This window comes from Caballeronia sp. LZ028 (assembly GCF_031451415.1).
GTDB classification, from domain to species: Bacteria; Pseudomonadota; Gammaproteobacteria; order Burkholderiales; family Burkholderiaceae; genus Caballeronia; species Caballeronia zhejiangensis.
In genome coordinates, this window is record NZ_JARUXN010000003.1 from 835,119 (window position 1) to 883,062 (window position 47,944).

General features: G+C 62.3%; 45 protein-coding genes (1 of these 45 running past the window's edge). 23 read left to right on the plus strand and 22 right to left on the minus strand.

What is annotated here, in order from left to right; all coding sequences use genetic code 11:
• Window positions 1-474: the beginning of an MFS transporter gene (locus QCE58_RS21010; RefSeq protein ID WP_008348295.1), read on the minus strand. 798 nt of this gene lie to the left of the window's left edge; 474 of the gene's 1,272 nt are visible here — the first part of the coding sequence; its start codon is at window positions 472-474; its stop codon lies beyond the left edge, outside the window.
• Between the two features lie 353 nt (window positions 475-827).
• Between QCE58_RS21010 and QCE58_RS21015 the strand changes: the two genes are divergently transcribed.
• From QCE58_RS21015 to QCE58_RS21035, 5 genes are all read left to right on the plus strand, one after another.
• On the plus strand, window positions 828-1,196 hold the full coding sequence (locus QCE58_RS21015; protein WP_175981049.1) for a hypothetical protein: 369 nt from the start codon (window positions 828-830) through the stop codon (window positions 1,194-1,196).
• A gap of 182 nt (window positions 1,197-1,378) precedes the next feature.
• The gene (locus QCE58_RS21020) at window positions 1,379-2,101 is read left to right on the plus strand and encodes a bifunctional 2-polyprenyl-6-hydroxyphenol methylase/3-demethylubiquinol 3-O-methyltransferase UbiG (RefSeq protein WP_250521969.1); all 723 of its coding nucleotides are present in this window, start codon (window positions 1,379-1,381) and stop codon (window positions 2,099-2,101) included.
• A gap of 80 nt (window positions 2,102-2,181) precedes the next feature.
• Entirely contained in the window at window positions 2,182-3,387 is a 1,206-nt protein-coding gene (locus QCE58_RS21025) for a beta-ketoacyl-[acyl-carrier-protein] synthase family protein (protein ID WP_250521970.1), read from the plus strand.
• Window positions 3,384-4,181: a beta-ketoacyl synthase chain length factor gene (locus tag QCE58_RS21030; protein WP_250521971.1), complete on the plus strand. Its 798-nt coding sequence runs from the start codon at window positions 3,384-3,386 to the stop codon at window positions 4,179-4,181. Before QCE58_RS21025 ends, QCE58_RS21030 begins: the two co-directional genes overlap by 4 nt.
• Window positions 4,181-4,633 carry a hypothetical protein gene (locus QCE58_RS21035; protein ID WP_008348304.1) on the plus strand — a complete coding sequence of 151 codons (453 nt, stop codon included), beginning with the start codon at window positions 4,181-4,183 and terminating at the stop codon, window positions 4,631-4,633. Before QCE58_RS21030 ends, QCE58_RS21035 begins: the two co-directional genes overlap by 1 nt.
• Here the strand turns inward: QCE58_RS21035 and QCE58_RS21040 are convergent.
• From QCE58_RS21040 to QCE58_RS21050, 3 genes are all read right to left on the minus strand, one after another.
• Window positions 4,606-5,373, minus strand: coding sequence for a class I SAM-dependent methyltransferase (locus QCE58_RS21040; RefSeq protein WP_175981054.1), 768 nt, complete (start codon window positions 5,371-5,373; stop codon window positions 4,606-4,608). The two genes, QCE58_RS21035 and QCE58_RS21040, sit on opposite strands and share 28 nt — an antisense overlap.
• Before the next feature lie 34 nt (window positions 5,374-5,407).
• A complete protein-coding gene (locus tag QCE58_RS21045) occupies window positions 5,408-6,007 on the minus strand; it encodes a LysE family translocator (RefSeq protein WP_250521972.1) in 600 nt (199 codons plus the stop codon).
• A gap of 105 nt (window positions 6,008-6,112) precedes the next feature.
• On the minus strand, window positions 6,113-6,694 hold the full coding sequence (locus tag QCE58_RS21050; RefSeq protein ID WP_008348308.1) for a flavin reductase family protein: 582 nt from the start codon (window positions 6,692-6,694) through the stop codon (window positions 6,113-6,115).
• A 121-nt stretch (window positions 6,695-6,815) separates the two neighbouring features.
• On the opposite strand from QCE58_RS21050, the gene QCE58_RS21055 reads away from it, so the two are divergent.
• The 3 genes from QCE58_RS21055 to QCE58_RS21065 all read left to right on the plus strand — a co-directional run bounded on the left by QCE58_RS21055 (window position 6,816) and on the right by QCE58_RS21065 (window position 10,259).
• On the plus strand, window positions 6,816-7,580 hold the full coding sequence (locus tag QCE58_RS21055; protein WP_409014136.1) for a PadR family transcriptional regulator: 765 nt from the start codon (window positions 6,816-6,818) through the stop codon (window positions 7,578-7,580).
• A gap of 13 nt (window positions 7,581-7,593) precedes the next feature.
• Window positions 7,594-8,424 (plus strand): siderophore-interacting protein, encoded by an 831-nt coding sequence (locus tag QCE58_RS21060; protein WP_250521974.1) that lies wholly within the window; start codon window positions 7,594-7,596, stop codon window positions 8,422-8,424.
• A 77-nt stretch (window positions 8,425-8,501) separates the two neighbouring features.
• On the plus strand, window positions 8,502-10,259 hold the full coding sequence (locus QCE58_RS21065) for an IlvD/Edd family dehydratase (protein ID WP_250521975.1): 1,758 nt from the start codon (window positions 8,502-8,504) through the stop codon (window positions 10,257-10,259).
• A 32-nt stretch (window positions 10,260-10,291) separates the two neighbouring features.
• Here the strand turns inward: QCE58_RS21065 and QCE58_RS21070 are convergent, their stop codons facing one another.
• Both QCE58_RS21070 and QCE58_RS21075 read right to left on the minus strand, forming a co-directional pair.
• Entirely contained in the window at window positions 10,292-11,065 is a 774-nt protein-coding gene (locus tag QCE58_RS21070) for a L,D-transpeptidase (RefSeq protein ID WP_208456992.1), read from the minus strand.
• A gap of 182 nt (window positions 11,066-11,247) precedes the next feature.
• Window positions 11,248-11,748 carry a universal stress protein gene (locus QCE58_RS21075; protein ID WP_250521976.1) on the minus strand — a complete coding sequence of 167 codons (501 nt, stop codon included), beginning with the start codon at window positions 11,746-11,748 and terminating at the stop codon, window positions 11,248-11,250.
• A gap of 144 nt (window positions 11,749-11,892) precedes the next feature.
• On the opposite strand from QCE58_RS21075, the gene QCE58_RS21080 reads away from it, so the two are divergent.
• Both QCE58_RS21080 and QCE58_RS21085 read left to right on the plus strand, forming a co-directional pair.
• Window positions 11,893-13,176: a LysR family transcriptional regulator gene (locus QCE58_RS21080; protein ID WP_175981069.1), complete on the plus strand. Its 1,284-nt coding sequence runs from the start codon at window positions 11,893-11,895 to the stop codon at window positions 13,174-13,176.
• 118 nt (window positions 13,177-13,294) lie between these two features.
• Window positions 13,295-13,960, plus strand: a complete 666-nt coding sequence (locus QCE58_RS21085) for an O-methyltransferase (protein ID WP_008348315.1) — start codon at window positions 13,295-13,297, stop codon at window positions 13,958-13,960.
• Window positions 13,961-14,009: 49 nt separating this feature from the next.
• Here the strand turns inward: QCE58_RS21085 and QCE58_RS21090 are convergent, their stop codons facing one another.
• Together QCE58_RS21090 and QCE58_RS21095 are read right to left on the minus strand one after the other, a co-directional pair.
• A complete protein-coding gene (locus tag QCE58_RS21090) occupies window positions 14,010-15,587 on the minus strand; it encodes a SulP family inorganic anion transporter (protein ID WP_250521977.1) in 1,578 nt (525 codons plus the stop codon).
• Between the two features lie 82 nt (window positions 15,588-15,669).
• Window positions 15,670-16,317: a carbonic anhydrase gene (locus tag QCE58_RS21095; RefSeq protein ID WP_175981073.1), complete on the minus strand. Its 648-nt coding sequence runs from the start codon at window positions 16,315-16,317 to the stop codon at window positions 15,670-15,672.
• Between the two features lie 262 nt (window positions 16,318-16,579).
• Between QCE58_RS21095 and QCE58_RS21100 the strand changes: the two genes are divergently transcribed.
• Entirely contained in the window at window positions 16,580-17,407 is an 828-nt protein-coding gene (locus tag QCE58_RS21100) for an alpha/beta fold hydrolase (RefSeq protein WP_081851882.1), read from the plus strand.
• Between the two features lies 1 nt (window position 17,408).
• Here QCE58_RS21100 and QCE58_RS21105 read toward each other — a convergent pair whose 3' ends face one another.
• Together QCE58_RS21105 and QCE58_RS21110 are read right to left on the minus strand one after the other, a co-directional pair.
• Window positions 17,409-18,263 carry a polysaccharide deacetylase family protein gene (locus QCE58_RS21105; protein ID WP_250521978.1) on the minus strand — a complete coding sequence of 285 codons (855 nt, stop codon included), beginning with the start codon at window positions 18,261-18,263 and terminating at the stop codon, window positions 17,409-17,411.
• Window positions 18,260-19,345, minus strand: coding sequence for a glycosyltransferase (locus QCE58_RS21110; RefSeq protein ID WP_175981077.1), 1,086 nt, complete (start codon window positions 19,343-19,345; stop codon window positions 18,260-18,262). Before QCE58_RS21110 ends, QCE58_RS21105 begins: the two co-directional genes overlap by 4 nt.
• A 543-nt stretch (window positions 19,346-19,888) precedes the next feature.
• On the opposite strand from QCE58_RS21110, the gene QCE58_RS21115 reads away from it, so the two are divergent.
• The gene (locus tag QCE58_RS21115; RefSeq protein ID WP_175981079.1) at window positions 19,889-20,299 is read left to right on the plus strand and encodes a hypothetical protein; all 411 of its coding nucleotides are present in this window, start codon (window positions 19,889-19,891) and stop codon (window positions 20,297-20,299) included.
• Window positions 20,300-20,314: 15 nt separating this feature from the next.
• Here QCE58_RS21115 and QCE58_RS21120 read toward each other — a convergent pair whose 3' ends face one another.
• On the minus strand, window positions 20,315-21,061 hold the full coding sequence (locus tag QCE58_RS21120; protein ID WP_250521979.1) for a FadR/GntR family transcriptional regulator: 747 nt from the start codon (window positions 21,059-21,061) through the stop codon (window positions 20,315-20,317).
• A 598-nt stretch (window positions 21,062-21,659) separates the two neighbouring features.
• Between QCE58_RS21120 and QCE58_RS21125 the strand changes: the two genes are divergently transcribed.
• Window positions 21,660-22,082 carry a hypothetical protein gene (locus QCE58_RS21125; RefSeq protein WP_008348325.1) on the plus strand — a complete coding sequence of 141 codons (423 nt, stop codon included), beginning with the start codon at window positions 21,660-21,662 and terminating at the stop codon, window positions 22,080-22,082.
• Between the two features lie 16 nt (window positions 22,083-22,098).
• On the opposite strand, the gene QCE58_RS21130 is transcribed toward QCE58_RS21125, so the two are convergent.
• The gene (locus tag QCE58_RS21130; RefSeq protein ID WP_409014137.1) at window positions 22,099-22,362 is read right to left on the minus strand and encodes a hypothetical protein; all 264 of its coding nucleotides are present in this window, start codon (window positions 22,360-22,362) and stop codon (window positions 22,099-22,101) included.
• A gap of 146 nt (window positions 22,363-22,508) precedes the next feature.
• Between QCE58_RS21130 and QCE58_RS21135 the strand changes: the two genes are divergently transcribed.
• Window positions 22,509-25,193, plus strand: coding sequence for an excinuclease ABC subunit UvrA (locus QCE58_RS21135; RefSeq protein ID WP_250521980.1), 2,685 nt, complete (start codon window positions 22,509-22,511; stop codon window positions 25,191-25,193).
• Here QCE58_RS21135 and QCE58_RS21140 read toward each other — a convergent pair.
• Together QCE58_RS21140 and QCE58_RS21145 are read right to left on the minus strand one after the other, a co-directional pair.
• Complete coding sequence (locus tag QCE58_RS21140; RefSeq protein WP_250521981.1) at window positions 25,173-25,712, minus strand: HD domain-containing protein; 540 nt, start codon at window positions 25,710-25,712, stop codon at window positions 25,173-25,175. The two genes, QCE58_RS21135 and QCE58_RS21140, sit on opposite strands and share 21 nt — an antisense overlap.
• A 59-nt stretch (window positions 25,713-25,771) precedes the next feature.
• On the minus strand, window positions 25,772-26,488 hold the full coding sequence (locus QCE58_RS21145) for a YdcF family protein (RefSeq protein ID WP_175981084.1): 717 nt from the start codon (window positions 26,486-26,488) through the stop codon (window positions 25,772-25,774).
• Between the two features lie 415 nt (window positions 26,489-26,903).
• On the opposite strand from QCE58_RS21145, the gene QCE58_RS21150 reads away from it, so the two are divergent.
• The 5 genes from QCE58_RS21150 (at window position 26,904) to QCE58_RS21170 (ending at window position 33,011) form a co-directional block, all read left to right on the plus strand.
• On the plus strand, window positions 26,904-27,155 hold the full coding sequence (locus QCE58_RS21150; protein WP_008348335.1) for an acyl carrier protein: 252 nt from the start codon (window positions 26,904-26,906) through the stop codon (window positions 27,153-27,155).
• A complete protein-coding gene (locus tag QCE58_RS21155; RefSeq protein ID WP_250521982.1) occupies window positions 27,152-28,405 on the plus strand; it encodes an acyl-CoA dehydrogenase family protein in 1,254 nt (417 codons plus the stop codon). Before QCE58_RS21150 ends, QCE58_RS21155 begins: the two co-directional genes overlap by 4 nt.
• 2 nt (window positions 28,406-28,407) lie before the next feature.
• On the plus strand, window positions 28,408-29,475 hold the full coding sequence (locus tag QCE58_RS21160; protein ID WP_033536223.1) for an amino acid--[acyl-carrier-protein] ligase: 1,068 nt from the start codon (window positions 28,408-28,410) through the stop codon (window positions 29,473-29,475).
• Window positions 29,472-30,476 (plus strand): DUF1839 family protein, encoded by a 1,005-nt coding sequence (locus QCE58_RS21165; protein ID WP_008348339.1) that lies wholly within the window; start codon window positions 29,472-29,474, stop codon window positions 30,474-30,476. The genes QCE58_RS21160 and QCE58_RS21165 overlap by 4 nt, the downstream gene beginning before the upstream one ends.
• A 69-nt stretch (window positions 30,477-30,545) precedes the next feature.
• Window positions 30,546-33,011, plus strand: coding sequence for a glycosyl hydrolase 2 galactose-binding domain-containing protein (locus QCE58_RS21170; RefSeq protein ID WP_250521983.1), 2,466 nt, complete (start codon window positions 30,546-30,548; stop codon window positions 33,009-33,011).
• Window positions 33,012-33,021: 10 nt separating this feature from the next.
• On the opposite strand, the gene QCE58_RS21175 is transcribed toward QCE58_RS21170, so the two are convergent.
• From QCE58_RS21175 to QCE58_RS21185, 3 genes are all read right to left on the minus strand, one after another.
• Window positions 33,022-33,960, minus strand: coding sequence for a Gfo/Idh/MocA family protein (locus QCE58_RS21175; protein WP_175981093.1), 939 nt, complete (start codon window positions 33,958-33,960; stop codon window positions 33,022-33,024).
• 137 nt (window positions 33,961-34,097) lie between these two features.
• The gene (locus QCE58_RS21180) at window positions 34,098-34,412 is read right to left on the minus strand and encodes a hypothetical protein (protein ID WP_250521984.1); all 315 of its coding nucleotides are present in this window, start codon (window positions 34,410-34,412) and stop codon (window positions 34,098-34,100) included.
• 483 nt (window positions 34,413-34,895) lie between these two features.
• Window positions 34,896-38,432 carry an indolepyruvate ferredoxin oxidoreductase family protein gene (locus QCE58_RS21185; RefSeq protein ID WP_250521985.1) on the minus strand — a complete coding sequence of 1,179 codons (3,537 nt, stop codon included), beginning with the start codon at window positions 38,430-38,432 and terminating at the stop codon, window positions 34,896-34,898.
• A gap of 105 nt (window positions 38,433-38,537) precedes the next feature.
• Here QCE58_RS21185 and QCE58_RS21190 point away from each other — a divergent pair, with 105 nt between their 5' ends.
• Window positions 38,538-39,443, plus strand: coding sequence for a LysR family transcriptional regulator (locus QCE58_RS21190; protein ID WP_008348350.1), 906 nt, complete (start codon window positions 38,538-38,540; stop codon window positions 39,441-39,443).
• Between the two features lie 7 nt (window positions 39,444-39,450).
• Here QCE58_RS21190 and QCE58_RS21195 read toward each other — a convergent pair whose 3' ends face one another.
• From QCE58_RS21195 to ampC, 4 genes are all read right to left on the minus strand, one after another.
• Window positions 39,451-40,893 (minus strand): MFS transporter, encoded by a 1,443-nt coding sequence (locus tag QCE58_RS21195; protein WP_250436692.1) that lies wholly within the window; start codon window positions 40,891-40,893, stop codon window positions 39,451-39,453.
• 60 nt (window positions 40,894-40,953) lie between these two features.
• Window positions 40,954-42,915, minus strand: a complete 1,962-nt coding sequence (locus QCE58_RS21200) for an aconitase family protein (RefSeq protein ID WP_250521986.1) — start codon at window positions 42,913-42,915, stop codon at window positions 40,954-40,956.
• A gap of 92 nt (window positions 42,916-43,007) precedes the next feature.
• Window positions 43,008-43,898: a LysR family transcriptional regulator gene (locus tag QCE58_RS21205; protein ID WP_250436694.1), complete on the minus strand. Its 891-nt coding sequence runs from the start codon at window positions 43,896-43,898 to the stop codon at window positions 43,008-43,010.
• A gap of 11 nt (window positions 43,899-43,909) precedes the next feature.
• The gene (gene ampC / locus QCE58_RS21210) at window positions 43,910-45,073 is read right to left on the minus strand and encodes a class C beta-lactamase (RefSeq protein ID WP_250521987.1); all 1,164 of its coding nucleotides are present in this window, start codon (window positions 45,071-45,073) and stop codon (window positions 43,910-43,912) included.
• Between the two features lie 108 nt (window positions 45,074-45,181).
• Between ampC and QCE58_RS21215 the strand changes: the two genes are divergently transcribed.
• Entirely contained in the window at window positions 45,182-46,063 is an 882-nt protein-coding gene (locus tag QCE58_RS21215) for a LysR family transcriptional regulator (protein ID WP_284502578.1), read from the plus strand.
• Here QCE58_RS21215 and QCE58_RS21220 read toward each other — a convergent pair.
• Window positions 46,060-46,821, minus strand: coding sequence for a YoaK family protein (locus QCE58_RS21220; protein ID WP_008348363.1), 762 nt, complete (start codon window positions 46,819-46,821; stop codon window positions 46,060-46,062). The two genes, QCE58_RS21215 and QCE58_RS21220, sit on opposite strands and share 4 nt — an antisense overlap.
• Window positions 46,822-46,962: 141 nt before the next feature.
• Between QCE58_RS21220 and QCE58_RS21225 the strand changes: the two genes are divergently transcribed.
• The gene (locus tag QCE58_RS21225; protein ID WP_175981107.1) at window positions 46,963-47,472 is read left to right on the plus strand and encodes a MarR family winged helix-turn-helix transcriptional regulator; all 510 of its coding nucleotides are present in this window, start codon (window positions 46,963-46,965) and stop codon (window positions 47,470-47,472) included.
• Window positions 47,473-47,476: 4 nt separating this feature from the next.
• A partial coding sequence (locus QCE58_RS21230) for an FUSC family protein (protein ID WP_309780234.1) occupies window positions 47,477-47,944 on the plus strand: 468 nt, incomplete at its 3' end.

The window sequence follows — 47,944 nt, forward strand, 5'->3', positions numbered from 1 at the left end:
CCCGGCCATGTGGACGTGCTCGACGATCCAGCCGGACATCGGCCCCGCGACGACCGAGGAAAAGGCAATCGCCATCATGAAAAACGACGTGACCTTGGCTCGCTCGCGAGCAGGGAACCAGCAGGCGAGATAGAAGATCATGCCGGGGAAGAAACCCGCTTCGAACACGCCGAGCAGCAGGCGCGCGATCGCGACGTGGGTCGCAGTCTGGGCAAAGAATGTCAGTGCTGTAACCGCGCCCCACACTATGACGATGAAGCTGATCCAGCGGCGCGCGCCCAAGCGCTGAAGCGCGAAGTTGGCCGGAATCTGGCACAGCAGATACGACGCAAAAAACATCGATGCGATCGTGCCGAACTGGGTCGGGGAAATGTCCAACTCCCGATTCATTTGCAGGGCCGCGAAACCGACATTCACCCGGTCGAGATAGTTGAAGAAGTAAAGAATGAACGCGAACGGCACGATCTTCCACATCACCGTTCGAATGACCTGCGGCCCAAATTCCTGACGCTCCAAAAATGCCTCCCGAATATCGAATGGTCAACATACCTATTTAATATTGACAACACGGTATCCAGCAGCGTTTTCTCCGTCAACCCGAAGTATCTGATGTATGAGACACCAATTTGTGTGCCGTAGCGTGTCACGCTTCGCTTTATTAAATCTTCGCAATTCTAAACATCCAAGAACGATCGATAGACAACGTCCTATTTGAGCGAAGACCTTCAGTCAGCGAATTTTTCGAAGCCAAAACCGAAACAGGAGAATGAAAGGTGCCAGCGCAAGAAGCATCACGATTTCCAGTGCCCCTTCGCACTCGAGGCAACGTGGTTCAGAATCCGGATGCCGTCGCCGAAGCGAGGCTGTGGTCTTTGCTCGACGCAAAAGCCGTCGCCATACTTGAAGCGACGCCTGAGCTCGACAGCATCATTGAACGCTTGCATCAAAGTCACGGATATCTCGCAAGAGCCGAGGCGGATCTCTTGCATCTGCGAAGCTCGCTCAGGATGCTGGCCACGCAAAAACGGGCCGCGCAAGCGGATATAGACGCGGCAGTCGAGCAAGCAACGACCGCCGTTAGCAGGACCGTCGAAAACCGCGTGCAACTTGCACTTGACGCGTCGCGAAACGGAATAAACGTCAGGTTCTTTTGCGTCGATCACTTCGAGAATCCCGCGAGCGCAGACGGTCTGTGAGGGCCGAAATCTTCGCGCAACGATCGATCCGCGCGCGGATGTGCTTCGTCGCGATGCGGAAAAAACAACGTGTTCAGACTCGAACATGTTCAACGATCTCCGGCGCTTTCGAAAGATTGAATCTATAGTCGAGGGGCTGACCCGTCAGGGGCCGTTGCATACGTGAACTCACCCTCGCCCGAATGCTGCCCGCCGCGCTCATCGAAACCGCCAGCCGCCCCTACCGCGCGGCGGGCCGGTTCGCGTGGCACTTCGCATCGGCCAAGCTGCGTCGCGATCCGTTCTTCGCCCATATCCTCGCGCACGGCCTGATTCCGGATGGCGCGCGCATCCTGGATCTCGGCAGCGGCCAGGGCTTGCTCGCCGCGTGCCTCGTCGGCGCGCACGCGTGGCATGGCGAACACGCCCAGCGTGCGTGGCCCGCGCGCTGGCCCGCGCCGCCCGTGCCGCGCTCGATTCACGGCATCGATCTGACGCCGCGCGACGTCGCCTGGGCGCGCATCGCGTTGCAGGCGCACGAGGCGCGCATCCGATTCGTGTGCGACGACATTCGCGCGGCGCCGTTTCCCGATGCCGATGTCGTCGTCGCCTGCGATGTGCTCCATTACGTCGATGCCGACGCGCAGGTGTCGATCCTCCGCCGCGCGCGCGCCAGCCTCGCGGCGAACGGCGTGCTCCTGCTGCGCGTCAGCGATGCCGCCGCCGGCTGGCACGCGCGCCTCGATCGCGCCATCGATTTCGGCATGCAGATCGCGCGTTCGGGGCGCGCGAACGGTCTGACGGTCCGCAGCGAGGCGCAATGGCTCGCGCTGCTCGGCGATCTGCGATTCGCGGTCTCCATCCGTCAGATGGGCCACGGCGCGCACGACGCCAATCGTCTGTTGATTGCGCGTCCCGTCGGCTGATTGGCGGCATCGTCCAAAGGCCTCGTTTGTTACAATTCATCGTTTTCGAACGCTCCCGACTCAAGGGAAACGAGCCCGTAGTGAATCCTCTTCTGCTTACGCATTTCACCGCGACGAGTTGCGCGGGCCGCGGGCTCGACGCGACGCTCGCCGCGCTCTCGGACGCACGCAGCGGACTCGCGCCGTGCGACTTCGAGGGCGCCGCGCTCGCCACTTATACGGGCCGCGTCGCGGGCATCGAGGATGCGCCGGTGCCCGCGGATCTCGCCGCGTTCGACTGCCGCAACAACCGGCTCGCGCAACTCGCGATGACGCAGGACGGCTTCGACGACCGCGTCCGCGAAGCGATCGCGCGTTACGGCTTGGAGCGCGTCGGCGTGTTCATGGGCACGAGCACGGCGGGCATCCTCGAAACCGAACTCGCCTACCGGCGTCGCGACACCCGGACGGGCGCGCTGCCCGCCGATTTCAATTACGCCAACACGCACAACCCCTATTCGCTCGCCGCTTTCGTGCGCGCCTATTTCGGGCTGCGCGGGCCGGCGGCGTCGGTGTCGTCGGCGTGTTCGTCGGGCGCGAAGGTGTTTGGGTCGGCGCGGCGCATGCTCGAAAGCGGCGTGATCGATGTGGCCATCGTCGGCGGCGTCGATACGCTCTGTCTCACGACGCTCTACGGTTTCAATTCGCTGGAACTGCTCGCGCCGGGTCCGTGCAAGCCGTTCGACGTGAAGCGCGACGGCATTTCGATCGGCGAGGCGGCGGCGTTCGCGCTGCTCGAACGCGATTTGGCCGATCCCGCCGATGACGACGCGATCCGCCTGCTCGGCATCGGCGAATCGAGCGATGCGTATCACATGTCGTCGCCGCATCCGGAGGGACTCGGCGCGCGCATCGCGATGGAACAGGCGCTCGCCAGCGCCCGTCTCGATGCGAGCGACATCGGCTACGTGAATCTGCACGGCACGGCGACGCCCAGCAACGACGCCGCCGAAAGCCGCGCTCTTACGAGCCTGTTCGCGCGCGTGCCGTGCAGCTCGACCAAGGGCGCGACCGGGCATACGCTCGGCGCGGCCGGCGCGCTCGAAGCGGTGATCGCCGCGTTGACGCTGCAGCACCAGATGATTCCCGCAGGCGCCAATACCACCGAGCCGGACCCGGCGCTCGGCCTCGACTACGTGCTGACGACGCGCGCCGCGCCGTTGCGGGCTGTGCTGTCGAACTCGTTCGGCTTCGGCGGGACGAACTGCAGTCTCGTGTTCGGACGCAAGGGAGCGGCATCGGCATGACTCCATTGCGTGCATTTATCGAAGGCATCGGCGTGATTGGTCCGGGCCTGGCCGGCTGGCCCCATGCCGCCGACGTGCTGACGCAGCGCGCCGTTCGCGACGCCGCTCAAACCGTGCTGCCCACGCCCGCCGGTCTGCCGCCGGCCGAACGCCGCCGCACCGGGCCGGTCGTGCGCGCGGCGCTCGCTGCCGCGCACGAAGCGGTCGCGCAGAGCGGCCGCGACGCCGCGACGCTCGCCGCCGTGTTCGCGGCATCCGGCGGCGACGGCGGGAATTTCCACGCGATCTGCGAAACCCTCGCGAGCGCCGAACCGCAGCTCTCGCCGACGCGCTTCCACAACTCGGTCCACAACGCGCCCGCGGGCTACTGGAGCATCGCGACGCGCGCGATGGCCGCGTCGAATGTGCTGTGCGCGTACGACGGCAGCTTCGCGGCCGGCTTGCTGGAAAGCCTCGCGCAAGTGAGCGTCGATGGCGCCGCGACGCTGCTCGTCGCCTACGACACGGACTATCCTGAGCCGTTGCGCCAAGTGCGTCCCATCGTCGATGCGTTCGGCGTCGCGCTGGTGCTCGCGCCGCATGAGAGCGAGCGGACGCTCGGGCGCATCGAAGCGCATCTGTCGGACGAGGACGCTTCCGCTTTCGCCGATGCCGATCTCGAAGCGCTGCGCCTGTCGAATCCCGCCGCGCGCGCGCTGCCGTTGCTCGACGCGCTGGCGCATCGGCGGGCGGCGAACGTCGTGCTGGATTATCTCGACGGCACGCAGCTCGCCGTGAGCGTCGAGCCGTCATGATGTTCGGCCGCGACTGGATCGCCGCGCGCATTCCGCATAGCGGCTCCATGTGTCTGCTGGATGGCGTCGTCGCGTGGGATGCAAAGCGCATCCGCTGCACCGCGACGAGTCATGTTTCGCCGGATAATCCTTTGCGCTCGAAGGGACGTCTCGCGTCGGTATGCGGCATCGAATACGCGGCGCAGGCGATGGCGGCGCATGGCGCGCTCGTCGCATCGAACGAAGCGAGACCGCGCGTCGGGATGCTGACCAGCGTGCGTGGCGTGGAAACGCACATCGACCGGCTCGACACGCTCGACGCCCCGCTCGATATCGAAGCCCAACGCATGGGCGGCGACGACAACACCGTGCTCTACCGCTTCACCGTTCACTGCGCAGGCCGGCTGCTGCTGAGCGGCCGCGCTGCGGTGATTCTCGACGCCGCTCAGCGCGCCGGTTTCGTCGCGCAATAAGCGGAAAAGATGCCGAGCTCGACGTCGCGGCGCACGTCGATGAAACCGGCGCGCTCGATCGCGGCGATCACATCGGCGGGCGGCACGCAGGCCTCGATCGTGTCCCAGTAATAGCGCATCAACTCGACGCTTTCCCCTTTCTTGCCGACGATGCGCGCGATCGTCGGCACGACGCCGCGCATATAGAACTTCAGCGCAGCGATGCCGATACCATGCCCGGGCCGCGTGATTTCCAGCACGCAGAGCCGTCCGCCGGGCGCGAGCACGCGGAAGTATTCGTCGAAGGCCTTCGAAAGATCGCTTACATGACGCAGCGCGAAGCCCATGCTCAGAAAATCGTAGGCGGCGTTCTCGCACGGCAGATCTTCCGCCGTGCCGATGCGCGTTTGCACGCCGATCGGCAGATGCGCCTCGCCGACCATGCCCGGACTCGGATCGACGCCGGTCACGAGCGCCGGATCGCCGGTGATCGCGACCGCTTCCCTCGTGACGAGCCCCGTTCCCATGCCGACATCGAGCACGCGCATGCCGCGCGCGAGTCCCGCCGATCGCAGCGCGCGATTTCGATACCACGAACCGGAACCGAGCGCCATCACGCGTTCGATCGCGTCGTAGTCGGATGCGGTGCGGTCGAAGATGCCGCGCAGCCAGACCCGCCTTTTCGATTCGTCGGCGTAGTAGGAGGTGAGCGGCTCGTGCGGAGCTTTCTTGTCGAGGGGATCGCGCCGATGAGAGGTCATTCAGTCTCCAGATTTCGCTGTTCGTTTTATCGCTTCAGTGAAGCGCCGTCCACGCAAGCGCGATGGAGAACGTGGCCAGCACGATCGATGCCCCGCGCTGAACGCGATCGGGACTCAGCCACGCGAGACGCCCGGTGCCGAGCGCCGCGCCGAAGGTGATCCACAGAAAGCCGATCGGAATCAGCGCGGCGGCGAAAATCGACATCGTCTGAAGATAAACGACGGCATTGCCGAAGGCGCTAGCCGGAAAGATCGCGCTCGCGAAGAGCATCGCCTTTGGATTGACCAATGTGGTGACGAAGAGGGTGCGCATGCCGACCGTCTTTTGCGCGGACGTCGGCAGGGAGACGGCAGTGCGCCACATCACGACGGCGAGATAGGCAATGTAGACGCTGCACGCGACGCGCAGAAATGTCGGGAGCCAAGTGAGAAAGCCGGCCGCGTGCGTGACGAGATAGCCCCAGACGGAAATTGCGATGAGGTAGCCGGCGAGCTCGGCGGCCATGAGCGGCGTGGCGCGCCTGACGCCGCGACGCAAGCCCGCGGTCGCGAGCAGTGTGTTGGTCGGTCCGGGCGTGATCAGGATGATGACGATGCCGAGCAAAAGGAGCGCGGCCTGCGAGCTTGAATGCATGAAACGGTTTTGAATATTGGATGCAACGTGCTTAATACCATAATTCGATGCCGTTCCTGCCGCGCGGCAAGGTTTGCTAGCGTGTCCAGGGGCGCATCGACGGCGTCAGCGCGCAAGCGGCTTCGCCTGCTCCATCGACGACGCGCGCACGAACTTCCCCGCGCCGAGATGGTGAATCGTGTGTAGCGGCTGATTCGATTCGTCGATGATCCAGTGGCCGTCGACGAACACGCGCGAATCGGCAGCGGCTGCGACGACTTCGGCAAAACAGGTGTCGTAGGCGTCTTCCGTGTGCTTCTCGTCGATCAGCCTGCATTCGAGCCAAGCCGCGCAATTCGTTTCGATGAGCGGCAGACCGAGCACCGGCCCTTCCACGATGTCGATTCCGAAGGCCTCGAACTTGTCGATCTCGCGCCCGCTCGTCGAGCCGACGGCGTACGTGAGATCGATCATCGCCGCACCCGGCACGACGATGCCGAACGTGCCGCTCGCGGCGGCGAGCTCGCGCGTGTAGGTGCGCTTGTCGATCACGACGGCGATGCGCGGCGGCGTGAACTCCACCGGCATCGACCAGGCGGCGGCCATCACGTTGCGGCGCGCGCCGTGCGCGCTGGTGACGAGAACGGTCGGACCGTGGTTGATAAGGCGGCTGGCGTGCTCCAGCTTGACGGGACGGAAATGGCTCATGGATTTATGTGTGCAAAAGACAATGCGGGCCATTGTATGCGGCGTTCAAAATGCGCGCGTCCGCCGATCAATCCGAAGAAGATCTTCTTGACAGACACTCTTACGATATATATCTTTAGATATGTTTTACGACATATCTGGAGTGTTCCCTATGAAATCCCGCTGCTTTCAACGTGCGCGTGACGGCGGTTTCCGCGCATTCGGCTTTGATGGTTCTGCGTTCGACGCCCCAGCGTGGCACGAACGATTCGCTTTCGAACGTTGGGGAATGATCGGCCGTCATCGCCATGGCGGCGGCGGTCGCTTCGGCGGCGGCCCCGGTGGCATGGGCGGCATGGGCGGGTTCGGCGGCGAAGACGGCATGCCGCGCGGCCGCAAGTTCTCGTCGGACGACTTGCAACTGTTGCTGCTCGCAATGCTCGCCGAAGCACCGCGTCATGGTTATGAACTCATCAAGGCGCTCGAAGACCGCTCCAACGGCTTCTACGCGCCGAGTCCCGGCATGGTCTATCCGGCGCTCACCTATCTCGAAGAGCTCGGTTATACGACCGTCGAGCTGGAAGGCAACCGCAAGCGCTATGCCCTTTCCGACGCGGGCCGCGAATACCTCGCATCCAATCGGGAACGCGTGGACATCATGCTCGCGAAGCTCACGCATTTCGCCCGCAAGATGGATCTCGTGCGCCGCGCGTACATGGGCGAAGAAGTCGACGACGCCGCCGCCGACAACGGCTGGGCGCCCGAGCTGATCGCCGCTCGCCGCGCGCTGAAGAAGGCGCTGCTCTTGCGCACCGACGCATCGCAGGAAGAACAACGCCGCATCGCCGCGATCCTCGCGCGCGCGACGGCCGAAATCGAACAAAACCCGGCGCCGAAGCAGGCGTAAGGAGCCAAAGACGATGACCGATTCCATCCTGCAAGACCGGCCCGATCTCGAAGTCACGCGTGTGCGCCACGCGCTCAAGTTTCGGCTGCTGAAAGTCACGCGCGTCCAGGCGCTCAATCCGCGCTTCGTGCGCGTGACCTTCACGGGTGACTCGCTCGACGATTTCGTCAGCGCATCGTTCGACGATCACGTCAAGCTGTTTTTCCCCGCGCCGGGCGAGACCCTGCCCGCGCTGCCGCAAGCGGGTCCGAACGGTCCCGAGTTCGATCCGGCCAAACCGCGTCCGATTGCGCGCGATTTCACGCCGCGTCGTTTCGACCGTGATGCGCGCGAGCTCGATATCGAATTTGCACTCCACGAAGCCGGTCCCGCAACGGCCTGGGCCGCGCAGGCCGCGCCCGGTCAGCGTCTCGGTATCGGTGGACCGCGCGGTTCGTTCGTCATCCCAACTAACTTCGACTGGCATCTGATGATCGGCGATGAAACCGCGCTGCCCGCCATCGCGCGTCGTCTCGAAGAACTGCCCGAAGGCACGCGCGTCGCGACGCTCATCGAAGTGGCCGATCCTTCCGCGCGCATCGAATTCGACACGCGCGCCGATCTGTACGCGCAATGGTGTTATCGCAACGAAAGCTCACATCCCGGCGGCGCGTTGCTGCTCGCCCTTCGCGAAACCTATGTGCCCGATGGCGAAGGCTATGTGTGGGCGGCGGGCGAAGCCACGCTCATGCGCGAAGTGCGCAAGCTGCTATGCGACGAACGCGGCATCGACAAGAAACGCATTCGCGCTTCGGCTTACTGGAAACGCGGCGAACAAGGCGTGCACGAAACGATCGACGGTTGATTCGCGATCGCCCGACGATAAACCGGTGATAATCGAGGCACGGAGACGTTCAACGCTTATCACACGGCAGGGCGACCATGACCGACACGTTCAAGAAAAAGTCCGACGACGAACCCGCGCAACCGAGCGGCCTGCGCAAATCGCTGACGAGCTATGGCGACAATGGCTTCTCGCTTTTTCTGCGCAAGGCGTTTATCAAGGGCGCGGGTTATACCGATAGTGCGCTCGATCGGCCCGTCATCGGCATCGTCGATACGGGCAGCGCGTATAACCCGTGTCATGGCAATGCGCCGCAACTCATCGAAGCCGTCAAACGCGGCGTGATGCTCGCGGGCGGCTTGCCGATGGATTTCCCGACCATATCGATCGCCGAATCGTTCTCGCAACCGACGAGCATGTATCTGCGCAATCTAATGTCGATCGACACCGAAGAGATGATCCGCGCGCAACCGATGGACGCGGTCGTGCTGATCGGCGGATGCGACAAGACCGTGCCCGCGCAGTTGATGGGCGCGGCATCGGCGGGCATTCCCGCGATTCAACTCATCACCGGCTCGATGCTTACGGGAGCCCATCGCGGCGAGCGCGTCGGCGCATGCACCGATTGCCGGCGCTATTGGGGCCGCTTTCGCGCGGAGGAGATCGACGAAGCGGAAATCGCAGCGGTGAACAATCAACTCGTCGCGAGCGTGGGGACATGTTCCGTGATGGGCACGGCGAGCACGATGGCGTGCATCGCCGAAGCGCTCGGCATGACCGTGCCGGGCGGCGCCTCGCCGCCTGCGGTGACGTCGGATCGTATGCGCGTCGCCGAGCTCACTGGCACGCAGGCCGTGCAGATGGCGCGCGAGAATCTCACCATCGACAGGATCCTCACGGCTCAAGCATTCGAGAACGCAATGCGCGTGCTGCTCGCGATAGGCGGTTCGACCAACGGCATCGTGCATCTAACGGCGATCGCGGGACGCATGGGTTATGACATCGATCTGCAAGCGCTCGATCGCATGGGACGCGAGACTCCCGTGCTCGTCGATCTGAAGCCGTCCGGATCGCATTACATGGAGGACTTTCACAAGGCCGGCGGCATGGCTACGCTGTTGCGCGAATTGAAGCCGCTATTGAACCTGAACGCGCTGACGGTGACGGGCCGCACGCTCGGCGAAGAGATCGATGCTGCGGGCCCCGCTTTCGCGCAGAATGTCGTGCGCCCCTTCGACAAGCCGATCTATCCGCAAGGCGGCATCGCGGTGCTGGACGGCAATCTCGCGCCGGGCGGCGCGATCATCAAGCAATCGGCGGCGAATGCGAAGTTGATGGAACACGAAGGGCGCGCGGTCGTGTTCGAGAACGGCGCCGATCTCGCGGCACGCATCGATTCGGATGATCTCGATGTCACGCCCGACGATATCCTCGTGCTTAAGAACATCGGGCCGAAGGGTGCGCCGGGCATGCCCGAAGCGGGTTATATCCCTATCCCGCGCAAGCTCGCGGTAAAGGGCGTCAAGGATATCGTCCGCATCTCGGATGGACGCATGAGCGGTACTGCGTTCGGCACCATCGTGTTGCACGTGACGCCTGAAGCGGCGGTGGGCGGTCCGCTCGCGCATGTTCGAACGGGCGACCGCATTCGCCTGAGCGTATCGAAACGCGAGATCAGTCTGCTCATCAGCGATGAAGAACTCGCAGCGCGCGCTAAAGGGTCGCCGGTCACGATTCCCACTGCGGATCGCGGTTATCGCAAGCTGTTCTATGACACCGTCACCCAGGCGGACAAAGGCGTCGACTTCGACTTTCTTCGAGCTACGCAGACCCGCGGGGTGATACCGCGCCGATAGGCTCGAAAGGCCACTTGAGCGTGGCCTTTTTTTCAACCGGGACTCGATCCGTCAGCCACGGCTTCCGAAGGATCTTTGGAACTGCGATAGACATACACTTGCGTGCCCACAGGACTTGTCTCCCACAGTCGCTGCATGACTGCCTCTGATCCTACTCCCATGCAGCCATGGCTGGCGCCCTCATATCCTTGGTTCTGAAAATCGTATGAGAGGTGGAAGGCCTGACCGGAGTGCTTGTCTTGATCCTTGTCCCATGCAATGAACATCGCATAGGGCATGGGCGTTCCATAGGCCTTTGAAACGTGATGGCGGCTCTTGAAAGCTATGCGTCCGCGACCTTCGCCTGTGGCATATCGCGCACCGCGGGCATCGCCGGGACGCACATAATACGACCACTGCGCTATGCCATTTTTATAAACCGTTGCGGTGAAAGTCGTCTTATCGACACAAATGATGTGCTTGGCTTTGGAGCAAATGGAAGGCACCGTCGTGGATGCGGGTGTCGGTGCCCTATCGAAGCTGAAACCATCCGGGACGACGGGGCCGGCCGTCTTTCCATCGTGAGGTTCAATGGCTGGATTCGCAGCATACGATGCACTGGCCTGAGCCTGAATCACCTCGATTGCATCGACTACGGACAGCCCTTTCAAGGGATCCGAAGCGAGCACCGGGCTCGACGCGACCGCTTCCATCGATACATTTGCCGCCGCGTCAGAAGGCATGACATTGACGCTTGCGGCTAGCGCGCCTAACGCCAGCACAGCCACGACACCTACAGCCAGCCATTTCCAACGGCGCTGGCCCAAACAGAAACTACGCACTCCCTATCCCTCTTAAAACGAAGTCGTCGCAAAAATTGAAGCGATGCGATTATCAACGCTCTCCGAGGGGTTGTCGATCAGCCACTTCTGGTTGTACCGCGACATATCGCAGCACGCGTTTCTCTACGCGTGGGTGAAACGGTTTCCGCTACCGTCGCATAAGCGCATCAGGCGTGATGCGTTTGCAACGCCGCGCCGCGAATCTCAATCACGTCCGCCGAATCAGCGACGCATGCGGTTGCGATCAGCACCTCCCGATTCGTATGGCGGCACACCACGTTACGAACACGGTCCATGCCGAAGCTGAAGACGCCGCGCTTCCTTGCACCGAGCACGACGAGATCCGCATCGAGGCGATTGGCTTCATCGGCGATGATGCGGCCGACGCTGCGCCCGTCTCGCGGCAACGTGCGCGTTTGCCAGTCCGCATCGATGCCCGCACGCCGAAGCATCTTCTCGCTGCTGCCGCGAATCAAGAGCGCGAGCTGATTCACGAGCGCGGGCAGGTCCGATAGACATTCCATCTGCCATCCCGCCCACCACGGCGACGATTCGATCACATGCAGCACGGTCAGACGCGCGTTGTTTTCGCGCGCCCGCGCAATCGCGGTCGACAGAGCGGCTTCGCTGAAACTCGGGCTCACTGCGACGAGGATATGTTGATACATGGCGCAACCCTCCGATCAATCGATGACATCCATCGCTCTATGCATGACATCATGATCGGCGACGACAATTAGGGGAAAGTGAGCGCGAAGCGCACGAGCCTGTACGATGCGATAAATCAAACTGATGGCATCGGGCACCTTCACATGGACAATCGGGAACTGCTCAATCTCGCGTATCTGCGCGCATTTCGGCTCGTCGCGCAAACGGGCAGCGCCACGCGCGCCGCAGCGGCACTGTTTCGCGCGCAATCGGCGGTCACACGCTCGCTGCAGGAACTCGAAGCGGCGGTCGGGGAAACTTTATTGGAGCGTCGTCCGTCGGGCATGTTGCCCACGCCTGCGGGACGCGCTGTGCTGTTGCGCTGCCAGCGCATCTTCGCCGAACTCGAAGAACTGGCGCAGTGGTGCGCCACGCGCCAGTCACGGCGTCGGACCGCGACAGGCGGCACGCTCCCGGCCTTTCTGCTCAATACACGGCGGCTTCAGTTGTTCTCGGCACTCGCGCGCCATCGTCACATGCCGAGCGCAGCGCAGACGTTGGGGCTCAGTCAACCGGCCGTCAGCAGCGCGATCCGCATCATGGAGACCGGCGCTGGCATGCAACTGTTTTATCGCAGTCCGCGCGGGTTGCTGCTCACCAGCGAAGGCGAAACTTTCGTGCTGCATGTGCGGCGCGCGCTGAACGAACTGCGCCACATTCCTGATGATCTCGCGGCGCTGCGCGGCACGATTCAAGGTTATGTCACGGTCGGCGCGCTGCCGCTTGGCAGAACGTTGATCCTGCCTGGCGCGATCGCGCGCGTTGCCGCGCAATATCCAGGCGTGCGCGTCGTGACGGATGAGAGCTCGTATGAAACGCTGGTCGCGGGACTGCGTGCCGGCGATATCGATTTCGTGCTCGGCGCGTTGCGTCAGAACGATGCGTCGAGCGGACTCGTCAATGAGCGCCTCATGTCGGAAGATATCGTCGTGATCGCGCGTCGCGGGCATCCGCTTGCAGCGCGAAGTGCCCTGACGCTCAAGGACCTGATCGCTGCACAATGGATTCTGCCGCGTAGCCAGGCACCCGCGCGCGGAATGTTCGAAGCGCAGTTCAAGCGATGGAAACTGAAACCGCCGATGCCGACCGTCGAGACCGCCGATCTCGCGGTCATTCGCGGGCTCCTGATGCATACCGACATGCTCGCTGCCGTATCCGCACAACAACTGCACTACGAATGCGAGTCGGGTCAGCTAACCGTAATGGACATTCCGCTGCAAGCCACGCGCCGCGAGATCGGGCTTACGATGCGCGCAGGCGGCACGCCCTCGCCGGCCGCGCGTGCATTGATCGACGCAATCCGCTTGACCGTCGATCAACTCGGGCATGAGTTGCGGCGCGAGTCGCGCAGTATCGTCAAGACAGTCGGCGCAAATGTGTCACCTTGATTGCGAACTGCTTTCAAGGTCATCTGAATTGTTTATCGCGCAGACGCGTTTTGTACTGGGCTCCATTCGTGTTGTATCGTTCGAGAGAACGCGATAACCGCAACGGCAAGGAGATGCCATGAACGAACAGCAATGGCTGGCGATGGACGAATACCTGTGCGATCGAACGCAAACGCCGGACGCCGCACTCGAAGCCGCATTGAAATCCAGCGCGGACGAAGGGCTGCCTGCGATCAACGTCGCGCCAAACCAGGGCAAGCTGCTGCAGATGCTCGCGCAGTTGCGCGGCGCGCGACGCATTCTCGAACTCGGCACGCTCGGCGGCTACAGCACGATCTGGCTTGCGCGTGCCCTGCCTGCGGACGGTACGCTCATCACGCTCGAAGCCGTCGAGCATCATGCTTCCGTCGCGCGCAAGAACATTGAACGCGCCGGATTGTCGGGCGTTGCGTCGGTGATTGTCGGCGACGCTGTGGATACGCTCGAATCATTCGTGCGCGACGGCATTCCGCCTTTCGATTTCATCTTTCTCGACGCCGACAAGAAAAGTTATCCCGCCTATTTGCGCCTCGTGTTGCGCCTGAGCCGGCCCGGCACGGTGATCGTCGCGGACAACGTGATCCGCAGTGGCCGCGTGGCGGACGTCGGCAGCGCCGACCCGGACGTCATCGGCGTGCGCAAGTTCTTCGACATGCTCGCAGCCGATACCCACGTGACGTCCACGGCGATTCAAACGGTCGGCAGCAAAGGGTGGGACGGATTCTCGATCTCGATCGTCTCGTGAACGGCGCCCGCAACGGTTGGTGCATCGAGACGCCTCGTTCGACTTCCTCTTACTCCGACGACATCTCCTGCCTGCGCAGGCCGAGCCATCTGCCTCGCAATGCGGGCGCACCACTTTGCGAGCGAGGATGCGGCAGCTTTCTGCATTCGACATGCATGTCGCGCGAAGCCGCCGCGGCCACGAACCTGTCGATCTCCTCGCGCACGTCGGGGTCGATATAGTCCGCGCGTGAAGCGTCGAAGATCACCGTCGCGCCGTCGGGTATCGTGCGCAGATGATGTTTCAGCGTGACCTTGCCAAGAAATGAAACGTCCTTTCTGAACGACACCAGATAGTGATCGTCGTGCTGCGCAATCGTAATGGGACGGCTGAGGTTCGCGCGCATGGCAAGCAGAAGACTGCATGCAATGCCGAGCACAATGCCCATCAGCAGATCGGTCAACAGCACGCCGGCAATCGTTGCGATGAACGGCACGAAGCGCTCGATGCCCTGTTTCGCGACCGCTGCGAACAACGAAGGCTTGGCGAGCTTGAGACCCGTGAAGATCAGGATCGCCGCGAGACAGGCGAGCGGAATCAGGTTGATGACGCTCGTCAGCGCGAACACGCTCACGAGTAGCAATGCGCCATGCATGAACGACGACCATCGGCTCTGCGCGCCCGCATGCACGTTCGCCGAACTGCGCACGATGACCGAAGTGATCGGCAGCGCGCCAATCGCACCTGCCATCATATTGCCGATGCCCTGCGCCTTCAGCTCGCGATCCGGATGCGCCGCGCGCTTCTTGGGATCGAGTTGCTCGACAGCTTCGAGGCTCAGCAGCGTTTCGAGGCTTGCGACGATAGCAAGCGTGAATGCGAGCCGCCACACATCGGGGTTCGCGAACTGCGAGAAGTTCGGCAATTCGAGCGCATTCGTGAACGCGGTGAACGACTCCAGCGACGGCAGCGCGACGCGATGTTGCGCGGGCGGTGCGAAGCCAGGCGCGAACAGATCGAGCAGCAGAGTCGCACCGATGCCGAACGCGACCACTGCGAGCGGCGCGGGCACGGCGCGCACGAGCGCAAAGCGACGCATCGAGCGTGTTTCCCAGCCTGCGAGCATCGCAAGCGAGACTACGGCGACAATGCACGCCGCTGCGGATATCGGACCGAAGGGCGTGTCGAGCATGCCCGGACCGTTCGCTGCAGGCGCGCCTGCATTCGCGAATCCCGCAGCAAGCGGAATCTGCTTGATGACGAGCAATAGGCCAATAGCCGCGAGCATGCCTTTGATAACCGACGAAGGCACATAGGCCGCGAAGCGCCCCGCTTTCAACATGCCGAAGCCGAATTGAATCGCGCCTGAAAGCAGCACCGCGAGCAGAAACGCGGAGAAGCTGCCAAGCCCGGCGATGCCATCGACGACGATGACGATCAAGCCCGCGGCAGGGCCGCTCACGCTCAATTGCGAGCCACTCAGCAACGCGACGACGAGGCCGCCGATAATGCCCGACAGCAGACCGGCGAACGGCTCCACGCCGGATGCATTGGCGATGCCGAGACACAAGGGCATCGCGACGAGAAACACGACAGTGCCCGCGAACATGTCTCGCGGAAAAGTGGCTAGACGGATATTCGAGTTCATGGTTTTTTTCGAACGAGTTGGGTCCTGCGAATGTCGCGAAAGCGACCTCGCATCGATAAGCGATCGTTAGAAATGAGCGGGCTTAGGCGGCCCGAAGCGATGTGACCTGCGCGCTCGCAATGTCGCGACTGTCGCTCTCTTCGGCATAGCCCGAAGCGAGCACTTTGATGAGCCCGTCGTGCAGGCCGAAGATCCAGCCATGAACGCGTGGCGGCACGTCGTGCTCTCGCACGATGGCGTGTTCTCGCAAAAGCCGCACTTGTTCGAGCACGTTCAGTTCGGCGAGTCGATTTGCGCGCGCGTCGAGCTCGCCGAATGAATCGAGTTCGTGCCGATGCCGTTCGCCCAGCGCGCACAGCGGCGCGATCCGGCGATTCACATGCGGCAAGTCGCTCGATTTCGGCAGGAGCGAGGCGCGCACGCCACCGCATCCGTAATGGCCGCAAACGATTACGTGATCGACCTTCAAAACGCGCACCGCGTATTCGAGCACGCTCAACGTGTTGTCATCGGATGGAGAAAAAAGGTTAGCGATGTTGCGATGTACGAAGAGGTCGCCAGGATTGGCGTTCGTCACAGTCTCGGCGGGCACGCGGCTATCCGCGCAGCCTATCCACAGCACTTTAGGGCTCTGTCCTTGGGCGAGACGCGGAAAAAATTGCGCGTCGGCGTGCGCGGTCTCGCGTGCCCAGGCAATGTTTTCCAGAAGCATTCGTTTCGGTCGATTCATGCAGATCTCTCCAGAACGGGCGCGCCATAGTTGCACACGCAGGTATTCGAATAAGGGCCGCATCTGCGTTGCAGTGCAGCGAGATTCTTACGAATAACTTTCGCAGAAAAAGTTCAGCGCTGTCCAGAGAAAAAAACAGACAAATAAATTTATTTTTTTTGAAAGATCGCGCAGGACCAATGATGCATTCGCCAGTCGGGTTCAAAGCTGCAGGCGCGCCGTCTGATAATCTTTGTACTTCACGCTCAGCATTCGCAAACAGATGACCGACCCTGCAGCAAGCATCGACACGACGCGCTTCGTCGAACTGAATGGCGCCGCTTCTTCGGTGCGCATCGAATATCAGTGGCTGAATCCGGAGCGCGCCGATGCGCCTATCGCAGTGTTCCTGCATGAAGGACTGGGCTCGATCGCGCTATGGAAAGGCTGGCCGCAAATGCTTTGCGATCGCCTGAACTGCAGGGGACTCGTCTATTCGCGGCCAGGTTATGGCCGATCCACGCCACGGCGCGCCGAAGAAAAGTGGCCGGTCGAGTTTCTGCATCTGCAAGCGCAAAAAGTATTGCCCGCATTGCTCGATGCGCTCCACATCGACGCACGGGAACGTGCGCGCATGTGGCTCGTCGGGCATAGCGATGGCGGCACGATCGCCCTGCTCTACGCCCGCGCATTTCCCGAATCGCTTGCCGGTCTCGCCGTCCTCGCTCCGCATTTGTTCGTGGAACCGATGACCGTGGAAGGCATCACAAAGGCGCGTGAAATGTATGAAACGACGTCGTTCCGAGAAAAGCTCGAGGCTTATCACGACGATGTGGATTCAGCCTTTTACGGATGGAACGATGCGTGGCTGAATCCCGCGTTCTTGCATTGGGACATCACGGAACAAATATCGTCGATCAAACGGCCATTGCTCGCCATTCAAGGCCAGGACGACGAATATGCGTCGATGCTGCAACTCGACAAGATCGCGGCGGCTGTCGGGCACGCGCAGCTCGTCAAGCTCCCGCAGTGCCGCCACTCGCCGCATCGCGATGCGACCGATGCAGTGAACGATGCGATCGCCGCTTTCGTGCGAACGCATCAGCAGTGAATCAGCGTTTGATCTTCAGATAAGCTCGGCTTATCGCGGGCCGCGTATGCACCCATAAACGCGATGCCAGCCACGAAGCCGGCCGGTCGCGCACTTCGAGCCGCTTGATCGTGCGTTCGGTATCGTCGGATGCAGCGCGATCCAGCGGATTCGCGCCGACGTTCGTTCCAGTGTGGCATGTGTAGAAGTGCCTGAATCCCGCATTCAACGCGACTTCCCGATAGTCGTCGTCGTAATAACCTTGCGGCCAACACAGATGATCGGATACTTCGCCGAGACGCGTGCGCAGTGCGCCACGCGCGGCGCTCAGATCGTTCTGCAACGCCTTGCGTTTCTCGTCGCGCGAACCCGCAACCTGATCCCAGCGCACATGACAATGCGTATGGCTATGAAATTCGAACGTGCCGGCTTCACGCATCGCTTCGATTTCGGACCAGCGCAGGATCACATCATCGGCGTATCCATTTTCGATTGCGCGCTCCCCCGCACGATGATCGAGCAATCTCGGCATCGTTGCCAAGTTGTCCGATGCATTCGGACGAACGCCGCCTTCGCCGGGCCAACTGCTGACAAGAAAGCACAGCGCCGTAAAATCATGGCGCTTCAATACCGGATGCGCGTGCACCCAGTTGTCGAGATAACCATCGTCGAAAGTGATGACAAACGATTTCGCGGGCACGTCCTCGCCGCTCAGAAAACCTGCGAGTTGCGCCGCGCCGATGGTGCGATAACCCGCGCGCGCAAGGTAGTCCATTTGCGCGGCGAAGTTATCGGGCGTCACTGTGATCATGCCGGGCGATGTGCTGACGTGGTGGTACATCAGCACGGGAACGGCGCGTGCATACTTCGCGCTCATCTGCGATGACCTCGTTCGTGCAATGCGCGCTGATAAAAACTGGCCGTTTCGTCCGCCATATCGCTTATGGTGAAGCCACGTTCGGTGATGCGAAGGCTCTCGTCGCGCAGACGCTGGCGCAACGCCGGATCGTCGATCATGCGGACAATCGCCGCACGCAATGCAACGGGATCGTGCGGCGGCACGAGCAGTCCATTCACGTTGTCTTCGATCAGTTCCGGCACGCCATCGACATGCGTGCCGATGACGGGCAAGCCCGCCGCCATTGCTTCGATGAAAGCCTGGCCCAGCGCTTCTTGATGCGTGGGAAGAACGAATAGATCGGAACCGCGAAAGATATTGGGGATATCGGTGCGAAAGCCCAGCAGGTGAATGCGATCGGCGAGGCCGAAGCTATCGACGATTCCCTTGATGCGTTCGAACAAAGGACCATCGCCCGCCATCACAACATGCAGGTTGGGATGCGTGTCGACGAGCGGGCGCACTGCCGCAATAAGATCTTCATGTCCCTTCTTGTCGCGCATGATCGCGACCATGCACGCAACGAATGCGTCCTCACCGAGACCGAGTTCCGCGCGCAAAGTCGAATGCGAGACATGCTGAGGTTTCGGAATGCCATCGTAAATAGTCTGCACGCGCTTCTCCGCAACACCCGCCGAAATCAGATAGCGGCGCACGTAATGACTCACGGCGATCACGCGATGCGGAAGCCATGTATAAGTTGCGAGCGACGAGATGGGCAATGCCAGATGCCGCGTACGCACGATGAGCGGCGTGCGCGCCAGCCGCCCCGCCGCGCCGGCAACGAGACTGTCGTGGCCACTATGCGTGTTGAGCACGTCGAACGCGCGGCGACGCAGAAGCGCTTTGATGGCCAGAATGGATCGCATGTCGCCGCCACTGCGCATGCGCGCGTGGTGAACGGCGAACCCAAGTTCGGCGCAACGTTGCCCGAGCCGCGCATCGCTCGGGCAAATCAGCTCGACGGTATGGCCGCTTTCGCGCAACGCGACCATCTCCTTCAACGTCCGTATTTCTTGACCGCCCCATCCCTTCGAGGACTCGCTATGTAGGATCTTCAAACGCCTGGTCTCCACGTCCGACACATTCCTGTCGGAAATATTTCGTAATATTCACATTACCTTACTGGCCTTGGCGATTCGTAAAAAAACGCAAGGAATTTGATATGGCCTCGAACGAGGCTTATCGAAAGAAAGAATGCAAGCAGATGAACGCGCGCCGAAGTGGCGATCCGTCGATAACGATTCTTCGACGAAGTGAACCGAGTGCGTGAAAGGCTAACGGCTCACTTACGCGTTCGGTTGACTCGTAGCTGGCAATTTCGTCAGCTTAGCTATTCGGATCCTAGCGTGGAATTGGGGGATTCCGAACTAACCCGACGGACATGCGGGTGCTTAAGCATGCGATAAGAATTGGGCCGATTGCGCAAACGTTTGATGCGCACGCGCTTAAGCAAGCCTTTTGGACGATAGATCGACAACCCATTGAAACAGTAATTAGGCGCGTTTAGAACGAACCGCAACGCGGTCTTTCGGTCGATTTTTCTCGGCCGGCAAGCATCATTCGAGCGTGATAACTTCAACCGATATCCGGAGGAAAAAATCATGCTGCTCTCAGACGATGAACTGGCCCGCTTGCAATCCGTCGCGCCGTTTTTACGAAACGAAGCGCACGCGGCACTCGAGCTGGAAGCGAACTATGAAGTGACGATGGAGCTCGAATCGCATTTGCAACCGGGCCTGCGCATACGCGCGCCGGATTCGTCGCGGACGACGGCCGCTTCGGATGCGCCGCCTTACGCGCTCGATCTGTTCGTTGGCTTGCCGCTGAATGAGTTGCGCGCGCTCTCACATGCCGATGACGCTACACGCGAAGCCGAGATCGCGCGTTTCGGCGCGCGCTTCTCGCCGCGTCTTCTGCGCGCGATTGCCAGGATGGCGCCGCACGAGATCGATCTCGATGCCGGCGTGCAAAGCGAAGCCGGCACGCTTTCGGTCATGCTTGAAGAAGATTAAACGACGCCACTGCGATCAGTCATTCTTCGATGCCGCCTCATGCGCGCGCCGCAGCCGCTCCCGGCTGTTCGACAAATGCATCCGCATGGCCGCGCGTGCTGCTTCGGGATCGCGGCGTTCGATCGCATCGAAAATATCTTGATGCTCGCGATTCACGCGATCGAGATAGCCAGAAGGATCGTTATGCGCAAGCGCCGCCGAATTGACGCGCGTGCGCGGAATGATTGTGTTGCCGAGCTGGCTCAGGATGCTATGGAAGTAACGATTACCGGTAGCCTTCGCAAGCTCGAGATGAAAGGCCACATCGGCCGCGACCGCGCTGCCTTCGCCCGCTTCGATGAGCCGCTCGAATTCGTCGAGCGCCCGGCGCATCTGCGCGAGGTTTTCATCGGTGCGGCGCATGGCCGCGAGACCGGCCGCCTCGGCTTCGAGGCTGATGCGCAATTCGAGAATCGCCATCACGTCGCGCACGGTGAGATCGCCCGCGGCCTCGATCTGGAACCGCTCCTGATCGCCCGCTTCGAGCACGAATGTACCGATGCCGTGCCGCGTCTGAACGAGGCGCGCAGCCTGCAATCGCGAAATGGATTCGCGCACGACAGTCCGGCTCACGCCGAGTTGCGCCATGATTTCCGATTCGGTCGGCAGCTTGTCGCCGGGCTGAAGCGCGCCGCTGCGAATCCGCTCCGATAACTCGGCGACGACTTCCTCGGTGAGATTTCGGGAGCGGCGAAGCGCGCCGGACGCGAGTGCTTGGGACATTGAAAGGCCGATCTTTGTATGCTCGATGAGCAATTATAGGGCGCGGGACAGCTTGTACGATGACTATCGTTTTCAGCGCGAAACTCGACGATCCACCGAGGCAATTTCTAGAACCAACAATCGCTTCATTGAGCGAGCCGCGTGACGCGGCGAGCTCTGTTCGACGCTGTGCCGGTCATGATGGAAATCCCTATCGAAAACGTCCGAATAGGGACAAAGCAAAGCGTTGATAAACCGTTCGTTGCGGCGTAAAGTTCATGTACCGCATGAAGTGAAACGCGCCCGCCAGACGGCATCAGCCGCACGTCGGCAAATATCCTTTTTGTCCGCGCATTGGCGGTTCGCTTCATCGTCCGGCTCGCGAGTCCATGCCGCATCCGTTGGATTCGCCATCAACTCGCGCAGTCGCGAGCCCGATCACAGCGGTTCACCGGTTAATCGCCACGCATGTCTATGCGTTGCACCACACGTCTTTCGCCTCTCGCGCAAGTCACTCATCGGACAGGCGCTCAACCGGTGGACATCCGTATTCACATTCGCAATTTTCACAGCGATACTGAGACGCGGCATCGAGGTTGGCAGGCAAGGAGACGAGCAAATGATGCGTGAAGTAAGCGGAGCGTTCTACGGCTCCCGTAAGCTGGATGAAGCACTCGAAGACCTGCGCGCGGAAGGAATCGCGGCCGACCGCGTGCGCGTGGCGAGCATGAGCGGCTTCGCGGATTTCCATACTTCGCAAACGCAGAGCAACAATGCGCAGACACAATGGATCGCGGCGGAATACGCGGGGCACGGGGAACATCTGGGCGTGGTAGATACGCACGACTATCCCTACGGACTCGACATGTCGAGCGACGACATCCTCCCCTCGTTTGGCGCGGACGGCGGCGACGCTGACGTGGCATGCAGCATTACACGCGTCATCGTGAGCATTCGCGACGAAGCGGAGATGCGGGCCGTTTGCGACATCTTCTCGCGCCTCGGCACCGACGATATCGACATCGAAAGCGTCGCGGTCTGATCGGCAACGCCCGCCGCTACGATCGGCCCGTCACTGGGTCGACGTCGCGGGCTTCGCTTTCTTTTTTGTGCTTGGAGTGGAAGCTGCCCTGGCGCGTACTGCCGGGCGTGGACGTGTTGTCGCCGCCGACGGTCGGCCCGGCCGTTGCCGCGCCGTGAGCGTTGCCCCTGCCCGATCCGCCATTGCCGTTGCCGCCCGACTGCGCCATCGCAACGCCCGACCCGCCTATCGTCACACCTGCCGTCAGCGCGACCGGAACCCGCACCGGCATTGTCCTCATTTTTTCCCTCGTCGATCAGGTTCACCACCGGTCTGAATGCGATCGCATGCATGATGCGTAATTCAAAATGCCATCTGGTATCTGGCATGCTGCATGCGAATTCCTTACTTCCGCCGCCGCGCCCGGCCAGACAACCCGCCCGACTCATGGATGCCCGCAAAACCCAACGCGAATCCGCCTATCGCGACGATGCCGCGCCTGCATCGAGAGCAGGTTTCGTGCGCGTGCGCGGCGCGCGCGAGCACAACCTGAAAAACGTCGATGTCGACGTGCCACGCGACGCCCTCGTCGTCTTCACCGGCGTATCCGGTTCCGGGAAGTCCTCGCTCGCATTCGGCACGCTCTACGCCGAGGCGCAGCGCCGCTATTTCGAATCGGTCGCGCCGTATGCGCGGCGGCTCATCGAACAAGTCGGCGTGCCGCAGGTCGATTCGATCGAAGGCTTGCCGCCCGCCGTCGCGCTTCAGCAGCAGCGTGGCGCACCGAATGCACGCTCGTCGGTGGGCAGCGTGACGACGCTCTCCAGCCTCGTGCGTATGCTCTATTCGCGCACCGGCAGTTATCCGCCGAAGCAGCCCATGCTGTACGCGGAAGATTTTTCGCCGAACACGGTTCAGGGCGCGTGTCCCGTGTGCCATGGCCTCGGCCGCGTCTACGAAGTCACGGAAAAGTCGATGGTGCCCGACGACTCGCTCACGATCCGCGAGCGCGCCGTCGCGGCCTGGCCGCCCGCGTGGCACGGACAAAATCTGCGCGACATACTCGTGACGCTCGGCTACGACGTCGACACGCCGTGGCGCGACTTGCCGAAGAAGGATCGCGACTGGATTCTGTTCACCGAAGAGCAGCCGACGGTGCCGGTGTACGCCGGTCTCACGCCGAAAGAGACGCAAGCCGCGCTGAAACGCGGCGCCGAACCGAGCTATCAGGGCACATTCACCGGCGCGCGCCGCTACGTGCTGCATACCTTCGCGCACACGCAAAGCGCGCTCATGAAAAAGCGCGTGTCGCGCTTCATGGTCGGCAGCGATTGTCCCGCATGTCACGGCAAGCGGCTCAAGAAGGAAGCGCTATCGGTGACGTTCGCAGGGCTCGACATCGCCGAATTCGCGCGTCTGCCGCTCATCCGACTTGCCGATCTACTTGCGCCCATCGCACGCGGAGAATGGCCCGCCAGTGATGAAGCGTCGGCTCCCGCGCTCGCGAGGAAAGACCGCATCGCGGCGACGGCCAAGCGCGTCGCGGCAGGCGGCTCGGCGCACAAGGCCGCGCCGGACGTGCGCCGCACGGCCAATCTTTCCGAGGAGAAACGCGCCGCCGCCGAGCGCATCGCGGCGGATTTGCTGGAGCGGCTCGGCACGCTCATCGATCTGGGTCTGGGCTATCTCTCGCTCGATCGCGCGACGCCGACGCTCTCATCCGGCGAACTGCAACGATTGCGGCTCGCGACGCAACTCGCGTCGCAGCTCTTCGGCGTCGTCTATGTGCTCGACGAGCCATCCGCGGGCTTGCATCCGGCCGACAGCGAAGCGCTCTTCGCCGCGTTGCAGCGATTGAAGGCAGCAGGCAATTCGCTGTTCGTCATCGAGCACGATCTGAACACCATGCGGCGCGCGGACTGGCTGATCGATGTCGGTCCGGCCGCCGGTGAGCGAGGCGGACATGTGCTGTATAGCGGGCCGCCGGAAGGCCTCGCATCGGTGGAGGAATCGCAGACGCGCAGGCATCTGTTCGCGCCGAAGCAAGCGATCGAACGCGTCGCACGCGAACCGCGCGGATGGTTGCGGCTCGAAGGCATCACGCGCAATAACCTGCATGGCATCGATGCCGCGTTTCCGCTCGGCGCCTTCACGACCGTCACCGGCATTTCGGGCTCGGGCAAGTCGAGCCTCGTGAGTCAGGCGTTGCCGGAACTCGTCGCGGAGCGGCTCGGACGCGCGCTCGACGATGCAGAAGAAGACGAGCAGGACCCGCTCTTCGCTCGAGCCGACGCTTCGGCGGGCGGACGCATCGTCGAAGGCATGGGGACGATCCGGCGTCTCGTGCGCGTCGACCAGAAGCCGATCGGCCGCACGCCGCGTTCGAATCTCGCGACCTACACCGGCCTCTTCGATCACGTTCGCAAGCTCTTCGCCGACACGCCGGCCGCGCGAAAGCGCCGCTATGGCGCAGGACGCTTCTCGTTCAACGTCGCGCAAGGACGCTGCCCGACATGCGAAGGCGAAGGCTTCGTCAGCGTCGAGTTGCTGTTCCTGCCAAGCGTCTACACGTCGTGCGCGACATGCCACGGATCGCGCTATAACCCGCAGACGCTGGAAATCGAATGGCATGGCAAGAACATTGCGGATGTGCTCGGCATGACCGTCGATAGCGCATGCGACTTCTTCGCCGATGAAGCCAGCGTCATGCGCGCGCTCGCCGTGTTGCGCGACATCGGCCTCGGCTATCTGCGGCTCGGGCAGCCCGCGACGGAGCTATCAGGCGGAGAAGCGCAGCGCATCAAGCTCGCAACCGAACTGCAGCGCGCGCATCGCGGCGACACGCTCTACATTCTCGACGAGCCGACGACGGGGCTTCATCCCGCCGACGTCGATCGCCTGATGGCGCAACTGCAAGGGCTCGTCGATGCGGGCAATACGGTCGTCGTCGTGGAGCACGACATGCGCGTCGCATCGCTTTCCGATTGGGTCATCGACATCGGCCCGGGCGCCGGTGAAGATGGCGGCCGGATCGTGGCGACGGGCTCGCCGCAACGTATCGCCGAACATGCTGCAAGCCGCACGGCGCGTTATTTGAGCGACGCGCTGGCCTCAGGCGACCACGTGTCCTGAAGGGATGCCCTTGCGATAGACCTCATCGAACACGGCTTCGAGTTCCCGGTGCGTGCCACGCAATTCATCGACGACACGCTTCGCCCAATCGAAGTATTCGCGCTTTCTCTCATCGCTCCAGCCGGACGGCGGCGCGGCGAGAATATCGCGCAAATTGCAAATCTTATCGGCGAGTTTCACGAGCTTCGCGCTGTGACTGATATGCGCCGCGTGTTCGACCTGCAAACGCTTCCTTTCGGCCTTCGACAAGGACTTGTCGTCCGTCACTTCGTCGACGATGCGCCCGATCTCCGCGCCGAACCGCCGCACGAGTTCATCGCGCGATGTGTCCGTGTCTTCGATCGTGTCGTGCAATATGGCGGCGATCAGCACGCGCTCGTCTTCGACCCCGCCTTCGTTCGCGAGCACATGAGCGAGCGCGATCGGATGATTGATGTACGGCGACGCGTCCGCATCCTTGCGGCGCTGCTTGCGATGTTTGTCGGCCGCGAACGCGACGGCGTGGATGAGTTGATTCACTGGATGGCCTTCCGTGTCGTCTTTACCGGAAGTATAGGTCTTGCGCCGACGCGCCAGTCTCAATACAACCCGACCCACCTCCATACATAAAACCGCACGATACCAACCAGCTCATGCAACGCGCTGTTCGAATCGAACCATCCTCTTCGATGCGGACGCCACCACATGAACTGCGGACGAACATAAGCGACGGTCGGCTGTGGATGCAAACCGAAGGCTTCGAACGCGAGCATCGCGCGACGCATGTGAAGCGACGACGTTATCAAAACCGACGTATCGTAGGGCCGCGACCGCAGTATCTTCTCCGTATTGCGCGCGTTCTCATAAGTGTCGAGACTCTGATTTTCGAGGATGAGATCTTGGCGCTTCACGCCTGCGTCGAGAAGCAGGCTTCCATATAAGTCTGCTTCGCTTTGCTCGTGATGCTGCGGGTTGCCTCCGCTCATGATGACAAAACACGCCTTCTCCATCTCGACGCAACGCTTATAGAGCGACGCCGCAAGATCGATGCGCGTCATCGCGTCACCCTTGGGCACGAGACGCCGGTTATGGTCGTACCAGGTCCCCCCGCCCAGCACGATGATCGCCGTGCGCGGGCCGAACGTCGGATCCTTCATCGACGCGTAGTGATCGTTCGCGAGCCGCACGAGCGGCCCCGGAAACCAGCTTCCGAGCCCCCAGAAGACGATAGCCGTCATCACCAGAATCATGCCGCGCCGTTTTCTCCAAACGAGGAACAGCGCGATGAATAGAAGCAGCAGCGATATCAGAACCAATCAATTCACTCCGGAAAGTTATCGTTTCAAAATGCTTTCAGTGTACGCATCGTTTTTGCTTATCACTCATTCGACCATGCGAAGGAGTTACCTATTTATCGAATATGAAGCGCTGACGTGAGTGTGAATCATCGCATCCGATCGCGACGTGCTTGATATCGCACAAAACGATGCTTTCTCGACGAAGCCCTCCGTGCGCCATCGCACGGACGCATAGGCCCGCAAATTCGTTAAATACGATCAAACAATAGCTATAAGAAAACAGTGCGTGCGAGGGCTCTCGCGGAACCGTCTTCGCGAGACAACAACAACACCACTGCCGATTCGCACCGGGGTCAGCGACATTCGATAAGAACTCATCGTCGCGACCCGGGTTAGTTGCACCAATGGCCGGGTACAAGGGAAAACATAGACAATGAAAACTGAATTGCGCCGCATCCTCGCCGAGTCCGCTCGTCTCGACGTGCCCATCGATACGCTCGCCGACGGCGACGATCTCTACGCCGCCGGTCTCTCTTCGCTTGCCACGGTCCATGTGATGCTGGCGATCGAAGACGAGTTCGGCATCGAAATTCCCGATCACATGCTCACGCGCCGTCTCTTTTCGAGCGTCGATTCGCTCGCATCGGCGGTCGACGAACTGCGTCGTTCGCAGGCGGCAGCATGAACGCGCCCGCTCAGGAGCTTGAAGTCGCCGAGCTCGCGCAGAGCGCAATCTTGCGCAGCGAAAGCGAACTGATCGAAGCCGCGAAGCGCGTCGCGGCCGTTGCGGCCCAGTACTCCGACGCGGTCGATCGCGAAGCGCGCTTTCCCGCCGAAGCGGTTGCAGCGATGCGCAAGGAGCGTCTCTTCTCCGCGATGATCCCGACGGAATACGGCGGCGACGGTCTGTCGCTCACCGGCGTCGCGCGCTTGTGCGAGGCACTGGCGCAAGGCTGCGCTTCGTCCGCGATGATCTATGCGATGCATCAGAGCCAGGTCGTTTGCATCGTCGATCATGGCGTGAACGTGCCGTGGCAGCGCGCTTTCCTTGCTCGCATGGTCAGCGAACAGTTGCTGCTCGCATCGGCGACGTCGGAAGAGAACATCGGCGGCAACATGCGTACGAGCGCGTGCGCGGTCGATCTCGTCGACAACGCGTTTCGCATCGAGAAGCTCGCACCGACCATTTCGTACGGCAAGTATTCCGACGCCATTCTCGTGACGGCGCGCCGTCATCCGGACGCGCCGCCCTCCGATCAGGTGCTGATCGTCGCGCCGCGCGAAACGTTCACGCTCGAGCAGCGTGGGACGTGGGACACGCTCGGTATGCGCGGGACATGCAGCGAAGGACATCGACTGGTCGCGAGCGGCATCGCGGAACAGATTCTGCCGACGCCGTTCTCGAAGATCGCCGACGAAAGCATGCTGCCCGTATCCCATACCTTGTGGTCGTCGGTATGGTGCGGCATCGCGAGCGACGCGGCGAATCGCGGGCATCAGTTCTTCCGCAATCAGGCGCGCGGCAAGCCCGCGTTGCCGCCTTCGGCCGCGCGCCTTTCGCAAGTGCTCACGCTCATCAAGATGATGCAGGCGCGGCTGCGGGAATCGCTCGCCAATGTCGAAGCGGCGCAGACCGAACGCGCGGCGCGCAAGGCGAACCAGAGCAATGACGACGACGCACCGCTCGCGGCGTCGATCGGCATCAACGCCGATCTGAACATGCTCAAGCTGGCGATCTCGCAGTCGGCTTTGCATGTCGTGCAAGAGACGCTGATGATCTGCGGCATGGCGGGCTACAAGAACGACACGCCGTTCAGCGTGGGGCGCCATCTGCGCGATCTGCATTCGGCGCCGCTCATGATCAGCAACGATCGCATCGAATTGAACACGGCGAACCTGCTGCTTGCGCAGCGCGCCGCAACGGGGACCATTTGACGATGAACATGCCGACGGAACAGGCCGCCATGATGCAGGCCGAAGCACAAGCACAATCACAAGAGACACAGGCACCGTACGACAAATCGGACTTGACCTTGCGCGATCGCCTGATCGAAGCGGGCATTCTGCTCGATACCGGCGAAGACGGTCTCTATGGCCGCAGCGAAGTATTCGAGGATGTCGTCGAACGGCTCAATCAGGCCATCACGATGCTCGGCGCGGATCAACACGCGGAAGTGCTGCGCTTTCCGCCCGCGATGCGCCGCCGCGATTTCGAGGACAGCGAGTATCTGAAGAGTTTCCCGAATCTGGCGGGCACGATCCACTCGTTCCAGGGCAACGATCGCGGGCATCATCGCCTGCTCGAAGCGCTCGACAAGATCGTGCATATCGGTGAAGAGGAAGAGCGCTCCGACGAATGGATGGATCAGCAAAAGCCGACGCGCCTCGTGCTCACGCCGGCCGCGTGCTATCCGATCTATCCGCTCGTCGCGAAGCGCGGCAATCTCGCGGCTGACGGCGCGATCTTCGATGCGTTCTCGTACTGCTTCCGCCACGAGCCGTCGATCGATCCGGGCCGCATGCAGATGTTCCGGATGCGCGAATACATCCGCGTCGGCAGCCCCGAGCAAGTGATGGCGTTCCGTCAGAAGTGGATCGACCGCGGTTCGCTGCTCGTCAATCTGCTGCAACTGCCTTTCGAAATCGATCTCGCCAACGATCCGTTCTTCGGTCGCGGCGGCATGATCGTCGCCGATAGCCAGCGCGCGCAGCAACTGAAGTTCGAACTGCTCGTGCCCGTCGCGACGCCCGACCGTCCGACCGCGTGCCTGTCGTTCAACTATCACCAGGACCACTTCGGCGAGCTGTGGCACATCCGTCAGGCCGACGATCAGGTCGCGCATACCGCGTGTGTCGGCTTCGGCATGGAGCGCACGACGCTCGCGCTCTTCCGTCACCACGGTCTCGATGTCAAGGCGTGGCCGGAGAAAGTGCGTCAGTTGCTTTGGGGCGACAAGGCGCCGCTCATCGAGGAAGGCCTCGCGAACCTGGGAAACAAGGCATGAACGCACGCTCGCCGGCAGAAGCCGTGACCGACACGTCCATGCCTGCGGACACCGCCTACATCCAGCACGCGCTGCATCGCGAAGAGCGCGTCTGGCTGGAGACGAACTGCTATGTCGACTTGTGGATCGAGCTGCTGCATCACTACGGCTGCGATCCGCATGCGGCGCTCGGTTTCACGGTGACGCAGGCATTCGAGGGCGATCAGTTCACGTTCCCGAAGTTCTCGCTCGACGATATCGCGCGGCTCTATGGCCTGCAGGCGCAAGAGCTCGCGATCTACGACACGCTGGAAGCGCACGTACGCGAGCAGACGCGCCGCGGGCAGATCGTGGTGGTCGAGATGGACTCGTACTATCTGCCCGACACACGCGCGACCGCGTATCGGCAGACGCATACGAAGACGACCATCGCGATCGACGCCATCGACACGGAAGCGAAGCGCATCACGTACTTCCATAATGCGGGTTACTTCGCGTTGGCGGGCGAGGACTACGATGGCGTGTTCCGTCTGATGCCGGGCCTCGCAAGCGATGTGCACGCGCTCTTCCCGTACGTCGAGTTCGTGAAGCGCGCGCGTGCGCCGCTCGAAGGCGATGCGATGGTGCAACGCTCGGTCGAGTTGCTCAAGCTGCGTCTCGCGGAACGTCCCGCGGTGAATCCCGTTGCGCAATGGCGCGCGGAATTTCCCGAGCATCTGCGTGCGTTGCTCGAACGCGATCCCGCGTACTATCACCTCTACACGTTCAACGTGATGCGTCAGCTCGGCTCGAACTTCGAGTTGCTGTCGAAGTATCTCGGCTGGCTGAACCGGCACGGCGTGGAAGTATCGAGCGATATTCAGACGAGCGCTCAAGCGATCGCGAGCGAAGCGATGGTCATGCAGTTTCGACTCGCGCGCGCCCGCATGCGCTCGCGCTCGGACCTGTGCGAAGACTGCCTCGATTCGATGCAGGCTTCGTACGACAAGGTTATCGAGCCGCTCGCCGCGCGCTTTCTGTGAACGCCGAAGCCGCGCGCATGCCGCGCGGCTTTGGCGTCGTTCTTCGCATTCCATCGACGAGGTAGGTTCATGCACGACCAGTGCGCGCACGCGGCGCGGCGTCTTTCAGAAGGCTGGCAATGCGTGAGCACGCCAGCGGGTTCATGCGCGACGCCCGCATCGCTCGGCACCGTCACGCAATGGATCGACGCGCCCGTGCCGGGCACGATCGCATCCGCATTGCGCGCGCAAGGCGTCAGCGATGAAGCGCTCGCGCAGCCGTTCGCGCATTCCGATCATTGGTATCGCGTGAAGCTCGCAGGCGACGGCATGCGGCGCTTGCGCTTCAATGGGCTCGCGACCATCGCCGAAATATGGCTCGACGATCGCAAGCTGCTCGAATCGGATTCGATGTTCGTCGCGCACGATCTCGACGTCGAACTCAACGGCGAGCATACGCTTCATCTGTGCTTCCGTTCGATCGCGCCCGCGCTTGCCGCCAAACGCGGACGTGCGCGCTGGCGTCCGAAGCTCGCGCAACCCGCCACGTTGCGCAACGTTCGCACGACGCTGCTCGGGCATATGTCCGGATGGTGTCCGACGATTCAACCGGCGGGTCCGTGGCGCCCCATCGAATTGATCGGCGAAACGCGCGCGTGCATCGACAACGTGGATCTGCGCACGAGCATCGACGGCAACGATGGCATGCTCGATGTCACCGTGCGCTACTTTCATGCACAGGAACAGGCGCCGGTTCGCATCGAATGTGGCGACGCGCACGCCACGCTGGAATGGCACGACGCGCGCACGCTCAAAGGCCGCGTGCGCGTGCCCGATGTGCGCTTGTGGTATCCGCACACGCATGGCGAGCCATCGCGCTATGCCGTGAAGCTCGGCGATATCGATCTCGGCGAAGTCGGCTTTCGCACGATAGAAGTCGATCGTGGTGTGGACGGCCGAGGCTTTCAGCTCGTCGTGAACGGCGTGCCTGTATTCGCGCGCGGCGCGTGCTGGACATCGGCCGACATCGTCGCGCTCGATGCACCGCGCGAGAAACTCGAGAACGTCTTCCGCCTGATTCGCGATGCGGGCCTGAACATCATTCGCGTGAGCGGCATCACGCTCTATGAATCCGACACGTTCTACCAACTCGCCGACGAATACGGCGTGCTCGTGTGGCAGGACTTCGCGTTCGCGAACTTCGATTATCCGGACGACGAAGCATTTCGTGAGAGCGCGCAACGCGAAGCCGAGCAGTTCCTTTCACGCACGCGACGCTTCGCATCGCTCGCGGTGCTGTGTGGCGGAAGCGAAGTGCATCAGCAGGCGGCAATGCTCGGCCTGCCCTTCGACGCGTATCAGCAGCGCCTCTTCACCGAACTCTTGCCGAATGCGATTGCAGCGCAGCGGCCCGACGCAGCGTATGTCGTGAACTCGCCGAGCGCGGCGCCCGGCGACGAGGAGTCGATGCCTTTCGGCACGCGCGGCGGCATTACGCATTACTACGGCGTGCCGGCGTATCAGCGCCCTTTCGACGATGTGCGTCGCGCGCACGTGCGCTTCGCCTCCGAATGTCTCGCGTTCGCCAACGTTCCCGACGATGTCGCCCTGCGCGCGATACCGAATGCGCGCGCGCACGAACCGCGCTGGAAAGCAGGCGTGCCGCGCGATCCCGGCTCGGCGTGGGATTTCGACGATGTACGCGAGCATTACATGCGATCGCTCTATCGCATGGACGTGCCGCGTTTGCGCTATGAAAATCCCGAGCGCTATCTGGAACTGTCGCGCGCGGTCGTCGCGGATGTGATCGGCGCGGTGTTCTCGGAATGGCGTCGCGAAGGATCGAGTTGTGCGGGGGGCATCGTATGGAATCTGCTCGATGTGCGTCCGGGCGCGGGCTGGGGCATCATCGACGTTCTCGGCGCACCGAAGAGCGCGCTGCATGGACTCGCGCGCGTGCTTCAACCCGTGCAGGCGTTGATCCTCGATGAAGGTCTCGACGGACTCGACGTTCATCTCGTCAACGATACCGCGCGCGAGATTCGCGCGCGCGTCGAACTGGCGTGCCTGCGTGAAGGCGCGATCAAGGTCGCGAGCGGTTCGCGCGATGTCGTATTGCAACCGCGCAGCGTACAACGTGTGTCGTCGAATGCGCTGATCGGCGCATTCTTCGATATCGCATATGCGTATCGCTTCGGCCCGCGCGCGCACGATGCGACGCATGTCGTTCTGCGCGACGCGGACACGAACGAAGTGCTGTCGGAAGCGTTCCACTTCCCCGATCCGTCGATCGGCGAGCGGCGCGATATCGGCTTGAGCGTCACCGTCGAGAAGGACGACGAGGGCTTCAGTCTCATTGTCGAAACGGCGCAGCTCGCGCGCTGGGTGCATATCGCCGATCCGAACTACTTCGCACGCATCGACTGGTTTCATCTCGCGCCGGGAAGCACGCGTCGCATTCCGCTCGTCGCGCGGCACGGGAACGTGAGCGCCGCGCCCGAGGGCGATGTATTCGCGATCAATGCGATTCGAAGCGCGACGTATCGCGCTTCGTGATGCGCGCGCGTCAGCGGCCGAATGCTTCCGTTTCGATGCGCCGTCCGGTGAGGAATGCATCGGCGACGAGTCGCAGCGGTCGCACATCGACATCGCTCGTTTTCGTTTCGATGAGCGTGTGAAAGTGCTCGTACAGCGCGGGATATTCGCGCTCGGCTTCGACATCGATCTCCTTGCCCGCGATCGACAGACGCTTGCCGCCTTCGCGCATCGAGAGGCGGCCCGCGTCCGTTTCGATGTCGATGTCCCATTCCTCGACGGGACCGTGACGCCAATCGAACACCGCGCGCACCGGCGCGCCGTTCGTCGCGACGCAATCGAGTTCGGCGGCGATCGGCGTGGATGTATCGGCCGGCATCGTGAGCGTGGCGGCGCGCAGCGCGACTTCATGCGGCAGGATGCGCGTGACGATCGATAGCGCGTTGATGCCCGGATCGAATACGCCGAGACCGCCCGGCTCCCAGATCCATTGCTGCCCCGGATGCCAGCGCCGCACGTCTTCCTTCCATCGCACTTCTACCGAGCGAATCGCGCCCGGTTCCTTCGACGCGAGCCAGGCGCGCGCCGGTTCGACTGCGCTCGCCGCGCGCGAATGCCACGAGGCGAAGAGCGTGCAGCCGTTCGCGCGTGCAACGTCGCGCAATGCTTCGACTTCGCTCACGCTCGCGCCTGGCGGCTTTTCGAGCATGACGTGCTTGCCTGCGTCGAGTGCGGCGAGCGCTTGCGCGTAACGCACTTGAGGCGGCGCGCAGAGCGACACTGCATCGACCGACGGCTCGGCGGCGAGGAGCGCGCCGATATCCGGATAGTTGCGCACGCCTTCGACGCTTGCATTGCGGCTCGCGCACGCGACGAGTTCGAACCCCGGCTGCGCGGCGATCGCGGGCAAGTGCTGATCCCGCGCGATCTTGCCGATGCCGACGACGGCGAGCTTGTGTACGGCTTTCATGCGAATGTCTCCTCCTTTCCGTGGAACCGCATCACGTTCCCGCGTGACCGCGGCCGAACAGCGCGGCCCAAAGCGTTTCATGCTTCGGCTTCGCTATTTCCAGAAATAAATCCTCTACGCAAATCTGCGCCAGATTCTCATCGACCCCGATGCCCGTTCCCGTGACCGTTTGCATCGAACGACGTCTCGATATGCGGCGTTTCCTGAACCGCGCCGCGCAAAGGCAGCGAGCATGCAACCCACTTTTCGGGATTTGTGTAGACGTCGAACCCCTTGAGACGCTTATCCGAATCTAACACCATCGATAGCGTTCCCGCAGTAATGACATAGATCGGCGGATGGATATCGCAGCGCCGGTCGATCTCTTCGCTTAGGTTGACCGTCTTTCGACGGAAGTGGACGAAGCCGCATACTCGATTGCGCAGCGCACAGTGAAGCAATCGCTGTCCCATTGCACTGTCGCACTGGAATCAATATGCGCCGTGGTATGAACGGTGGGCTGCTTCATAGGATGTGTCTGTAAGCGAAGTGAAGAATGGTGTAGTCGCGCTCTCGAACGACGGTAAGCGGCGACTCTATACGCCTCTCGCTTATCGCGATTCGCCCGTCGAGCGCATAGATGCGCGATACGCCCGCGTTTTCCTCGCGACAGCCAATGACGGCATCCAGCTCCGCGTCATGGATTGGCTTCGCATTGAACGGCACGGACGGTGGACGGATGTCGAGCGACCCACCTCAATCGGCTTCTTTGCAGGCTTCCAATCGAACGACGGCTCGTCTCTGCTATACGGCAACGACGATTGCATATTCTGACTCTCGAACATAGCGAGCCAACAGAATACTTTGTCATCCGAATTGATTCGTCACTTGAAGTTACGGTGACGAATCCGCGATACAGCTTCCGATTCGTCACCTCGCGATACCCTATCGCCCGCTCACGCAGTCGCCGCCACCTCCACCGGCGCGCGATAACTTTCGATCAACCGTTCGCGCTTCTTCGCGACGGCCGCGATGTTGCGCTCCTTCACATGCCCGAAGCCGCGGATTTCATCAGGCAGTTTCGCAAGCTTCAACGCGGCATCGCATCGTTGCGCATCGAGCGTCGCAACGAATTCATCGACGAGCGCAATGTAATCCGCGATCATCCGGCGTTCGGTGCGGCGCTCTTCCGTCTTGCCGAACACATCGAACGATGTGCCGCGCAAACCCTTCATCTTCGCGAGCACGCGAAACGCCGGCAGCATCCACGCACCAAAACGCTGCTTCACGAGATGGCCACGCTCGTCGCGTTTAGCGAAAAGCGGCGGCGCGAGATGGAACATCAGCTTGTAATCGCGGCCCGGTTCGCCCTCGAACTGCTCACGCAGCTTGTCGAGATACGCGGGATCCGCATAGAGACGCGCAACTTCGTACTCATCCTTATAAGCCATCAGCTTCGCGAGATTCACCGCGACGGCGCGCGTAAGGGGTAACTTCGCGTTCAGCAGCTTTTCCTTCTCGCGAATGCGCTCGACGACATCGCGATACGAACGCGCATACGCTTCGCTCTGATACGCCGCGAGCAACGCTTCGCGCGTCGCGATCACGTTCTCCAGCGACTCCGGCATCTTCACGATGACCGCGTGCTGCGTGGACTTGAGCAGATCGCCGGCGCCGTTCTGCGCAACGAAGCGGCCCCAGCTGAACGCGAGCACGTTCTTCTCGACGGCCACGCCGTTCAGTTCGATCGCGCGCGTGAGGCTCGCGAGTTCGAGCGGCAACCAGCCCTTCTGCCACGCGAAACCAAGCAGCAGCGGATTCGAATAGATCGTGTCGCCGAGCAGTTTCAACGCGAGCGCATTGGCATCGACGAACTCGCATCCCGCGCCGATGCTCTCCGACAACGCCTGCTCCGTCTGCGCAGCGGGAAAGGTCCATTGCGCATTCGTGACGAACTCGGCGGTCGGCGTCGCGCCGCTGTTGATCGCCGCGTGCGTGATGCCGTGACGCGTGCGCGACAGCACATCGTTCGATGCTGACACGATCGCATCGCAACCGATGACGAGCCGCGCTTCGCCCGTTGCGATGCGTGTCGCATGCAGCGCTTGCGGCTTCGGCGCGATCTGCACGTGACTCAGCACCGCGCCGCCCTTCTGCGCGAGACCCGCCATATCGAGCACGGTCACGCCCTTGCGTTCGATATGCGCGGCCATGCCGATCAATCCGCCGATCGTCACCACGCCCGTGCCGCCGACGCCCGTCACGAGAATGCCGTAAGGCTTCGACAAGCCAGGCAACGAAGGGATCGGCAGATCATCGAAGTCCGGCTTCACGCCTGCGGCCGCCTTGGGCTTGCGAACCTGCGCGCCTTCAGCGGTGACGAAACTCGGGCAAAAGCCCTTCACGCACGAGAAATCCTTGTTGCACGAAGACTGGTTGATCTTGCGCTTCGTGCCGAGCGGCGTGTCCATCGGCTCGACCGACAGGCAGTTCGATTGCACCGAGCAATCGCCGCAGCCTTCGCAAACCGCATCGTTGATGAACGCGCGACGCGCCGGATCGGGATACGTGCCACGCTTGCGGCGACGGCGCTTCTCCGTCGCGCAAGTCTGGTCGTAGATGAGGATGGTCGTGCCTTGCGTATCGCGCAACTCGCGCTGAATGTGATCGAGCTCATCGCGATGATGCACGTTCACGCCCTGGGGCAACGCAACGTTCGCATCGTATTTCTGCGGCTCGTCGGTCACGATGACGATGCGCTTCGCTCCTTCCGCATAGACCTGATGTGCGATCTGCGGCACCGTCAATACGCCGTCGACGGGCTGGCCGCCCGTCATAGCGACCGCATCGTTATAGAGAATCTTGTACGTGATGTTCGCGTTCGCCGCAATCGCCGCGCGCACCGCGAGCAGGCCCGAATGGAAGTATGTGCCGTCGCCGAGATTGACGAAGACGTGTTTATCGCCGGAGAAATGCATCTGGCCGATCCACGCGACGCCCTCGCCGCCCATCTGGCTGAACGTCTCGGTCTTGCGGTCCATCCACATCGACATGTAATGGCAGCCGATGCCCGCGAGCGCGCGCGATCCTTCGGGCACGCGCGTCGATGTGTTATGCGGACATCCCGAGCAGAACCATGGCTTGCGCTCGACATCGACGCGCGGCTTGGTCGCCTCGCGCTCTTTCGCTTCGATCGTTTCGACGCGCGACAACATGCGCGCACGCACGTCTTCGGGAAGATCCGCGCGCGCGAGACGACGCGCGATAGCCTTCGCGATCAACGCGGGCGATAGCTCGTAATGCGCCGGCAGCAACCAGTCGCCGCGCGGCACAGACCATTCGCCGCCTTCGTTGTCGCGTTCGTCGAACTTGCCGTAGATGCGCGGGCGCACGTCTTCACGCCAGTTATAAAGCTCTTCTTTCAGCGCGTATTCGAGAATCTGCCGCTTCTCTTCCACGACGAGAATCTCTTCGAGACCGGTCGCGAACGCGCGTGCGTCCTGCGCATCGAGTGGCCACACGCAGCCCACTTTCAGCACGCGCAGGCCGATCTGCGCGCAGGTGTCATCATCGAGACCGAGATCGACGAGCGCCTGACGCACATCGAGATACGCCTTGCCCGCCGTGATGATGCCGAAGCGCGGCTTGTCCGAATCGATGACGACGCGATTGAGCTTGTTCGCACGCACGTAGGCCAGCGCCGCGTACCACTTCTCGTCGAGCAGACGCGCTTCCTGCGCGAGCGGCGAATCTGGCCAGCGAATGTTGAGGCCGCCTTCGGGCATCGCGTAGTCGTCCGGCGTGACGATCTCCACGCGATCCGGATCGAGATCGATCGATGCCGTCGATTCGACCACATCGGTCACGCATTTCATCGCGACCCACAGGCCCGAATAGCGGCTCATCGCCCATCCGTGCAGACCGTAGTCGAGATACTCCTGCACGTTCGACGGATACAGCACCGGAATGCCCGCCGCGATGAACGCATGATCCGACTGATGCGCGACCGAGGACGACTTCGCCGCGTGATCGTCGCCCGCGAGGACAAGCACGCCGCCATGCTTGTCGGTGCCTGCGGAATTCGCGTGCTTGAAAACATCGCCGGTGCGATCGACGCCCGGTCCCTTGCCGTACCACATGCCGAACACGCCATCGCGTGTCGCGCCCGGCCACAGATTGATCTGCTGCGTGCCCCAGATCGACGTCGCCGCGAGATCCTCGTTCACGCCCGGCTGAAACACGATGTCGTTATTCTTCAGATGCGCCTTCGCCTTCCATAGCGACTGATCGAGCGCACCGAGCGGCGATCCGCGATAGCCCGAAACGAAGCCCGCCGTGTTCAGCCCCGCCTTGCGGTCGCGCGCTTTCTGCAACATCGGCAGACGCACGAGCGCCTGCGTGCCGCTGATATAGACGCGGCCTTTCTCCAGCGTGTATTTATCGTCGAGCGTTACGGTTGCAGCGGCTAGTGCGGCGCGATCGGGTGCGTTCATGAGGGCATGTCTCCGGAATTCGGGAATTAGTTTTTTTGCCGAGTATAGGAAGCCGATTTGCGATCGTAAAATCACGAATACACAACTCCGGTATCTGAAAATCAGATGGCGTTCGATCTCACGCTCAGGCAGTTGCGCTACTTCGTCGCCGCCGCGCAAACGGGCCAGTTCTCGATGGCGGCGGCCAACGAACACGTATCGCAGTCGGCGATCACGAATGCGGTGCTCGCGCTCGAAAGCGCGCTCGGCACGAAGCTGTTCGAGCGCCTGCCGCAAGGCGTCGCGCTGACGCCCGACGGTCAGGATTTTCATAACCATGCGCGCCGCGTGCTCGACGCCGCGCGCGATGCGATGCACATGCCGCCGTTTCGCGCGCACGACATGCGCGGCGTCGCGCGAATCGCGGCGTCCTATACGGTGCTCGGGTATTTTTTGCCGGAACTGCTCGCGCGCTTTCGTGCGACGTATCCGTTCATCGATTTCGATCTGCGTGACATGGAGCGGCCGCAAATCGAAGAAGCAGTCGCGAATGGCGATGTCGATATCGGCGTGGTGCTGCTATCGAATCTGCAGCGTCCGAATCGTTTCGACAGCCAGGTCTTGATGCGTTCGCGCCGGCAACTGTGGGTCGCGCCGATGCATCCGCTCGCGCAGCAGCACGCGGTATCGTTGAAGGATATCGCCGTGCATCCCTACATTCTGATTACCGTCGATGAAGGCGAGCAATCGACGATGCGCTACTGGCACAAGAAGCGCATCGAACCGAACATCGCGTTTCGCACGAGTTCGATGGAAGCGCTGCGCGGACTCGTGGCGCATGGCTTCGGCGTCACGGTGCTATCGGATATGGTGTTTCGGCCGTGGTCGCTCGAAGGCAAGCGCATCGAGGCGCGGCCCGTCAACGACGCGATTCCTCATATGGAAGCAGGCATGATCTGGCGCAAGGGCGCGACGTTGAGCGCCCCGTCGACCGCCGTGCAGCAGTTCCTGATTCATGCCTGTGGTGCTTAGTTCGAACTCAATGCGAAATGCTTTCGAGCGATCGGCCGAGCGTGCGCGGTCCCATCGATCCGATGCAGATCATCACGATCAGCATCGCGCCCGCGATGAAGCCGAACACGCCGGTCACGCCCGCTTCCTTCAGCACGAACGCGATCACGAACGAACTGAACACCGCCGATAGCCGGCTCCACGAATACACGAAGCCGACAGCGCGTGCGCGGATCGTCGTCGGATAAAGCTCTTGCTGATACGTGTGATACGTGAACGAGATGATGTTGCCCGCGAGCGTCAGCAACACGCCGAGCGTGACGATCGTCACCGCCGCCGACGCCTGGCTGAACAGCAGGCCCGCGACGATATTCACGGCCGCCATGAACACGATCACATGCTTGCGTTCGAAACGATCGGCGATCCAGTAGCCGAGCAAGGGACCGATGGGCGCGGCAAGCCCGATCACCGTCGTATAGAGCAGGCTCGACGTGACTGTCACGCCCTGCTTGACGAGCAGAGTCGGCACCCAGTTCGCGAAGCCGTAGAAACCGACCGTCTGACAGATATGAAAGACGATCAGCATGAGCGTGCGCTTGCGATACGGCGGCTTCCACATATCGGCGAACCCGGCCTTTCTTGCAATGGGATCGGAAGGACCCGGCGCGGGCAACGGCTTGCCGTACTGAAGCGCGACCGTGTCTTCGAGACGGCGCAGCACTTCGTCGGCTTCGTCGATGCGGCCTTTGCTCGCGAGCCAGCGCGGGCTTTCCGGCAGATTGCGCCGGAAGTACCAAACGAACAGCGCACTCACGCCCCCCGCCAATGCGACCCAGCGCCAGCCATCGAAGCCGAACGGCGCGCGCGGCACGAGCAGATACGAAAGGAACGCGACCACCGGCACGGCGGAAAAGCCGATCGCCTGGCACACGGCGAACGCCCTTCCACGCAGATGTTTCGGCGCAAGCTCGGACATATAAGTACCGATGGTCACGAGTTCCACACCGATGCCGAGCCCCGACACAAAGCGCCAGAAGTTGAGCCACAGTGCCGTGTCCTGAAACGCCATCACGGTATTCGCCGCGACGTACCAGAGCAGCGAATACGTGAAGATCGCGCGACGTCCGTAGCGATCGGCGAGAAAGCCGCACGCGATCGTGCCGATGAACAAGCCGCAGAACAGCGCGGCGATGAAGCTCGCGACGCCCGTCGTGCCGAAGAGACCCGCGGTCGTCGATGTGAGAATGCCGCTCTTCACGAGACCCGGCGCGATATAGCCGGTGAAGAGCAGATCATATAGCTCGAAGAAGAAGCCGAGGCTCAGCAGAAAGACGAGTTTCCACACCGCGCGCGTGGCGGGAAGCCGGTCGAGGCGTGCCGAGATGCCCGCCGTGTCCGCGATGGCGGGCGCGTCCGTGAACGCGCTGCCGGCGGCGTCGTGCAGACGCGAAGTGCCCTGCATGATGGCCATTGCTTGTCTCCTGAATGTATTTTGAAGCCGCATCGATGGCGGCTCTGTCATGCTGCGTGCTTACTGCGTGAAGCGTTCTTGCAACTCCGCGAACGATGCGATGCGGCCGATAATTGCGCTTGCAACTACCGTCGGCGGGCTTGCGAGCCATACTTTCCCCGGACCCGAGCGGCCCGGAAAATTGCGATTGATCGCGCTGATGGTGACTTGTTCGGCCTGTGTCGACGAACCTGGTCCGCAGTTCGCGCACGCACCGCACGACGGTTGCAGCAGAATCGCGCCGACGCGCTCGAACGCATCGACATAGCCTTGCGCGATGCAATAGTCGCGCACGTCCTGCGTGCCGAATTGCAAATAGAGCGTCACATTGCCGGGCACGCGCAAGCCGCGCCTCGCCGCCCACGAAAGCACTTCGTGATAGTGATCGAAGTCCTCGCGCTTGCCTGCCGTGCACGAACCGCCATACGCGATATCGATGACCGGCCTTTCATCGAGCGCTTCAAGCGCGATGCCGTTGCCCGGATCGCCGGGCGCGGCGAGCATCGGCGTGAGACGCGAGCAATCGATCGCGATGACATCGGCGTAGCGCGCGCCTTCATCGCTTCGCATCCATGGCTCGATCTTGAAGTCGATGCCGCGCCGCGCCTTCAGAAAGCGCACGGTTTCATCGTCGGGAGCGACGATGCCCGTGAAGCCGCCTAACTCGGCCGTCATGTTGGTGAGCGTCGTGCGCTCATCGGTCGAGAGGCTCGCGATGGCCGTGCCCGCGAACTCGAACACCTTGCCGACGCCCGCGCCCGCGCGTATGCGCGAATCGGCAAGCAAGTGAAGCACGATGTCCTTCGCGGTGACGCCCGCGGGAATCGGTCCCGATAGTTCGATGAGCAACGATTGCGGCACCGTCATGCGAACCGCGCCGGTGACGAATGCGTTCGCCATGTCCGTCGTGCCGACGCCGAACGCGACACATCCGAGCGCGCCGCTATGCGGCGTATGCGAATCGGTTCCGACGATCACGTGGCCGGGCAACGCGTAGCGCTCGGCCATCATCGCGTGCGAGATGCCTTCGGAGCCTTCGTCGAGCTCGCTGTTCGCTTCGCTCAGATAGCCGTGATTGCGCACATCGTAGTCATGCGCGAACGTGCGATGCGCGTCCGATAACTCGCGCACGTTCGGCAGCAGCCCGTTCCCGATATGCAGTTCGCTGCGATGCGAATACGACAGATGATCCTCGAACGCGAGCATGCTGCGCGGTTCGTGCAGCGTCAGCGGGCGGCCGAATGCCGCGTGCAGCATATGCGCGGCCATGCCCGTGTAGTACTCGTGGATGAAGCGCCAGTCCGCGCGCACGAAGATGCCGTTGCCCGCTTCGAGCGATGCGTTGGTCACATCGGTCGTCAATGTGTGACGCGCGAGAATTTTCTCTACGAGCGTGCGCGGCGCTTCATCGTGCGATGCTTCGCCGATGCTGACTCGTTGCATATGCAACTTTCCATAGCGCAACAGTCCGCCGCTCGTAAGGATCGCCGCCGCCAACGGATCGCGATCCGCAACGAGTTCATCGATATCGATAGCCTCGCCGCGCCGGATGCGTTCGATCAGGCCGAAATCCGTCGACGTGAAAAGCCCGAGATTGTCCGCGTTCTGCCGATAGATGCGTTCGAAGCTCCGCGCGATCACGAGCCGTATGCCCGCGTGATATTCGGCGAGCGGGCTATGTTCGCGCGACGAGCCTTTGCCATAGCGATTGCCCGCGACCGTCACCTGAAAGCGGCCCGCGCGCACGGCATCGTGGCCGATCGGATTGCGCCCGCCCGCATGAAATGCGACATACGGGCATTGACCGAGCCGCTCGTCGAAACGCGTGAGCACGCTGATCGGCGTGATTTCGTCGGTGGACACATCGTCGCGCAGTGCGCCCGCTTCATCGAGCGTGAGATCCTCGCCGGCGAGTTGCTGCTCGACCTTCGCGGCGTCCGCGCTCAGAAACAGGATTCGTCCGCTTACATTCAGATTGGCCATCGCATTCTCCTCGACGCCAATCTAGACGCACCCGCGCGCGTGCATGAAGTGTTCGTTCGGCACTGGGGCCATCGCGAGACGCGATGTCCGTGTTAACCCTCGCCGATGAGCGTATCGATCAGCGCCTGCACCGCCTTCAGCCGCGAAGACTTGCGCGGCGCATGAACGCGCAGGCATCGGCCGCTGCCCCACGTTTCGCGCAACGGCACGCGCACGAAATTGCGCGAACCGGCGAACGCCGACGCCGCGCTCGTCGGCACGATGCCGATGCCGAGTCCCGCTTCGACCATGCGGCATTGCGCATCGAAGCTGTTGACGGTGACGGTCACGTTGAGCGGCACGCGCGCGGCATCGGCGTGTTCCTTCAAGGTCTGATCGAGCGAACCGCCCGCCTGCAACGCGACGAGCGGAAAGCGCGTCACTTCGGCGAAGCTCAACGCGTCTGCTTGCGCGAGTTCGTGACCGGGCGGCAGGACGACCATCAGCGGATCGTCGACGAAGCGCCATGTATCGAGACCCGCATGCGCCTTCGTGCTCGCCGATATCCCGACATCCGCGCGATCGTCGAGACACGCGCGAATCACTTCATCGCTGATCTGTTCCGTCAACGCGATCTCGACGAGCGGATAGCGCGCCTTGAACGACGTGAGACGTTCAGGCAGAAAGCCGACGATCGCCGACGCATTGGCATAGAGACGCACGACGCCCGCGATCTGGCCGCTCATCGACTGAACTTCGCGCGCCATGCTCTCGAGCTGTCCATGAATGGAACGCGCGCTCGCATAAGCATGCTGCCCCGCTTCGGTCAGTTGCACGCCCGAGGACGAGCGAATGAGCAGCGCGACGCCGATGGCCGCTTCGAGATCGGCGATGCGCCTGCTCAACGCCGATGGCGCGATGTGACTGCGGCTCGCGGCGCGCGCAATCGATCCCTCCTCGACGACCGCGATGAAGAGTTCGAGACTGTAGGGATCGATTCGCATGGCTGTCGTGTTTATCGTCCGCCGGATAACGACGTGATGATTGCATACGCCGCCTTCACACGCTCTTCGTTCGGGATGTTCCTGTTCGCGAGCATCACGATGCCCACGCGCGCTTTCGGCACGAACGCGATATAGGCGCCGAAGCCGTTGGTCGAGCCGGTCTTGTTGATCCACACGTCGTCGCGCGGCGCTTGCGGCGGATCGATGCGCGTGACGGGCGTCGCGTTCAGGATCATCGACGACGAGTTTCCTTCGAGCAAAGGCTGTAACGCGACCGGATACGGATACTGTTCCCAGATGAGATCCTGCGTCATCGGGCCGGCCTGGAAATAGCCCGTGTGCGTGGCATCGACGGCGCGCTGAAACGCCGGATCGATACGCACGAGGTTCATGTTGATCTGCAGGAAGCGCGTCATGTCCGCAGCCGTCGATCTCACGCCATAAGCCTCCGGCGAAAGCACGCCGCCTTTCATGCGTATCGGCGCGTCGTCTTTCGTATAGCCTTGCGCGTAATCGCGCTGCTTCGAAGCGGGCACGTTGATGTAACTCTGCTTCAGTCCCAGCGCGGGAAAGAGACGCGTCTCTATCAGCGCTGCGAAGTCCTGCTTCATGCTCTTCGCCGTGATGAGGCCAAGCGTGCCGATGCCGGGATTCGCATACGTGCGGATCGTGCCGGGCGGCCGGGCCGGACGCCATGTTTTGAAGTACTGCATCAGTTGCTCGTTGTCGTGAATCTCGTCGGGCACTTGCAGCGGCAAGCCGCCCGGCGTGTGCGTGCCGAGATTCAGCAACGTCACCTTGCCGAACTCCGTCCCATCGAGCGATGGAAGATACTTGCTCACCGGATCGTTCAAGGAAAGATCGCCTTCGATCTGCGCATACGATGCGAGCGTCGCGGTGAACGTCTTGCTGATCGAGCCGAGTTCGAAGAGCGTATCGCGCGTGACGGGCTGCTTCGTCGCCTTAGACGCCACGCCGTACTCGAACACATAAGGCTTGCCGTCGACGACGACGCCCACGGCCATGCCGTGAATGCCGTGCAGCGCCATCAACGGCTTGATGGTCTGATCGACGGTCGACTTGACGCTCGCTGCATCGTCGGCATAGGCGGCGCCGGACATCGCGCCAAAAGAAAAAATGGCTGCTGCCAAAAGACTCAGCGCGCGAGACTTCATTGTCTTGATCCTTCGTTCTGGTTTGCATGATTGGAACGAAGCGAAATATCCGCTCTTTTTCGCACTTCGACAATCGAGGATAATTTGCCACTGGCAATAGAAAAACTTATGCGAGCCATGCGACCCCATCTTCCCCTGAATGCGTTGCGCGCGTTCGAAGCGTCGGCGCGGCATCTGAGTTTCACGCGCGCCGCACAGGAATTGAACGTCACGCAGGCGGCCGTCAGCCAGCAAGTGCGCGCGCTGGAGGAACGGCTCGGCACGCCGCTTTTCAGACGCGTCCCGCGCGGCCTCAGCGTCACCGACGAAGGGCGCGCGTTACTGCCCGTGTTGAGCGATGCGTTCGGCCGCATCGAAGCCGTGCTCAAGCAGTTCGAAGGGGGACACTTTCACGAAGTGCTGACGGTGGGCGTGGTCGGCACGTTCGCGGTCGGCTGGCTGATGCCGCGCATGAAGGCGTTTCGCGAGACGCATCCGTTCGTCGAGTTGCGGCTCTTCACGCATAACAATCTCGTCGATCCCGCGTCCGAAGGGCTCGACTTCGCCATCCGCTTCGGCGCGGGCGTCTGGCCGGCGACGCATAACGCGCTGCTGCTCGATGCGCCGCTCGCCGCGCTGTGCGCGCCCGACATCGCGCGGCGTCTTTACACGCCATCCGATCTCGTCAATGAAGTGCTGCTGCGCTCCTATCGCGCGGACGACTGGAGCGACTGGTTCGACGCCGCGGGCCTCGACGCATGGACGATGAACGGTCCCGTCTTCGATTCGTCGCGCCTGATGGTGGAAGCCGCCGTGCAAGGCGCGGGCGTCGCGCTCGCGCCGCCGCGCATGTTCGTGCGCGAGTTGCAGGCCGGGCTGCTCGTGCGTCCGTTCGATGTCGAAGTGAGAACCGGCAGCTACTGGCTCACGTGGCTCAAGTCACGGCGTCTTTCGCACGGCATGAAGCTCTTTCGCGACTGGCTCGTCAGGGAGGCGGCCGAGGCCGTTTAGCGGCGCAGGCGGCGTCTGCCTGCCGCGAGATCGTCCGCGAGCGGCACGGACGAGAACAGCAGCAGCAACGCGGCGAGCGGCACGGTCGTCGCGAAGCCGAGATGCGCGAAGCCGATCGCGCCCGCGAAACCGCCGAGCATGAACATCGCGAAGAGCGAACTCAGCAGCGCGAGACGCGCGTGATTCGCGCGCACATAAGAGGCATCGTCGCGCGCGACGCCGCGGTTCCAGTAAAGGCTCTTGCCGATCTCGATGCCGATGTCCGTCACGAGACCCGTCACATGCGTCGTGCGGATCTCCGCCTTCGATATCTTCGTGATCATCGCGTTTTGCAGGCCCATCACGAAGCAAAGCAGCGCGACGGTCAACGGCACATCCCACACGCGATGCGTCTCCAGATTGGCGCCGAGCATGCCGAACACGAGCAGAAGCGCCGCTTCGAGCAAAAGCGGCGTTGCGAACACGCTATGCGCGCGCCGCTGCCGTCCCCAGTTGATGAGCACCGCGGAAGTCGCCGCGCCGCCGAGGAACGCGCCGACCGCGCCGATCGCGGAAAAGACCAAGGCGATCTGGCCGAGCACGAGGTTATCGGCGATCGATGAAACGAGCCCCGACATATGCGACGTGTATTGCCCGACCGCGAGAAAGCCGCCCGCGTTCGCGGCGCCCGCGACGAAGGCGAGCGCGCAGCCCAGACGCCGGTTGGCGGAATCGGTGCGGCTGGGCGAAGTCAAGCCACGGATATAGGCAATCGGCATGGCGGCTCGGGCAGGATGATCGAGCCGAAAAGATAGCACGCCAATTTGCCTCTCCGGGCATGCCTACCGTATGCAATCTGAAAGAAAAAACATAAGTCGATAGCATGCTAACGAATAGAGTTCTCGCTATAATCCCGCCGCATGACTCATCTCGACTTCCTGCGCCGCTCCGTGAGCAGCACGCTCGTGCTTGCCGCGCGACGCTGGCGCCGCACGAGCCACGGCGTGCTCGCCTCGTACGGCGTGTCGGAAGCATGCGCCGTGCCGCTGCTCACGGCCAACCGGCTCGGCGAGGCGGTGCGTCAGGTGACGCTCGCGGAGCATGTCGGCATCGAAGGGCCATCGCTCGTGCGGCTGCTCGATCAGCTTTGCGCGGCCGGACTCGTGCGCCGTGACGAAGATCCCGAAGACAAGCGCGCCAAGACCATCACGCTTACCGACGAAGGCCGCGCCGTCACCGCGCGCATGGAAGAGCGTCTCGTCACGCTGCGCGCGCGGTTATTGAAGGGCGTGAGCCGCGAAGACCTGGAAACGACATTGCGCGTGCTGAACGTATTCAGCGCGTCGCCGGATGCGAAGCTGCTCGCGGCACTCGAAGCCGGCGATCAAACCGCAAAGCCGGCGCGGTCCGCCGCAAAGCGCGGAGCATAGCGCCATGTCCTTTCCATCCGCGCGCGAGTGGCTCTTTTCCGCCAAGACCTTCGCCGCCGCGATGATCGCGCTCTACATCGGCCTCAGACTCGAATTGCCGCGTCCTTATTGGGCGATGGCGACCGTCTATATCGTGTCGAATCCGTTCGTCGGCGCGACGCGCTCGAAGGCGCTGTATCGCGCGCTCGGCACCATGATCGGCGCGGCGGGCGCGGTGTTGATCGTGCCGCCGTTCGTCGAATCGCCGTATCTCTTCAGCGTGATCGTCGCGTTGTGGACGGGCACGCTGCTCTTTCTCTCGATGTTCGACCGCAGCGCGCGCAGCTATGTGTTTCTGCTCGCGGGCTACACGCTGCCGCTGATCGCGCTGCCCGCCGTCACGAATCCGACGGCCGTCTTCGATCTCGCGATCACGCGCACCGAAGAGATCCTGCTCGGCATCGTGGTGGCGAGCGACGACGGCAGCGTGGTG

What these genes read in the sequence shown, in the direction of transcription:
- QCE58_RS21020 (WP_250521969.1), top strand. Translation starts at nt 1,379, where the DNA reads ATGCTGCCCGCCGCGCTCATCGAAACCGCCAGCCGCCCCTACCGCGCG.
- QCE58_RS21030 (WP_250521971.1), top strand. Translation starts at nt 3,384, where the DNA reads ATGACTCCATTGCGTGCATTTATCGAAGGCATCGGCGTGATTGGTCCG.
- QCE58_RS21035 (WP_008348304.1), top strand. Translation starts at nt 4,181, where the DNA reads ATGTTCGGCCGCGACTGGATCGCCGCGCGCATTCCGCATAGCGGCTCC.
- QCE58_RS21040 (WP_175981054.1), bottom strand. Translation starts at nt 5,373, where the DNA reads ATGACCTCTCATCGGCGCGATCCCCTCGACAAGAAAGCTCCGCACGAG.
- QCE58_RS21045 (WP_250521972.1), bottom strand. Translation starts at nt 6,007, where the DNA reads ATGCATTCAAGCTCGCAGGCCGCGCTCCTTTTGCTCGGCATCGTCATC.
- QCE58_RS21050 (WP_008348308.1), bottom strand. Translation starts at nt 6,694, where the DNA reads ATGAGCCATTTCCGTCCCGTCAAGCTGGAGCACGCCAGCCGCCTTATC.
- QCE58_RS21055 (WP_409014136.1), top strand. Translation starts at nt 6,816, where the DNA reads ATGTTTTACGACATATCTGGAGTGTTCCCTATGAAATCCCGCTGCTTT.
- QCE58_RS21060 (WP_250521974.1), top strand. Translation starts at nt 7,594, where the DNA reads ATGACCGATTCCATCCTGCAAGACCGGCCCGATCTCGAAGTCACGCGT.
- QCE58_RS21065 (WP_250521975.1), top strand. Translation starts at nt 8,502, where the DNA reads ATGACCGACACGTTCAAGAAAAAGTCCGACGACGAACCCGCGCAACCG.
- QCE58_RS21075 (WP_250521976.1), bottom strand. Translation starts at nt 11,748, where the DNA reads ATGTATCAACATATCCTCGTCGCAGTGAGCCCGAGTTTCAGCGAAGCC.
- QCE58_RS21080 (WP_175981069.1), top strand. Translation starts at nt 11,893, where the DNA reads ATGGACAATCGGGAACTGCTCAATCTCGCGTATCTGCGCGCATTTCGG.
- QCE58_RS21085 (WP_008348315.1), top strand. Translation starts at nt 13,295, where the DNA reads ATGAACGAACAGCAATGGCTGGCGATGGACGAATACCTGTGCGATCGA.
- QCE58_RS21090 (WP_250521977.1), bottom strand. Translation starts at nt 15,587, where the DNA reads ATGAACTCGAATATCCGTCTAGCCACTTTTCCGCGAGACATGTTCGCG.
- QCE58_RS21095 (WP_175981073.1), bottom strand. Translation starts at nt 16,317, where the DNA reads ATGAATCGACCGAAACGAATGCTTCTGGAAAACATTGCCTGGGCACGC.
- QCE58_RS21100 (WP_081851882.1), top strand. Translation starts at nt 16,580, where the DNA reads ATGACCGACCCTGCAGCAAGCATCGACACGACGCGCTTCGTCGAACTG.
- QCE58_RS21105 (WP_250521978.1), bottom strand. Translation starts at nt 18,263, where the DNA reads ATGAGCGCGAAGTATGCACGCGCCGTTCCCGTGCTGATGTACCACCAC.
- QCE58_RS21115 (WP_175981079.1), top strand. Translation starts at nt 19,889, where the DNA reads ATGCTGCTCTCAGACGATGAACTGGCCCGCTTGCAATCCGTCGCGCCG.
- QCE58_RS21120 (WP_250521979.1), bottom strand. Translation starts at nt 21,061, where the DNA reads ATGTCCCAAGCACTCGCGTCCGGCGCGCTTCGCCGCTCCCGAAATCTC.
- QCE58_RS21125 (WP_008348325.1), top strand. Translation starts at nt 21,660, where the DNA reads ATGATGCGTGAAGTAAGCGGAGCGTTCTACGGCTCCCGTAAGCTGGAT.
- QCE58_RS21130 (WP_409014137.1), bottom strand. Translation starts at nt 22,362, where the DNA reads ATGAGGACAATGCCGGTGCGGGTTCCGGTCGCGCTGACGGCAGGTGTG.
- QCE58_RS21135 (WP_250521980.1), top strand. Translation starts at nt 22,509, where the DNA reads ATGGATGCCCGCAAAACCCAACGCGAATCCGCCTATCGCGACGATGCC.
- QCE58_RS21150 (WP_008348335.1), top strand. Translation starts at nt 26,904, where the DNA reads ATGAAAACTGAATTGCGCCGCATCCTCGCCGAGTCCGCTCGTCTCGAC.
- QCE58_RS21155 (WP_250521982.1), top strand. Translation starts at nt 27,152, where the DNA reads ATGAACGCGCCCGCTCAGGAGCTTGAAGTCGCCGAGCTCGCGCAGAGC.
- QCE58_RS21160 (WP_033536223.1), top strand. Translation starts at nt 28,408, where the DNA reads ATGAACATGCCGACGGAACAGGCCGCCATGATGCAGGCCGAAGCACAA.
- QCE58_RS21165 (WP_008348339.1), top strand. Translation starts at nt 29,472, where the DNA reads ATGAACGCACGCTCGCCGGCAGAAGCCGTGACCGACACGTCCATGCCT.
- QCE58_RS21170 (WP_250521983.1), top strand. Translation starts at nt 30,546, where the DNA reads ATGCACGACCAGTGCGCGCACGCGGCGCGGCGTCTTTCAGAAGGCTGG.
- QCE58_RS21175 (WP_175981093.1), bottom strand. Translation starts at nt 33,960, where the DNA reads ATGAAAGCCGTACACAAGCTCGCCGTCGTCGGCATCGGCAAGATCGCG.
- QCE58_RS21180 (WP_250521984.1), bottom strand. Translation starts at nt 34,412, where the DNA reads ATGGGACAGCGATTGCTTCACTGTGCGCTGCGCAATCGAGTATGCGGC.
- QCE58_RS21185 (WP_250521985.1), bottom strand. Translation starts at nt 38,432, where the DNA reads ATGAACGCACCCGATCGCGCCGCACTAGCCGCTGCAACCGTAACGCTC.
- QCE58_RS21190 (WP_008348350.1), top strand. Translation starts at nt 38,538, where the DNA reads ATGGCGTTCGATCTCACGCTCAGGCAGTTGCGCTACTTCGTCGCCGCC.
- QCE58_RS21195 (WP_250436692.1), bottom strand. Translation starts at nt 40,893, where the DNA reads ATGGCCATCATGCAGGGCACTTCGCGTCTGCACGACGCCGCCGGCAGC.
- QCE58_RS21200 (WP_250521986.1), bottom strand. Translation starts at nt 42,915, where the DNA reads ATGGCCAATCTGAATGTAAGCGGACGAATCCTGTTTCTGAGCGCGGAC.
- QCE58_RS21205 (WP_250436694.1), bottom strand. Translation starts at nt 43,898, where the DNA reads ATGCGAATCGATCCCTACAGTCTCGAACTCTTCATCGCGGTCGTCGAG.
- ampC (WP_250521987.1), bottom strand. Translation starts at nt 45,073, where the DNA reads ATGAAGTCTCGCGCGCTGAGTCTTTTGGCAGCAGCCATTTTTTCTTTT.
- QCE58_RS21215 (WP_284502578.1), top strand. Translation starts at nt 45,182, where the DNA reads ATGCGAGCCATGCGACCCCATCTTCCCCTGAATGCGTTGCGCGCGTTC.
- QCE58_RS21220 (WP_008348363.1), bottom strand. Translation starts at nt 46,821, where the DNA reads ATGCCGATTGCCTATATCCGTGGCTTGACTTCGCCCAGCCGCACCGAT.
- QCE58_RS21225 (WP_175981107.1), top strand. Translation starts at nt 46,963, where the DNA reads ATGACTCATCTCGACTTCCTGCGCCGCTCCGTGAGCAGCACGCTCGTG.